This window comes from Acidobacteriota bacterium, from assembly GCA_018001935.1.
Taxonomy (GTDB): Bacteria; Acidobacteriota; JAAYUB01; order JAAYUB01; family JAAYUB01; genus JAGNHB01.
Window position 1 is genome coordinate 1 of record JAGNHB010000027.1, and the last position, 57,671, is coordinate 57,671.

Annotated in this window: 40 protein-coding genes, 2 tRNA genes and 1 riboswitch (1 of these 43 running past the window's edge); of the genes, 23 read left to right on the forward strand and 19 right to left on the reverse strand. The window is 67.1% G+C overall.

The window, feature by feature from the left end; genetic code table 11:
- Nucleotides 1-228: 228 nt before the first annotated feature.
- The 3 genes from KA419_11495 to KA419_11505 all read left to right on the forward strand — a co-directional run bounded on the left by KA419_11495 (nucleotide 229) and on the right by KA419_11505 (nucleotide 8,333).
- Entirely contained in the window at nucleotides 229-2,427 is a 2,199-nt protein-coding gene (locus KA419_11495) for a hypothetical protein (protein MBP7866565.1), read from the forward strand.
- Nucleotides 2,414-4,789, forward strand: coding sequence for a hypothetical protein (locus tag KA419_11500; protein ID MBP7866566.1), 2,376 nt, complete (start codon nucleotides 2,414-2,416; stop codon nucleotides 4,787-4,789). The genes KA419_11495 and KA419_11500 overlap by 14 nt, the downstream gene beginning before the upstream one ends.
- Before the next feature lie 313 nt (nucleotides 4,790-5,102).
- Nucleotides 5,103-8,333, forward strand: coding sequence for a hypothetical protein (locus KA419_11505; GenBank protein MBP7866567.1), 3,231 nt, complete (start codon nucleotides 5,103-5,105; stop codon nucleotides 8,331-8,333).
- 124 nt (nucleotides 8,334-8,457) lie between these two features.
- On the opposite strand, the gene KA419_11510 is transcribed toward KA419_11505, so the two are convergent.
- A tRNA-Lys gene (locus KA419_11510) sits at nucleotides 8,458-8,533 on the reverse strand.
- Nucleotides 8,534-8,750: 217 nt separating this feature from the next.
- Between KA419_11510 and KA419_11515 the strand changes: the two genes are divergently transcribed.
- From KA419_11515 to KA419_11530, 4 genes are all read left to right on the forward strand, one after another.
- Nucleotides 8,751-9,632, forward strand: a complete 882-nt coding sequence (locus KA419_11515) for a HEAT repeat domain-containing protein (GenBank protein MBP7866568.1) — start codon at nucleotides 8,751-8,753, stop codon at nucleotides 9,630-9,632.
- Between the two features lie 106 nt (nucleotides 9,633-9,738).
- Nucleotides 9,739-10,461: a hypothetical protein gene (locus tag KA419_11520; GenBank protein MBP7866569.1), complete on the forward strand. Its 723-nt coding sequence runs from the start codon at nucleotides 9,739-9,741 to the stop codon at nucleotides 10,459-10,461.
- Between the two features lie 19 nt (nucleotides 10,462-10,480).
- A complete protein-coding gene (locus KA419_11525; protein MBP7866570.1) occupies nucleotides 10,481-11,857 on the forward strand; it encodes a methyltransferase domain-containing protein in 1,377 nt (458 codons plus the stop codon).
- Nucleotides 11,858-11,862: 5 nt separating this feature from the next.
- Entirely contained in the window at nucleotides 11,863-13,011 is a 1,149-nt protein-coding gene (locus KA419_11530) for a saccharopine dehydrogenase NADP-binding domain-containing protein (protein MBP7866571.1), read from the forward strand.
- A 277-nt stretch (nucleotides 13,012-13,288) separates the two neighbouring features.
- Here the strand turns inward: KA419_11530 and KA419_11535 are convergent, their stop codons facing one another.
- The 4 genes from KA419_11535 to KA419_11550 all read right to left on the reverse strand — a co-directional run bounded on the left by KA419_11535 (nucleotide 13,289) and on the right by KA419_11550 (nucleotide 18,115).
- On the reverse strand, nucleotides 13,289-14,221 hold the full coding sequence (locus KA419_11535) for a diguanylate cyclase (protein ID MBP7866572.1): 933 nt from the start codon (nucleotides 14,219-14,221) through the stop codon (nucleotides 13,289-13,291).
- Between the two features lie 328 nt (nucleotides 14,222-14,549).
- Nucleotides 14,550-15,908, reverse strand: coding sequence for a permease (locus KA419_11540; protein MBP7866573.1), 1,359 nt, complete (start codon nucleotides 15,906-15,908; stop codon nucleotides 14,550-14,552).
- A gap of 273 nt (nucleotides 15,909-16,181) precedes the next feature.
- Complete coding sequence (locus KA419_11545) at nucleotides 16,182-16,988, reverse strand: cyanophycinase (protein MBP7866574.1); 807 nt, start codon at nucleotides 16,986-16,988, stop codon at nucleotides 16,182-16,184.
- Nucleotides 16,985-18,115, reverse strand: a complete 1,131-nt coding sequence (locus KA419_11550; protein ID MBP7866575.1) for an NDP-sugar synthase — start codon at nucleotides 18,113-18,115, stop codon at nucleotides 16,985-16,987. The genes KA419_11545 and KA419_11550 overlap by 4 nt, the downstream gene beginning before the upstream one ends.
- A gap of 364 nt (nucleotides 18,116-18,479) precedes the next feature.
- Between KA419_11550 and KA419_11555 the strand changes: the two genes are divergently transcribed.
- A tRNA-Met gene (locus KA419_11555) sits at nucleotides 18,480-18,556 on the forward strand.
- Nucleotides 18,557-18,663: 107 nt separating this feature from the next.
- Here the strand turns inward: KA419_11555 and KA419_11560 are convergent.
- The 9 genes from KA419_11560 to KA419_11600 form a co-directional block, all read right to left on the reverse strand.
- Nucleotides 18,664-18,933, reverse strand: a complete 270-nt coding sequence (locus tag KA419_11560) for a type II toxin-antitoxin system RelE/ParE family toxin (protein MBP7866576.1) — start codon at nucleotides 18,931-18,933, stop codon at nucleotides 18,664-18,666.
- On the reverse strand, nucleotides 18,933-19,175 hold the full coding sequence (locus KA419_11565; GenBank protein ID MBP7866577.1) for a type II toxin-antitoxin system Phd/YefM family antitoxin: 243 nt from the start codon (nucleotides 19,173-19,175) through the stop codon (nucleotides 18,933-18,935). Before KA419_11565 ends, KA419_11560 begins: the two co-directional genes overlap by 1 nt.
- Nucleotides 19,176-19,430: 255 nt before the next feature.
- Entirely contained in the window at nucleotides 19,431-20,054 is a 624-nt protein-coding gene (locus KA419_11570; GenBank protein ID MBP7866578.1) for a hypothetical protein, read from the reverse strand.
- A gap of 262 nt (nucleotides 20,055-20,316) precedes the next feature.
- Complete coding sequence (locus tag KA419_11575; GenBank protein MBP7866579.1) at nucleotides 20,317-20,937, reverse strand: hypothetical protein; 621 nt, start codon at nucleotides 20,935-20,937, stop codon at nucleotides 20,317-20,319.
- 154 nt (nucleotides 20,938-21,091) lie between these two features.
- Nucleotides 21,092-21,826, reverse strand: coding sequence for a hypothetical protein (locus tag KA419_11580; protein MBP7866580.1), 735 nt, complete (start codon nucleotides 21,824-21,826; stop codon nucleotides 21,092-21,094).
- A 37-nt stretch (nucleotides 21,827-21,863) separates the two neighbouring features.
- Nucleotides 21,864-23,609: an aldehyde dehydrogenase family protein gene (locus tag KA419_11585; GenBank protein ID MBP7866581.1), complete on the reverse strand. Its 1,746-nt coding sequence runs from the start codon at nucleotides 23,607-23,609 to the stop codon at nucleotides 21,864-21,866.
- Nucleotides 23,558-24,310, reverse strand: coding sequence for a haloacid dehalogenase-like hydrolase (locus tag KA419_11590; protein ID MBP7866582.1), 753 nt, complete (start codon nucleotides 24,308-24,310; stop codon nucleotides 23,558-23,560). The genes KA419_11585 and KA419_11590 overlap by 52 nt, the downstream gene beginning before the upstream one ends.
- 37 nt (nucleotides 24,311-24,347) lie before the next feature.
- Nucleotides 24,348-25,928 (reverse strand): protein kinase, encoded by a 1,581-nt coding sequence (locus KA419_11595; GenBank protein MBP7866583.1) that lies wholly within the window; start codon nucleotides 25,926-25,928, stop codon nucleotides 24,348-24,350.
- Nucleotides 25,925-26,770, reverse strand: coding sequence for a Stp1/IreP family PP2C-type Ser/Thr phosphatase (locus KA419_11600; protein ID MBP7866584.1), 846 nt, complete (start codon nucleotides 26,768-26,770; stop codon nucleotides 25,925-25,927). Before KA419_11600 ends, KA419_11595 begins: the two co-directional genes overlap by 4 nt.
- Nucleotides 26,771-26,890: 120 nt before the next feature.
- On the opposite strand from KA419_11600, the gene serS reads away from it, so the two are divergent.
- Genes serS through KA419_11615 form a run of 3 tightly spaced genes read left to right on the forward strand, consistent with a single transcriptional unit; the run spans nucleotide 26,891 to nucleotide 29,539 of the window.
- The gene (gene serS / locus KA419_11605) at nucleotides 26,891-28,162 is read left to right on the forward strand and encodes a serine--tRNA ligase (protein MBP7866585.1); all 1,272 of its coding nucleotides are present in this window, start codon (nucleotides 26,891-26,893) and stop codon (nucleotides 28,160-28,162) included.
- A gap of 24 nt (nucleotides 28,163-28,186) precedes the next feature.
- Nucleotides 28,187-28,744, forward strand: a complete 558-nt coding sequence (gene efp, locus KA419_11610; GenBank protein ID MBP7866586.1) for an elongation factor P — start codon at nucleotides 28,187-28,189, stop codon at nucleotides 28,742-28,744.
- Between the two features lie 33 nt (nucleotides 28,745-28,777).
- Complete coding sequence (locus tag KA419_11615; protein ID MBP7866587.1) at nucleotides 28,778-29,539, forward strand: glycosyltransferase; 762 nt, start codon at nucleotides 28,778-28,780, stop codon at nucleotides 29,537-29,539.
- An 87-nt stretch (nucleotides 29,540-29,626) separates the two neighbouring features.
- On the opposite strand, the gene KA419_11620 is transcribed toward KA419_11615, so the two are convergent.
- Nucleotides 29,627-30,340 carry a DUF2807 domain-containing protein gene (locus KA419_11620; protein ID MBP7866588.1) on the reverse strand — a complete coding sequence of 238 codons (714 nt, stop codon included), beginning with the start codon at nucleotides 30,338-30,340 and terminating at the stop codon, nucleotides 29,627-29,629.
- Nucleotides 30,341-30,469: 129 nt separating this feature from the next.
- On the opposite strand from KA419_11620, the gene KA419_11625 reads away from it, so the two are divergent.
- Entirely contained in the window at nucleotides 30,470-33,379 is a 2,910-nt protein-coding gene (locus KA419_11625) for a PAS domain S-box protein (GenBank protein ID MBP7866589.1), read from the forward strand.
- A 60-nt stretch (nucleotides 33,380-33,439) separates the two neighbouring features.
- Here the strand turns inward: KA419_11625 and nadA are convergent, their stop codons facing one another.
- The gene (gene nadA / locus KA419_11630; protein ID MBP7866590.1) at nucleotides 33,440-34,534 is read right to left on the reverse strand and encodes a quinolinate synthase NadA; all 1,095 of its coding nucleotides are present in this window, start codon (nucleotides 34,532-34,534) and stop codon (nucleotides 33,440-33,442) included.
- 490 nt (nucleotides 34,535-35,024) lie between these two features.
- Here nadA and KA419_11635 point away from each other — a divergent pair, with 490 nt between their 5' ends.
- From KA419_11635 to KA419_11660, 6 genes are all read left to right on the forward strand, one after another.
- Complete coding sequence (locus KA419_11635; GenBank protein MBP7866591.1) at nucleotides 35,025-37,922, forward strand: diguanylate cyclase; 2,898 nt, start codon at nucleotides 35,025-35,027, stop codon at nucleotides 37,920-37,922.
- A complete protein-coding gene (locus tag KA419_11640; protein MBP7866592.1) occupies nucleotides 37,923-38,075 on the forward strand; it encodes a hypothetical protein in 153 nt (50 codons plus the stop codon).
- 3 nt (nucleotides 38,076-38,078) lie between these two features.
- Entirely contained in the window at nucleotides 38,079-38,546 is a 468-nt protein-coding gene (locus tag KA419_11645; GenBank protein MBP7866593.1) for a hypothetical protein, read from the forward strand.
- A 54-nt stretch (nucleotides 38,547-38,600) separates the two neighbouring features.
- Complete coding sequence (gene hflX / locus KA419_11650) at nucleotides 38,601-40,226, forward strand: GTPase HflX (GenBank protein MBP7866594.1); 1,626 nt, start codon at nucleotides 38,601-38,603, stop codon at nucleotides 40,224-40,226.
- Nucleotides 40,223-41,341: an N-acetyltransferase gene (locus KA419_11655; protein MBP7866595.1), complete on the forward strand. Its 1,119-nt coding sequence runs from the start codon at nucleotides 40,223-40,225 to the stop codon at nucleotides 41,339-41,341. The genes hflX and KA419_11655 overlap by 4 nt, the downstream gene beginning before the upstream one ends.
- 170 nt (nucleotides 41,342-41,511) lie before the next feature.
- Nucleotides 41,512-41,634, forward strand: a riboswitch (molybdenum cofactor riboswitch).
- Nucleotides 41,625-43,673, forward strand: a complete 2,049-nt coding sequence (locus KA419_11660; GenBank protein ID MBP7866596.1) for a TonB-dependent receptor — start codon at nucleotides 41,625-41,627, stop codon at nucleotides 43,671-43,673. (Overlaps the previous riboswitch by 10 nt.)
- Before the next feature lie 509 nt (nucleotides 43,674-44,182).
- On the opposite strand, the gene KA419_11665 is transcribed toward KA419_11660, so the two are convergent.
- Nucleotides 44,183-45,550: a hypothetical protein gene (locus KA419_11665; GenBank protein ID MBP7866597.1), complete on the reverse strand. Its 1,368-nt coding sequence runs from the start codon at nucleotides 45,548-45,550 to the stop codon at nucleotides 44,183-44,185.
- Nucleotides 45,551-45,570: 20 nt separating this feature from the next.
- Complete coding sequence (locus tag KA419_11670) at nucleotides 45,571-47,754, reverse strand: hypothetical protein (GenBank protein ID MBP7866598.1); 2,184 nt, start codon at nucleotides 47,752-47,754, stop codon at nucleotides 45,571-45,573.
- A gap of 600 nt (nucleotides 47,755-48,354) precedes the next feature.
- On the opposite strand from KA419_11670, the gene KA419_11675 reads away from it, so the two are divergent.
- The 5 genes from KA419_11675 (at nucleotide 48,355) to KA419_11695 (ending at nucleotide 56,005) form a co-directional block, all read left to right on the forward strand.
- Nucleotides 48,355-50,946: a sodium-translocating pyrophosphatase gene (locus KA419_11675; protein MBP7866599.1), complete on the forward strand. Its 2,592-nt coding sequence runs from the start codon at nucleotides 48,355-48,357 to the stop codon at nucleotides 50,944-50,946.
- A 71-nt stretch (nucleotides 50,947-51,017) separates the two neighbouring features.
- Complete coding sequence (locus KA419_11680) at nucleotides 51,018-51,317, forward strand: hypothetical protein (GenBank protein ID MBP7866600.1); 300 nt, start codon at nucleotides 51,018-51,020, stop codon at nucleotides 51,315-51,317.
- A 138-nt stretch (nucleotides 51,318-51,455) separates the two neighbouring features.
- The gene (locus tag KA419_11685; GenBank protein MBP7866601.1) at nucleotides 51,456-52,358 is read left to right on the forward strand and encodes a phosphate butyryltransferase; all 903 of its coding nucleotides are present in this window, start codon (nucleotides 51,456-51,458) and stop codon (nucleotides 52,356-52,358) included.
- A gap of 231 nt (nucleotides 52,359-52,589) precedes the next feature.
- Nucleotides 52,590-54,305, forward strand: a complete 1,716-nt coding sequence (locus tag KA419_11690; GenBank protein ID MBP7866602.1) for a M2 family metallopeptidase — start codon at nucleotides 52,590-52,592, stop codon at nucleotides 54,303-54,305.
- A gap of 23 nt (nucleotides 54,306-54,328) precedes the next feature.
- A complete protein-coding gene (locus KA419_11695) occupies nucleotides 54,329-56,005 on the forward strand; it encodes a hypothetical protein (GenBank protein MBP7866603.1) in 1,677 nt (558 codons plus the stop codon).
- A 110-nt stretch (nucleotides 56,006-56,115) separates the two neighbouring features.
- On the opposite strand, the gene KA419_11700 is transcribed toward KA419_11695, so the two are convergent.
- On the reverse strand, nucleotides 56,116-57,671 hold the 3' portion of the coding sequence (locus tag KA419_11700; protein ID MBP7866604.1) for a GAF domain-containing protein. The gene runs 1,153 nt beyond the window's last position; only the last 1,556 of its 2,709 coding nucleotides appear in the window; its start codon lies off the right edge, out of view; its stop codon occupies nucleotides 56,116-56,118.

The window sequence follows — 57,671 nt, forward strand, 5'->3', positions numbered from 1 at the left end:
ACTTTACCGCCGCTTTTGCTCTATCACCCCCCTCGCACAAGAATGCCGGCTGTCTCTGAAACGCTTCAAAACCTCTCACCGCGCCCCTTTTGGCCCTGCTTGTCCTCATGATGCGAAACCGCTGCCCACCCGAATAACCGCTTGGATTCTTCCGACGAGCCGTTGTAAAATAGATGCAAGTCTGTCCATTATCCATCTGTCGGAAGACCGTCGAAGAGAGGTAAAAACATGAAACGGATTTGGTTTCTCTGCGTCGGGATCCTCCTCAGCACGGGCTGGATTGTTGCCGAAACGTCCAGGGCGGCTGTCGTGAAGTACAACCAGTGGGACTGTCATGGTCCCATGGGAACCGCCCAGAACGCCCAGGTCGTCTGCGTGCCCGCCGCAAGCGAAGGCGTCTGGGCCGGGACCCAGGGCGGCGGGATGTTCCTCCGCCTCCCCTACAGCAGCTGGGGCGTGCGCAACGCGGGCCTGGACACCACCTACGTCACCAGCGTCGGCGCCTTCCGGAACTGGAGCGCGGTCTGGGCCGGGACCATCGCGGGGCTGTTCAAGTCCATCGACTGGACCAACTGGAACCCCGTCACCGCCGTGGGAACGGACTGCATCACGGCCATCGGCACGCTGGAGACTGTCGGGACCTACCCCATCCGGATCGTGTGGGTCGGCAACACCCAGGGGAAGCTCTTCACCAGCAGCAACAGCGGCGGGACCTGGACCGACGTCACCGACACCCTTCCCGCCCACCCCATCACGGCCATCGCGGCCACAACGGCGGACCGGAACACCGTCTGGGTCGGCAACAGCTGGGGGATGGTCTACAAGTCAGTCCCCGCCGTGGGCTGGGTCAAGGTCATCGACGGCGACAACACGTCCCGGGTCAAATGCATCGTCCTCGACCCCACGAACGCCAATAAAGCCTACGTGGGCTTCGAACAGGGGGAAGCGGGGGGCGCCCGCGGGGTGCGCCGGACCACCGACGGCGGGACCCACTGGGAGTGGGTGGGCCTGACCTCCCGGGACGTGCTGAGCCTCTACGCCGACCCGCTGCACGCCAACACCGTCTACGCGGGGTGCGCGGCGGCGGACGGGCTGCCCGTGCTCTACCGGACCGCGGACGGCGGCGCCAACTGGTCGTCCCGGGACTCGGGCATCGGCCGGACGAGCGGCGTCTGCTCCCTCGCCATGTACACGGACCCCAGCGTGACGGACTGGCCTCAGGGGACCCTCTTCGCCGGGCTGACCAACGGTGCCACCTGCCAATCCACCAACGGGGGGGCGAGCTGGAAGTGGACGGTCGCCGGCATGGACACCCGCGCCATCCCCGGGCTGGGGACCCAGGTCCAGCTCCCGAACGCGGTCTACGCCGGCGACAATAAGGGAAACCTCTTCCGCAGCGCGGACCGGGCGTGGTCCTGGGCCGTCACCGGGGACGGCACACCCGTCATCCCCTACAACTACAACCAGGAGATCCGCGCCGTCGCCGTCACCCCGACCTCGGGCGGGGAAACCCCCTCGCTCTGGGTCGCGACCGGGAGCAACAACGGGGGGTTCGTCTTTCACTCGCCCGACGGCGGGGCGACGTGGGAATCGGAAGTGAACGAGATGACCTCCTTCCGTTGCCTGGCCTACGACCCGCTGGACAACTCGAAGATGTACGCCGGGGGGCGGGACGTGATGTCGACCGGGTACTCCCTCTTCCGAGGCACGGACGGCGGCCAGCACTGGTACGGTTCGGTCGGGCAGCACGAGGTCCGCGGCGTGGTCCCGTCCCCGTTCACGGCCGGCACGGTCTACATTGGGAAAAAGTACAATTATTCTTCCGGCCAGACCTTCTTCTGCTCCACGAACGCCGGCCTGGACTGGGCTGAACCCGGCGACGACCTGACAGGGAAGAGTGTCCTCTGCCTGGCCATTCACCCCACGCACGACAAGGTCCTGTTCGCCGGGATGGAACACGACGGGGTTTACTGGACCAAGGACGGGGGGGGCCACTGGGCGCCTCGAGGCACCGGGCTGGAGGGCCTGAGCGTCACCAGCATCGCCATAAACCCCCTGTACCCGCAGACCCTCTATGCGGGCACCGAGGCGAACGGGATTTACCGGTCCCTCAACGGGGGGTACACCTGGGCGTCGTCCAACGGCGGCCTCTGGGACTGGATCGTTTACACCCTCGCGCTGCACCCGGGGGCGCCCTCCCGGGTGTACGCCTCCACCAGCAGCGGGGTGTTCTTCCGAAGCTACATCAACGACCTGAACTTCGACGACCTCTTCGACACCCTCGACATCGATTTCGGTCACCTGGTGGCCTGCGAGGCGAACATACCCGTGCCGGTGGACCCCACGGCGGCCGACGTGAACAACGACGGGAGGATAAACGCCGTGGACATGGTCCTCATGCTGGTGAACCTGAATGCGGAGGAATGAGGCCGGGGGGGCGCCGCGGGAAGGGAAAACCGGCCGCGGGCCCGCCTGGCCTTTCATTCTGGGAGGGGGGTGGATCCTCGCGGTAGCGCTGATCTGGCTCCACCGTCACTGGGTCTGGACGGAGGGGGGGCGCGCGGTCCCCATCCAACTGGGGGCGCTGTGGCACCTTGACGCCTTCGGGCGCGCCCTGGCGCCGATCCTGGCGATTTTCCTCGCCGCGGGCACCTGGGCGGCCACCCGGCGATTCCTGCTGGGAAAACGGTGGGAAGAGCCCATTTGTCTTGGGATCCCCGCTTTCGTCGCCGTTTTTTTCCTGGCCGTGCTGGCGGTCCTCAACGTCACGGGCTTCCTCCGGGCGGACCCCGCCACCGGCCTGCCCCCGCTGGAGGCAGAGACCTGGCCCCTGGCCAACGCCTTCTTCGCGGTCCGACTGTCCCTGCTCGTGCTCACCGTGACCCTTTTCATCCTGGCCGCGCACGCCGCCGGGGCCATCGCCCTTCGATGGCTGAACCGCCTCCCGGACGACCCGCTCGACGCCTTCCTGTTCCGGGTTGCCGCCGGACTGGGGGCCCTTGCCCTCGCCCTCTTCGGGCTGGGGGCTGCCGGGGCCTACCGGTGGGAGGCGATCCTGGTGTTGCTGACCGTCGTGTTTGCCTCGGCGCTCCGGGAAACAACAGGCCTCCTGCGCCGGGCGGCGACGGCTCGCTGGACGTTCGTCCTCCGCGGCCGGGGCCTGCCCCTCGTGGTGTTTCTCTTCCTGCTGGCCATGGCGGCCCTCAACGCCGCCGACCTCCTCCGCCCCATCCCGGTGGGCTACGACGACCTCAACCGGTACCTGCTCCGCCCCCGCCTGATGGCCGAAAGCCATGCCCTGGTGGCCGGGGTCCTCCCCTTCCCCGTCGAACTCCTCACCGGGCTGGGCTTCCTCTTCTCCGGTTCGTCCGCACCGGCCATGGCGATCAGTTGGTCCGGCGGGGTGCTCACCGTCCTGGCCGTCCTCGGCTTCGCCCGGCGCTTCTGGACCCTTCGGGAAGGGGTCGTCGCCGCGGCCGTCTTTTACACGCTGCCGATGGTGGGGCAGCTCTCCGACTTCGACCTCAAGATCGACCTGATGTTCTGTTTCGTGGCGGTCATGGCCTGGCGGGCGCTGGCCGAGCGGGCCGAGGGCGCCGCCCCTCCCGCCTGGCTGGCCCTCGCGGCGGGGCTGGCCGGTACGGCTCTCGCCATGAAGCTCACCGCGGTCTTCCTGCTGGGCGCGCTGACCGCGGGGGCGGCGATACGCTGGCCCAGGGTCCGGCCCCCGCGGGGACGGGCACTCGCCGTCTGGTCCGCGGCGGCGGGGCTATTCCTTCTGTCCGTGGCCCCCTGGTTTCTCTACAACGTCTCCACCCGGGGCTGGCGGCGGCCGTCCTCCGCGGTGGAATGGATCACCAGCCGGGCCCCGGCTGAACTTCGGGACGCCGACTGGCGGGCCGCGGGGCTCTCCCCGGGGGGAGGCCCGGCCGCCACCGGCATCGGGGAGGAGATGGAGCGCTACGAGGCGCCGAACCGCGGCTGGCGGCGTTTCCTCCTGCCCTGGAACCTGAGCATGAACGTCGGGCTCAACGACCTCTTCGTGGGGATCGGGTACCTCTTCCTGGCCTTCCTCCCGGTTTCCCTGCTCCTTCATCGGTGGCGGGACTGGAGCCGGCACGCCCGGTGGCTGACGGTGACGGCCCTGGTCTACTGGGTCGCCTGGGCGGCCGGCGGGATGTGCATCCCCTGGTACGCACTTCCCGGCTTCGTCCCGCTCGCCCTGGGCGTCGCCCTCTTCCTGGGGGAAACCGGGAGGCCCCGATGGTTCGGCGCCCTGGCGGCGGCCGCCGCCGTGGTCTCCCTCGGAGCGCACGTGATGCTGCAGGCGGATAAGGCGTGCCCCCCGGTGGTGCTTCGCTATGCGGCAGGCGACCTCACGCCGGACGACTTCACCGACGAGGTGATCCCCGGGGCCCGGCAGGCCGCGGAGATCCTCGACGCCTCGCCCGCGCCCACCCGCGTCCTGCGGATCGGGACGCTGGTGCCCTACTTCGTCCGGGACGCCCACCGGCGGATGGTGGAGGACAGCTACCTGGACCTCTTCAATCGCCTGGACGCCGGCGCCTCGGACGCCGTCACCCTCCGGCGGCTCCGGGCGGTGGGGATCCGCCACGTTCTCTTCGACCTCCGCGTCAACTCCATCGAGGCCGACGTCGGCGGGACCCTCCACCGGAAGGCCAACCGTTTCGTGTCCTTCGCCAACCGGAACCTCCTCCTCCGATTCCAGGACCCCCGCTCGGGCATCGCGCTGCTGGAGGTCCCCCCCGCCCCCTTTCCCACCCCATAACCCCCATTATCGGAATCGGAATCGGAATCGGAATCGGAATCGGTATCGGTATCGCTATCGGTATCGCTATCGGTATCGCTATCGGTATCGGTACCATGCTCGATACCGTGATCGGTCTCGGCATCGCCGACGAAACGCGCGCAAAACCACCGGGAGATGTTGCATTTTTCCGCCAGGGGCTTCTGGTCCTTGCCTGGGGCTGTAACCTCTCAACGCAGGCGTTGAAATCGCCGTTGACTTTCTGTTCCGGACGGGTCTATTCTCGCCCCATGTTCACCGCTGCGCTCAACACCGATCGGTGCAGGACACTGCCATGAACGCCACCCGGTGGATCATCGGAGCCTGGGTGTGCGTGTTCTTCGGGACGTGGGCGCCGGCACTGGACCCCCAAAAACCCCTGTCCCAGTACATACTCCGCAACTGGGGCACCGAGGAGGGCCTGCCCTCCCCCCAGGTCCTGGACGTCCTCCAGGACCGCAACGGTTTTCTCTGGCTGGCCACCTACAACGGACTGGCCCGGTTCGACGGCGTTTCCTTCGAGCCCTTCAACGAGAAGACGCACCCCGGGATCCGCCACAGCAGCTTCTGCCGTTTGTGCGAGGACGCGGACGGCACCCTCTGGGCCGCCAACGACGGCGGCGGCCTCTACCGGCTCCGGCACGGCGTCTTCCGCATCTTCACCGACGCCGACGGGCTGGCCGACAACTCGGTCCGCACCGTTTTCCGGGGCCGGCGGGGGACCCTCTGGGTGGGCTGCTCGCGGGGGCTCTGCCGGAAGCTGCCGGCGGAGGACCGGTTCGAATGCCTGAGCGCGTTCCGGGGGCACGAGATCACCGAGATGTTCGAGGATGCCCGGGGTGACCTCTGGATCGGGACTTTCCGCGAGGGGATCCGGGTGCTGACCCTGGAGGGGCGCCTCGTCACCCCCCCCGCGGAAAAGGCCGGGGAGGCCCTTCAGGTGACCGCTTTCGCCCAGACGCCCGACGGGACGGTCTGGGTCGCGGGGGCCGACGGGGGGCTCTTCCACAACCGGGACGGGACCCTCCGCGCCTTCACGGGGTGGCCGGACGGACAGCCCCACGTGGTCCGCGCCCTGAGCATCGACTCCCGGGGCACGCTGTGGGTCGGCTGCGACGACGGCATCACCCGGCTCGGCAAGGGCGGCTTCGTCGAGTGGTCGAAGGACAGCCGCACCGCCCGGTTGCGGCACTTCTGCAACGACCGGGAAGGCAACCTCTGGCTCGCCACGTACTATGCGGGCCTCTCCTGCCTCAGCAACGGGAAGTTCCTCACCTGGACCACCGGGGAGGGCTTGTCCGAGGACCTGGTCCACGCCGTGGGCGAAACGGCGAACGGCGAGATCCTCGTCGGGACCGAGAGCGGGCTGGACCGGCTGACGGGGGGCGCCGCCGCCCCCTACCCGGCCAGGGTCGGCAAGGTCCGGGACATCCTGACGGACCGCAAGGGGCGGACCTGGGTGGCCACCCACCTGGGGCTGGTCCAGTTGTCGGACGGCGCACCCCGGACCCTCACCAAGAAGGAGGGCCTGTCCGACGACCTGGTGCGCGTCCTCCTGGAAGACCGTTCCGGCGCCGTCTGGGCCGGCACACGGTTCGGCCTGAGCCGCATCTCCGACCAGGGGATCGAGGTCATCGGCGCCCGGCAGGGGCTCACCAGCGAGTTCATCCTCTCCCTCCTGGAGGACCGGGACGGCGCTATCTGGATCGGAACCAGCGGGGGCGGGCTGTTCCGCTACGCCGCCGGGGGGATGCTCAACTTCACCACCCGCAACGGCCTGGCCAGCAACGTGGTGACGCGGATGCACCAGGACCCCGACGGCACGCTGTGGATCGGGACCAACAACGGGCTCACCCGGTACCGCGGCGGGGCCTTCCGCTCCGTTCGGGAGTCCGACGGCCTCCCGGGCAGCGTGATTTTCCAGGTCCTCGACGACGGGCTGGGCTTTTTCTGGATGACCAGCCCCACGGGCGTCTTCCGGGTGGAGAAGAAAAGCCTCGACGGCTACCTGGACGGCCGGGAGAAACGCATCGGCTGCATGGCCTTCGGGAAATCCGACGGGATGAAGGTCAACGAGTGCACGTCCCTGTCCCGGTCCCTCCGCAGCCGGGACGGCAGGCTCTGGTTCTGCACCCTCAAGGGCGTCGCCATGATCGACCCGGCGCACTTCGTCATCAACCGGGAAGCCCCCCCCATCCGGATCTCCCAGGTCACCGTCGACGACGCCGACCACCCCGCCCCCTTCAACGTGTTCGGGGCCGAGGGCTCCGCCGGGGCCCCTCAACCGGAGACGATCGTGGTGGGGCCGGGCCTGCGCCGCATCGAGTTCCGCTTCGCCGCCCTGAGTTTCGTCGCCCCGGAGCGGGTGCGTTTCCGGTACCTGCTGGAAGGCAACGACACGGCCTGGGTCGAGGCCGGGACGCGGCGGACGGCCAACTACACCAATCTGGGGCCGGGCCGCTACACCTTCCGCGTCATGGCGTGCAACAACGACGGGGTCTGGAGCCCGAGAGGGGAGGCCCTCCGGGTCGAGGTCCGGCCGTTCTTCCACCAGACCCTCTGGTTCTGGGCCCTCTGCCTCCTCGGCGCCGCCCTGGTCATCGGGCTGTCCATCGGGTGGCGGTTGCGGTCCCTCGTGACCCGGGAGAAGACCCTTCAGCAAAATGTGGAGCAGAAGACCCGGGAACTCCGGGAGGCCAACCTCTCGCTGGAAGAGCAGAACCGCGCCCTGGCGGAGAAGAACGCCCAGATCGACCGGGCCTACCGGGAAATCAAGGAGCTGGAGGAACTCAAGACCAGCTTCCTCGCCGCCATGGCCCACGAGGTGCGGACCCCCATCACCTCCGTCCTGGGCTTCGCCCACCTGATCGAGAAGGACGTCCACAAGGTCTGCGAACAGGTCGAACCCGGCGGCGACGAGGAGAAGAACCGCTGGCGGATCCGGCGCATCCACGAGAACCTCCGCATCGTCATCCAGGAGGGCGAGCGCCTCACCCGCCTGATCAGCGACGAACTGGAACTGGTGAAGATCGAGACCGGGAAGGTGGTGTGGCGGGACGAGGACCACCCGGTGTCGGAGATCCTGGCCAAGGCCGTCAAGCTGGCCCGGGGCTTCTTCCCCGCCACGGAGGGGATCGAGCTGCGCTACGAGTGCGGCGCCGACCTGGGGGTCGTCCGGGTGGACGAGGACCGCATCCTCCACGTCCTGTCGGCGCTCCTGGACAACAGCGCCCGCTACACCCAGGAGGGCCACGTCCGGCTCAGCGGGCGGCGGCGCGGGGACGGGGCGGTGGAGATCGCCCTGGAGGACACGGGGCCGGGGATCCCCGAGGAGCACCGCGACAAGCTCTTCGACAAGTTCAGCCAGCTGGGCGACACCCTGGAGAAGGTCCGCCGGGGCACCGGCCTGGGCCTGGCCGTCTGCCGGGAGATCGTCCGCCACTACGGCGGCGAGATCTGGGTGGAGGGCGACCCCGCCCAGGGCAACATCTTCAAGTTCACGTTGCCGGTGCGGGGGGTGGATTGAGCGCTTGAGCCGCTGCGTTCCGACCGGCAGCTTGCCGGTTCCGGCGGCCTGTCGCGGCCGCTTTCACCGGGCGAAGTTCCGGAAAAAGCACAGGGCTTGCAAGTGTTTGCAAGCCCTTGATTACTGGTGAGGCGTGAAGGATTCGAACCTTCGACCCACGGCTTAAAAGGCCGTTGCTCTGCCAACTGAGCTAACGCCCCGCGCGAAAGAGCGTATTGTATCCCCCGGCCCGGGGAAGTCAACAGGTTTTTCCCTGCTTGACCCTCGCCCGGTTTGCCTCTATGATGCGTGAATCGGTCCAGGGCGGGAACCGGGCCGGGCCCCCTGCCGTATCTGGATGCACGGGGGCCCCGCTGTCCGGGCACCCCGGACACCCGGCGCCCTGGCCGCTCACACCTGCCCCTAACGGAGGAACGTATGAAACCGCTCGAGATCCTGGACAACACCCCCCCGTGGGAGTGGCCCCCGGACGCCGCGAAAACCCTGAAAAACACCATGGAAAACCGCCGCGCCGACGAGGACGACCGGGTCCTCGCCACCGAACTGGCGGGGGACCTGTGCGTCATGGACGACGAGATCGGCAACCGGCTGCTGGCCATCCTGTGCGACCGGTCCGAACCGGAGGTCGTCCGGGCGGCGGCCGCCATCTCCATGGGCCCCGCCCTCCAGTCCATGGACGAGCTGGAGATCTGCGGCCGCACCGAGTACGACGAGCCGCCGGTCTCCGACGTCCTCTACCACAAGTTGAAGCAGGCCTTGCAGAAGACGTTCCGGGACCCCGCGGAGCCCGACCTCGTCCGGCGGCGCTGCCTGGAGGCCTCGGTGCGCGCCATCCAGGACTGGCACACCGACGCGGTCCGGGAGTGCTGGGGCAAAGACGACGAGGAGTGGAAGCTCACGGCGGTCTTCTGCATGGGCTACGTCCAGGGATTCGATACGCAGATCCTCGAGGCGCTCCACAGCGACAACCCCTGGATCCTCCATCACGCCGTCCGGGCCGCCGGCGAGCAGGCGGTGGAGGAGGCCTGGCCCCGCATCCGGGCGATCCTCGCCGACCCGAAGACCGACAAGATGCTGCTCCTGACCGCCCTGGAGGCCGTGTCCAACTTCGAACACCCCGAGTTCGCCATTGAATTGGACCCCTTTCTCGACTCCCCGGACGAGGATATCCGCGAGGCGGCCCTGGAGGCGGTGCAGACCCTGCAGTCCGATTGGGGTCTCGGCGAGGACGACGACGCCTTGGATGAAGACGACCTGGACGAGGACGAGGAGGAGCAGCCTCCCCGGCGCACGCACTGAGCCTCCGCCGGGCCGGGGCCCGGCACAGGGTCGTGCACGCTGCGGGGCGGTCGCGGAGGGCCCGGGAGGGCCTTCATGAACGCTTCAGAACCACAGGAGGATACCGATGAACTCAACCCACCGCCCGTCCCATCCCCTCCGCCTCCTCGCCGCCGGGGCGTTCCTCCTGGCCGCGGTGGCCGCCTGCCCGGCGATGGACCTCGCGCCGACCCTGGGCCCCGACGCCCTCAAGCAACTGGAGGGCTGGAAGGCGCGCCTGAACCTGAGCGAGGCCCAGCGCAAGAAGGTGGCCATCTTCGTGGACGACTTCGTCCTGAAAATCGAGCCCCTCGTCGAGAAGCTCCAGTCCGAGCAGATGGCCGACCGGCGCGTCGGCATCCGGGAGGGGATGACCGCGCTCACCGATTTCCAGACCGCTTTCGAGGGCGTGCTCACCCCGTCCCAGAAGATGGCGTGGGAGAAGTTCAAGACGGAAGGCAAGGGGCTGCTCAGGGACGTGCTCGGGGACCGCATGGCGGCCCGTCTCAAGAAGACGTACGCCTTGTCCGACGCCCAGGTGAAGGACTGCGTCCCCTTCCTGACCCGCGAAGTGGCGGCCATGATCACCCTGATGGATGCCTTCCGGGCGGCCAAGCAGCAGGGAAAGTCGAAGGAGGATCTGAAGGCCCAGGGTTCGCTGGACCTGGCCCGGGAGGCCCGCGCCGCCCATCTCGAATGCGAGGCCGCGTTCCAGAAGATCTTCACCCCCGAGCAGTGGAAGCGCTACCAGGCCGACAAGAACCAGCAGAAGCAGCAGATGCGGCAGAACGCCATCCGCAGCCGCGGCTGAGCGCCTCCCGGGACTCCCCGTGACGCCCTGGAACGCCGCGCCTTCCGCCCGCGAGACCGCCGCCGGCCTCCTGGAGCGGGCGCTGGAAGGGCAGGCGCCCTTCGGCTTCGAGGAGATGGACCTCCCCCTCGACGCCCTCGGCCCCGCCGACCGACGCCTGGCCCACGAGATCGTCCTGGGGACGCTCCGGCGGCTCCCGGCGCTGGACGCGGCCCTGGCCCCCTTCCTCCGCCAACCGCTGGACCGGATGGACCCGCCGCTGAGGGCCCTGCTGCGGACCGCCGCCTACCAGCTCCGGTTCCTGGACCGGGTCCCCGACTACGCCGTGGTCTCGGAGAGCGTGAAGATCGCCCGGCGACGCGTAGGCCCCCGGGCCGCCGGTTTCGTCAACGCGGTGCTCCGCAAGGTTGCGGCGGCCCCGCCCGCCCGGCCGGAAGGCCCCGCGGAGGCGCACTGCCACCCCGAGTGGCTGGTGGAACGGTGGCTCCGGCACTGGCCCGAGGCCGACCTGTCGCGGTGGATGGCGGAATCGAACCGGACGCCCCCCGTCCACGTCACGGTCTGGACCCCGCGGATCTCCCTCGCCGCGTTCCTCGACCGGGCGCGGGCGGAGGGCGGGGAGCCGTCTGAACTTTTCCCGGCCCCGGGGGGCGGCTCTCAACCGGGCGGCCGGCTGCCGGTGGTGGAGATCGCCGCCGGCCCGGACCGGGCGTCGGCCCGGGCCCCCCACGACGTCGCCCGGTCCCTGGCCGCGGAGGGACTCTGCTTCCTCCAGGACGCCGGGGCGGCCCTGGCGGCCCTGGCCGTCCCGGACCGGCCCTACCGCCGGGTCCTGGATCTCTGCGCCGCGCCGGGCGGGAAGGCCTTTGTCCTGGCGATGCGCTTCCCCGGGGCATGGGTCACGGCGGCCGACCGCTCGCCCGCCCGCCTTCGGGCCCTCGAGGCCCGTCGCGCGCAACTCGGGGCCGGCAACGTCCGCCCCGTGGCGGCGGACGCGGTCAAACCGCCCTTCCGCGAGGGGGCTTTCGACCTGGTCCTCGCGGACGTCCCCTGTTCCGGCACGGGGACCCTCCGCCGGAACCCCGACCTGCGGTGGAAGCTCACCCCGGAGCGGATCGTGCGCCTCCCCCGCCTACAGGCCGCCATCCTGGAGGCCGCGGCGTCCCTGACGGCGCCCGGCGGCGTCCTGGCCTACGTGACCTGCTCCGCCGAGCCGGAGGAGAACGAGGACGTGGTGGAACGCTTCCGGGGGTCCCGGGGCGACCGGTTCCGCCCGGTCCACCCCGGGGAGGGCTTCCGGGCGTGGACGACGCCGGCGGGGCACCTGCGGACCTTCCCCTCGGCCACGGCCGGGGAGGGTTTTTTTTGCGCCTTATTCGAACGCACAGGAGGATGAACACGATGAAGCTGACCGTTTTCGGCGCCGGCATGATGGGTCTGGGCGCCATTTACGACCTGCTCCGGCAGGACGACCTGGAAACCCTGTACGTGGTGGACGCGGGCAGGGAGCACCTGATGCGCGTCTCCGACCGCTTCGGCGACCCGCGGCTGCGTCCGCTGGCCGTGAACCTGGACGACCCCGGCGCCGAGGCCGCCCTCTCCCGCGCCCTGGCCGACTCCGACGGCCTTCTCAGCTGCGTGCCCTACCGCTACAACCTTGCCCTCACCCGCATGGCCATCGCCCACCACTGCCACTTCACCGACCTGGGCGGCAACAACGACGTGGTGGACAGCCAGTTTGCCCTCGACGCGGAGGCCCGGGCGGCCGGCGTGGCCGTGATCCCCGACTGCGGCCTGGCCCCGGGCACCGTCAGCATCCTGGCCGGGTACGGCATTTCGCTCATGGACAAGGCGATAAACGTCCACATGCGCGTGGGCGGGCTGCCCCGCGACCCCCGCCCTCCCCTGAACTACAAGCTGGTCTTCTCCGTCAACGGGCTCATCAACGAGTACATCGAGCCGGCCCGCGCCATCCGGGACGGCCGGATCACCGAAATCGAGTCCCTGGGCGAGCTGGAGACCCTCGCCTTCCCCCCGCCCTTCGAGTCGCTCGAAGCCTTCGTCACCTCGGGGGGAACGTCCACCCTCGTCAAGACCTTCGAGTTCCAGGTGAAGAACCTCGACTACAAGACCATCCGCTACCCGGGCCACTGCGAGGCCATCCGCGTGCTGAAGTTCCTGGGGTTGACCGAGAGCCGGCCCGTCTACATCGACGGCAACCCGGTGTCCCCCCGGGCGGTCCTGGAGCACTGCATGGCCGAAACCCTGGCCGAGGAGGGGCCGGACGTCATCCTGGCCCGGGTCTGGGTCGAGGGCGTCCGGGACGGGAAGCCCGCGACGGTGACCTTCGAACTGGTGGATCACCACGACGAGGCCACGGGGCTCTCCGCCATGGCCCGGACCACCGCCTTCGCCGAGACCGTGGTGATGCTGATGCTGGTGCGGGGGCAGATCCCCCAGCGGGGCACACTGTTCCAGGAACTCGTCGTCCCCGGTGACGCCTTCATCCGCGAGATGGCCGCCCGCGGGGTGAACTACCGGCAATCGTGAGGATTTCAACCACGAATCGTTCCAGAGTATCCCGCAGGGATACCGGAGATCAGACGGCGGGTGCTCCGCCGACAGGCGGTGCTCCCACCGGTAGGGCGCCCATGAATAAAACGCTCCGCGAGGTTCGTCTGAGAACGCCATGGGTTCGGGGCGCGTGGGGGCGGCCGGTTCTACACAAATTGAGCCCCTGACGGGGTTCGGGGGGGGCATTTCATGGGTGAGGTTCCGGTTCACGACGATCCGCGGGATCCGCGTTCGCGGCCGGTTCGGGGCCGGGTCAGCGTTCGTGACGGTTGGGGAGGTCTTTGTCGGGGAGGGCGGTCTCGATGCGGTTGCGGCCGTTCTGCTTGGCCTGGATCAGGAAGTACTCGGCCTGCTCCGCCAGTTCGGCCGGCTCCTGCTCGTAGGAGGGGATGGCGGAGGCGATGCCCATGCTCACGGTGACGTGGTCCGTGAGCTTCGAGGCCCCGTGGGGGATGCGCAGGGCGAAGAGGCGCTGCTCGATCCAGGAGGCCACCTGGAGGGCCCCCACCACGTCGGTCTCCGGAAGGATGCAGCCGAACTCCTCGCCGCCGTAGCGGGCGACCAGGTCCCCCGGCCGGTGAACCGTCCCCGTCAGCACCTGGGTGAACTGCCGCAGGCACTCGTCGCCCGCGAGCCGGCCGTGGAATTCGTTGTAGGCCCGGAAGAAATCCAGGTCGATGAGGATCAGGGACAGGGGTTTGCGGTTGCGGATGCCCCGCCGCCACTCGCCGTCCAGGTACTCGTCGAAGCGCCGGCGGTTGGCGAGGCCTGTCAGGGGGTCGGTGAGGGAGAGGTTGTCCACGTAGTCCCGGTAGTGCTTCAGTTCCAGGCAGTTCTGCACCCGCGCCTTGAGCAGCGGCGGGTTGAAGGGGCGCTCCACGATGTCGTGGGCCCCGACCTCCAGGCCGGGGGTCCAGTCCGTCCCGCCGGGAAGAATCACCAGGACGGGGACGGACTTGCCGCGGGGGTCGGCCTTGAGCTTCCGGCAGGCCTCGTAGCCCCCCATCCCGGGCACCTCCGGGTCCATCAGGAAGAGATCGACCCGTCCGGACCGGCAGTACTCCAGCAGTTCGCTGGTGCCGGACACCGCCAGGACGTCCCGCCCCGCGCCGACCCACTGCCGGATGAGGACCAGCTCCGTCGGGTCCGTTGTGGACACGAGGATGGCTTGCTTGACGTTCTCCATGGTTGCCCTCCTGCCGTCGTCTTGCGCGGGCGCCTGCCCCGGTGTCGGTGACGGCGCCTTCCCGCCGACCACGGCCGAACGGAAAGTCCGGCCGGCCGCGTCGGCGCCGGGGAAATCCTGGTTTGACGATCTCCCCAAAAGTCCGGGAACGGACGAAAACTGGTCTGTAACCCCTTGGCTCGCGCCATCGCCTGAAGGTCGATGGCACTTTTTACGAGACCATCCTGTAAAGCCAACCCGAGAATATCACAGCACGGCGGTGAAGAAAAGGGGGTTCCCGATTCAAGGGGCACGGCGGGTCTTCGGCCCGGTGACCGTGCGGTGGTCCTCAGGGGGAGGGCCCCCCGGGGTCGGGCCCCGTGCGCTCCGCCGGGAAACCGGCCTGGCGGAGGGCCTCCTCGAGGGCGACGGGGTCCAGGTCCCGGCCCGTTACCGACACCCTCCGCCCCGCCAGGTCCACGGCCACCGCCCTCACCCCCAGGCACGTCGAGAGCGCCGCTTTCACCCCCGCCGTGCAGTGGGCGCAGGTCATGCCGTGCACCCGCCAGTGCACGGTGGTCACCCCTTCCCCGAGGGCTTCGCCCGCCCCGACCCCGGGGGCCTCGTCCAAGGGCGCTCCGCCGGGCGGGGTCCGCCCCGGGCCCGCCTTCGCCGCCCGGCCCGGGCGCCCGGCCGGCCGCATCGCCAAGGCGAGGACCACGAGCAGACCCACGGCCCATGCGACGGACAGCCACTCCCCCCCGCTCTCCACGTGGCAGGCGGGGGATCGGTCCCGAACCTGGGCGGCGATCAGGCCCGCCGGGAAGAGGTGGTCGATCAGGACCCCCATGGCCAGGGCGCTGACGGCGATGGACGCGAGGTGGACCAGCCCCGCCCGCCGCCCCAGGAGCCTGAAGATCGCGGCGAAGGCCGCACCGTTGGTCACCGGCCCCGTGATGAGAAAGACCAGGGCGGCGCCGGGCGAGAGGCCCTTGGCGACCAGGGCCGCCGCGATGGGGATCGAGGCGGTGGCGCAAACGTACATGGGGATTCCCGCCAGCATCGTCAGCAGCATGGTCCCGATCCCGCCGCCGCCGCCGGGGAACCGTTCGAAGAAGTTCTCGGGGATGACGGCGCTGATGAACCCCGCCAGGATCAGCCCGACCAGAAGCGTTTTACCGACGTCCGCCGGGAGGGTCACGAAGCCGTGGCGAAGGGCCCGCGTCAGGACGTTCCCGTTCTCCCTCCCCGCCGGTTTCGTGAGGGGAGGGGCGGAGGCGGGGTCACGGTCGGCCAGGGTCACCGCCCACCCACCCGCGAGGCCGCTCAGGAAGGTGGCCACCGGGGTGAAAACCGCAAAGAGCGGCCCCAGGAGGCTGTAGGTGGCCAGGATGTTGTCGGCGCCGGTCTGGGGCGTCACCACGAGGAAGGCCGACGTGGCGCCCTTCCCCGCCCCCTGGCGTCGGAGCGAGGCGGCCACCGGGATGACGCCGCAGGAGCACAGGGGGAGGGGCAGGCTCAGGAGGGCCGCCTTCAGGGGCGGCAGGAAGCCCTTGCCCGCCAGGTGACGCTCCACCAGAGCGGTCGGGACGACAACGGACAGGAGGCCGGCCATGGCGAAGCCGAAGAGGAGGTAGGGCGCCATGAGGGCCAGGTTCTCCCAGAAGGCGGTCAGAAGGGTACGGAAGAGTTCGGTTGCGCTTGCCATGTCGTTGGCCCCCCCCGAAAGTTCGATGCGGGAAGAAGGTTTCGGGTGTCGGGTGTCAGTTATCGAATCTCTGATCTCGAATCTCAAATTCCAATTTCAGATTCCAGATGCCGGATGTCGGGCTTGGGGTTTCGGGTGACGGGGCACAACACAACGAAACGAAGATCCCGGAAATAGCGTTGATCGCGCCTTCGGGGTGAGCGGCTCTGATTCCAGCCGGTTCCCCTCCCCTTATCCCCTTCCGCCTCCCCTCGTCCCCCTCGCGCATCCGCCTCAGCCCTTCCGCGCCCACGCCACGGTGTCGAATTTCGCCCCGGGGGAGAGGAAGCCGATCTCGAGACCGGTGGCGGAGATGGGTTGACGGTCTTCGCGCTCGGCGTAGTCGGTCTCGAAGCGGGGGGACCTGGACAGGACGGTGACGGGCCCCTCCCCCAGGGCTTCCAGGACGCCGTCGGGGGTCAGGAGGACGCCCCCGTCCTCGGGAAGGCCGATGGCGCGGGCGGCGTGGCCGGCGCTGAGGAACTGCGTCAGGCGAAGAAGGCGGTACCGCTGGAGGAAGTGGGAATCGACGGCGATCCCCCGCACGAACCCGAACCCCGGCGCCGTGCCGATCACGCCTTTCGTCAGGCCGTCCCGGTCGCCGTCGAAGAGCATGGGGTCGGCGCAGGCCATGGCCCCAGCGCTGGTCCCCGCCACGGCCAGGCCCTCGCCGAAGCGCCGACGGACCTCCGCCATCAACCGGGTCCCCTCGAGAAGCCCGACCAGTTTCACCTGGTCCCCCCCGGTGAAGAACACCAACCCGGCGGCGCCCACCGCGTCGGCGGCCGCGGGGGACTCGGCGTCCTCCCGGCAAACGACGTGGAAGGAGCCCACGGCGCCCGCCCCCAGGCCGCCGAACGCGTCCTCGTACTCCCGGGCCGTCGTCTCGGGCCGGCTGCTGGCCGCGGGGACCACCAGGATCCCCCCGGGGCCGGCCTCCGCCACGACCCGCCGGAGGACCACCTTCTGGTAACGCCGGTCCTCCGCCCCCCCCACCAGGAGCAGGCGGCCCGCGGGACTCCCGCCGCCGGGGCCGATCACCGCCCCTCCCGTTCGGCGCCCTCGGGAAGCCCGGGCACGGGGGCGTCCAGGCGGAGCGGGGTCTTCACCAACCCCTCCCGTCCCCGCCCCGACCCCGTGGTCACCATCAGGTTCCGCCAGGTCTTCCCCGGGGGGACGTTCACCCACCGGCCCAGGATGCAGTTCTGCACCACGGCGTTCCGGTTGACCCGGTTCTCGCCGTGGAAGATGGACTCCGAGACGGCGGCTCCCTCCTCCAGTTCGGCGCCGGGGCCGAGGACGGACCGCTTCAGAAAGATGTTGCCGATACCGGGTTCCCGGCCCGCACAGCAGAAGCCCTGGGGCCAGCGCCAATTCCCGTTCGCGGAGCCGGGCATCCGCCCCCCCGTCCCCATGGCGACGGGGAAATCCAGGTGGGCGCCGTCCCCCGACACCATCCGCAGCAGGTCGATGGTGTTGCGCAGGTAGCGTTCCGGGGTGGAGAACTCCATCCACAGGCCGTCGCCGCAGAAAACGCCCACGGGAATCCCCTGGGCCCGCAGGGCGGGGTAAAGGTCCCGCACGGTGTCGGACGGGACCCCCGGGGCGACGTGGCGGAGGATTTCGGGCTCGATCAGGTGGATCCCGGTGAAAACCCGCGGTTCCAGGTTCTGGCCCACGGCGTCGGCCCAGTGCATCACGCCGTCGAACATCCCCCCGGGGGTGGACCGCACGTGGGAAAAGGGTTCGCCCGTGGTGTTGGGAACGGTGACCAGCGTGGCCAGGCAGCCGTTTTTCCGGTGGAACTGCAGGGCCGGCCCCAGGTCGAGGTCGGTGACGATCTTCCCGTTCACCAGGACGAAGGTGCCCTTCCCCTCGAAGTAGTTTCGGAGGGGCGCGAGGGCCCCGGCGGTCAGGAGGATCCGCGCCCGCTCGTCCGAGTACCGGAGCGTCCAGCCGGGCCGGTCGTACTGACGGGCCACCCGGCGGACCTCCTCCGGCAGGTGGTGAAGGTTGACGGCCGCCTCCCGGAGGCCGCAACGCCCCAGCCAGTCCAGCACGTGGTGCAGGAGGGGCCGGTTGAGGACCGGCAGCGCGGCCTTGGGGACCGTGTCGCTCAGGGGGGCCAGGCGGGTGGCCAGACCCGCCGCCAGGATCAGGGCGCGCATTCGGGGAACTCCTTCACGGGGCGGGATTTCGGTAGCCGTGGTCGGGAAGCCCCATCGTCCCGCCCCGGTGTCGGGGGAGATTCTTCACCACCGGGCACCCTTTGTCAACCGGTTCTTTTCGCGGGTTTTCGACAAGTGCGAAGACCCCGCGAAACGTCGTCTTCGCCCGCGAACCCCGCGAATGAACCCCAAAAAACAACGGGAATCGAACGGGAAAGTGTTTGCAGTGCATTTGTTTGAGCCATCGCCCGGAGGGCGATGGCACTTTTATGGGGATGTCGGACAAGAGGCTCTAAAAACTCGGGGGAGGGATGCAAAAAAGTCTTGACATCCCCCGCAGGCATGACTAATATGGTTCTCTTGTCGCGGGGTGGAGCAGTCCGGTAGCTCGACGGGCTCATAACCCGTAGGTCGCAGGTTCAAATCCTGCCCCCGCAACCAGAATTCAAGGCCTCCGAACTTTCGGAGGCCTTTTGACTTTTCGACGGGAAGCCGGGCCGGGCCCTTCACCGTGCGGAAACGCGGCCACCCGCGGCGGGGGCCGCGCGTCACCACTTGTCGTCGAGGTCGGGCCGGTCCTCCCCGTCGTCGCGTTTCCCGACGAAAACCACCTTGAGAACTTTCGCGTCGGCCCGGTAGACGACCCGCTGGTCCCCGCAGTCGAGCCGGCGGAAGGGCGACCCCTCGCGACAGTCGGCGTCCGCGGGCTCGGGGTCCTCGGCGAGCCCGCGCACCCGGTCCGAGAGGGCCTGGAACAAACCCGGGGGAAGCTGCCGCAGGGCGACGCCCGCCTGGCGGGAGAGGAAGATCTTTCGCATCAGGCTTCCCCGCGGAGGATCGCGGCCGATTCCTTCTCCCCCAGGTAGCCCTCCACGTCCGCCTCGGCGGCCCGCCGCGTCCACTCCGCGTCCTCGATGCGCCGGAGGCGCTCGTACTCCTGCAGGGCGATCACCACGACGACGGGACGACCCTTCCGCTCCACGATCAGGGCCTCGCGCCCAGCCAGGTCGAGGCACCGCCCCAGGTGCTTCCGCATTTCCGTCGCCTTGATCACCCGCATGTCGATGTCCTCCCCATCCCTGTCCTGATGAATCGACATTATAGCCAATTTTGGACGGTCTCGTCAATCCGAAGGCCTGCCGGTTTCCCTCTTTTCTTCCATCCCGGAGACCCCAAACCGGAAAAGGAACCCCGAAATACTCGGAAAACACGAGTCCTGGCGCCTTGACGAGATCACGATCCGGATCGACTCCCGCCAAGACGCCACGCCCGCAACGGAAGACCGCACCCGCCGCGGGGAATGAAGGAGTCGCCCTCAACGGCGGTCGGGCGCCCCGGCGGCGTTCACGGCCCGGACGAAGGCCGCCAGGGCCTCGAGCTGCGCCGTCAGGAGCGCGGGGTCGCTCACCATGGGGCGTTCCTGGATGGAGGCCCCCCGGGCGCGGACGATGCGTCGGGTCTTCCCTTCGCCGGCGAAGAACACGAGGAGGGCCTCGCGGACGGCCGGGTTCGCCAGCAGCCAGGGGACGGCCCGGGGGTCCGGCGCCCTGAAAACCATGTGTTTCTCGACCTCGGGGTCCCCCGTCCGGGGTGCGTGGTAGGCATACGGCCACCCGCACCGGCGGGAGTGAACCTCGAGCCCCTCGGGCCAGAAAACCGACAGGGGGGCCTCGAAGACCGGGTCGGAGGCCAACCCCCGGGTCCCCGTCCGGACCAGGCGAATCGTCACGGGCACGCCCTCGAAGGTGCCGGCCAGGGTCATGACGTCCAGCGGTTTCTCCCGGGTGAAGGAGAACCCCCGGCGAAGGGCGAAGGCCTGCCAGGACGCCGCGAGGCGGTTCCGGCCTTTCCGCCGGAAGAGGAACAACACGACCACGATTCCGAACACGAGGACGAATTCCCCGAGATAAAAGAGAATCCTGGCCGTATCCCTGTCCAACGAGTCCTCCGGGGCAAAATGTTCAGACCAGACGGATCTCCAGACCAGACAGCCGGAAGTGAACCTCGAACCGTGCCAAAAGCCTCCCCACTCTCAAATCGGAGCCGCGACCGTCAGGGAGCGGTAAGAACTGGAACTTCTCACCGCAGGTTTACGCGCGCGGCTCCGGCTCGCTTCCGGCCGGAGGACGGCGGCCCCGCCGCCCCGCTGAACAACGGCCGTACCATCCGGCCTCAAATGACAACGATTTGCGTCGGAACGTCTATCCTCCTCGCGCCCCGGCGGCGTTCACGGCCCGGACGAAGGCCGCCAGGGCCTCGAGCTGCGCCGTCAGCCTCGCGGGGTCCCGGACCTCGGGGATGTCCTGGATGCGGGCCCCGCCGGAGCTGACCTTGCGCTGCGTTTTCCCCTCTCCGGCGAAGAAAGCGACGAGGGCCTGCCGCACCCCGGCGTTCGCCACGAGCCAGGGAACGACCCGGGGATCCGGGGCCTTGAAGACCATCAACTCGTCCACCGCGGGGTCCCCCGCCCTGGGGGCCTGGTAGGCGTATTGCCAGCCTTTCTTCCGGGAGTGGACCTCGACCCCTTCCGGCCAGAACACGGAAAAAGGGGCCTCGTAAACGGGTTGGAGCACCTCGTGCCGGATCCCGATCCGCTCGAGCTTCACCGTGACGGGCACGCCCTCGAAGCAACCGGCCAGGGTCATCCCGTACGGCCGCTCCGACCGGGCGAAGGACAACCCCCGTCGCAGGGCGAAGCCCCGCCAGGAGGCCTCGAGAAGGCGCCGGCTCCGCCGCCGGAAGTACAGCAGAACGCAGATCAGGCCAAGCGCGAAGAGGAGTTCCCCGAGGTAGAAGAGAATTTTCAACGTCTCCCGGTCCAACGAACCCTCCTCACCGCGTGCTGTTCCCCCATGAAATCCTGACGCCCCCGCAAAAAGTCTTTTTTGCCCGCGAATCACGCGAATGAACGCGAATCAGAAATCAAAACCTGAAGATGCCGGCCGGAGCCGTATCGTCAATCGATCCCTTTCGAACTCAATAGGCGAAAGGATAGACAACCAGTATCTTATAGGCATTTCCCTCTTTGACCAGATGGTATGAGAAAAACGGGGTGTTGATCTCCTTAAAGATCGTCCCAGATGGGAAGCCCAGGTACTCTGTTTCATAGGTCCTCTCTGAAGGGCTGTAAACTCTTTTTTCATAGGGAGCATCAATCATCCTTGCTAGTTCGTCCATCCGGGGACAGACACGCAACGGCTCAAGCGTTCTTCTGATTTTTCTTGAAGCGCGCTTGAGTATCCTCGTGTTCTCTGATAACTCCTTCATTGTATATAATGTTGAATCATCCGGCAATACTCCTGCAGGCAGTTTTCCAATCTCGATTGCCAACGCCTCTAATAGCTTTTTGACCTTCTCAGATATAACGCGATCGGATTCGCTGCTGTTCAAGAGTATTCCCAGCTTCAGGGCCAGATAATGATAATTCAGGAACGCTAAATAGTAGTTCAGAGCCAGCTTGGCCTTTTTATCTGTCATCGCCTGGGAAGCGGTGAAGCATTGATAAGGCGAAGTGCGGGGGTTCCGCCGATACCTCTGGCGGAAATCCTTTACAAAGAAATCCCCGATCAAGTTCTCGATCTTGTTCGAAGCGTCCAGACTCTTCTCCAACCCGACGATGAACTGCACGAGAGCAGGTTCGTCGATCGTCCAGCTGTTTCCGAATATCCAGCAGGGAATTACAAACAACAGGGTCAGGACGAATCGCTTCATGGCTGCTCGCCGGTTCGGTTGCCGGTCCCTCCCGGGCTCAGTACAGCGAGGCCCTGGGGTCGTCCTTCGCCGCGGTGGAATCCTTTGCCGGGGCGTTCCCCTGCTGATCCTGGATCAGGCCGCGGAGGGCGGACTCCACCAGGTCCCGCACCACCTGCCGGTCCACGGGGCCCGCGAGTTCGGGAGAGGCCGGGGAAACCGCGGCGGGCGAACCGGAAGCTGCGGGGGTGGCCGGGGCGGGCGCCGGGTTGACCGATGGGGTGGAGGAAACCGGCGAGGAGGAGGCCGGTGGTGGCAAGACGACGGACGACACCTGGGGGCCCACTGCGGGGATGTAGACGGAGACGGGTTCCCTCGGCAGCACGGGAGCCGGGGATGGAGCACCGGTCGGACGCTCCGCCCCCCCGCCGGCCTGCAGGCCTCTTGGGAATTCCACCGGCCGGATCCCGTAGGCCAGCCGCTTGATGTGGACCAGGTGAAGCGCCGTGACGTTGTCGGAGGTGATGTTCCCGCCCCAGGCGCCGCAGCCCAGGGTCAGCGACGGGGCGAGCCCCGTGGAGTAGCCGATGGCGCCGTGGGTGGAGGGCGTGTTGGCCAGGATCCGGGACGCCGGCTTCTCCACGGCGAACATCCGAATGATCTCCTCGTCCCGGGAGTGGATGGACATGGAGTGCCCCAGGCCGCCGTAGTTGAGGAGCTTGATGCAGAGTTCGCACCCCTCGCGCCAGCCGTCGGCCGTGTAGAGCCCCAGGACGGGCGACAGCTTCTCGATGCAGAGGGGCTCTTCCGGACCCACGGCGGTCAGTTCCGCCACCAGGGCCGTCGTGGCCTCGGGGACCTTGAAACCCGCCATGCCGGCGATGACGTGAGGGGGGCGCCCCACTACCGCGGGGTTGAGCCCGCCGCGGACCACCATGGCTTTCTCGAGGAGCTTCTTCTCCTCGGGGGTGCACAGGTGCGCCCCGAAACGGGCCATCTGCCGCCGGACCTCCGCGGCGACGGGTGCATCCGCCACGAGGGACTGCTCGGACGCGCAGATGGTGCCGTTGTCGAAGCACTTCCCGGCCAGGACCATCTCGACGGCCTTCGGAACGTCCGCCGTCCGCTCGATGAAGGCGGGGACGTTGCCGGGCCCCACGCCGTAGGCGGGCTTGCCGGAACTGTACGCGGCCTTGACCAGGGCGTGCCCGCCCGTGGCCAGGATCACCGCCGTCAGCGGGTGGCGCATCAGCTCCGTGGTGGCCTCCATGGTGGGGTTGGCCAGGCAGCCGACGATCCCCGGGGGGGCGCCGGCCCGGATGGCGGCGTCGTGCAGGATGTCGGCCGCCTTGCCGATGCAGCGCTTCGCCGAGGGGTGGGGCGAGAACACGATGGCGTTGCGCCCCTTGACCGAGATCAGGGCCTTGAAGATGGTGGTGCTGGTCGGGTTCGTGGTGGGGATGATGCCGGCCACGATGCCCATGGGGACGGCGATCTCCACGGTCCCCAGGGCCTTGTCCTCCCGGATCGCCCCGACGGTCCGGACGGACCGGATGCTCTCCCAGACGTTGCGGGCGGCGAAGGTGTTCTTGATCACCTTGTCCTCCACGCGCCCGAAGCCCGTCTCCTTCACCGCGTCCTCGGCCAGTTCCCGGGCGGCGGCGAAGGCGGCGTCCGACATGGACGCCACCACCCGGTCCACGTCCGCCTGGTCGAAGGCGCCAAACCGCTTCCGGGCCTCGTCGGCCGACCTCAGAAGACTTCGCACTTCCTGAATCGATCGAAGATCGGGGTCCAGTTCCATTCTGTCGCTCCTGTGTCTTGGAATAGCCGGTCGCAGACTCGCCCGGTGTCCGCCAGGGAGTCGAAGAGGAGGTGGGGCGTCCAGCCGGCCAGCGCCTGCCGGCTGTAATCCCCCGAGGCCACGGCCACGGCGATGCAGCCGGAAGCCTGGGCGCACTCGATGTCGCGGGGCGTGTCCCCGATCACGAAAAAGCGGGTCAGCTTGTCCGAGATCCCGCCCGGGGCGACGGCCCGGGCCCGGGCCTTCGCCACCGCCGGGAGGCGCGGGCGCTCGTCCGCGTCGTCCCCGAAAGCGCCGAAGGCGAAGAACCGCCAGATGCCGTAATGTTCCAGCTTCAGGCGCGCCCCTTCCCGCCAGTTGCCGGTCAGGAGCCCGACCAGCGTGTCGTGACGGTCCGCGAGCCGCTCCAGGAGGGGGACGACCCCGGGCAGCAGCTTCCCGCGGGACGGGCGTTCGCCCAGCCCCTCGCACAGGAAGTTGAAGTAAGCCTCACGATAGGCGTGCAGGCGGTCCGGCTCGTGTTTCCTCGCGACGATCTCCGCGTAGATCTGCCCGTCGATCCGGCCGCCCAGGTTGAAATTCCGCAGGGCGCCCCGGAGGCCGTGCACCTTCTCGAAGGCCCGCTCCATGGCCCGACGCCCGGCGCCGCCCGTGGAGATCAGGGTCCCGTCGATGTCGAAGAGGATGACGTGGCGGATCATGGCGTGGCGGGTCCAGGCCGGGCGAGCCCGACGCGGATCACTCCTTGCGGAAGGTGAAGATCAGGCGGCCGATCTTGAGGGAGTCCCCGTTGTTCAGCTTGTGCGTAACCCCCGCCTGGATGATGTACTTGCCGTTGATGACCACCTTGTTCTTGCTCTTGAGGTCCTCCACGTAATACTCGTTGTTGAGCTTGAGGATCCGCGCGTGGAGGCGCGACACGTGCTTCCCCTGGTCGTAGCTGGAGAGGTCCACCTCGGGGAAGCACTTCTTCTCCGGGTCCTTCCGGCCGATCAGGGTGATGTCCTTGACGATGTTGTAGATCTGGTGCTCCGAATCCAGGCGGAGGGTGGCCTTGGAGACCTTGATGAAAGGCGAGTGGGGCTGCTCCGTCCCGCAGTTGGGGCAGATCAGGTCGTTCTCGGACAGCGGGGAGTAGCACGCCACGCAGTAGATGTCGAAGTTGGAGCGGGAAGCACTGCGGATGACGTCGTCGGTGATGGGGAGGAAGTCCTTGAACTCCTCCTCGAACTCGCGCTTGAGGATCTCGAACTCGCTGGCGGGCTCGGCCTTGCCGGTCCCGTCCACCTTCTTGGTCTCCTCCTTGATGGTGACGATCTTCGTCTTCGCCTCGTTCTTCTGCTTCTTGTCGTTGAGGAGGGTCAGGAGGTCGCGGTCGTCCTTCTCGTCGGCGAAGTGCTTCTGGTAGAGGGCTTCCAGGTCTTTCTTGAGCGCGTAGGAGGAGGGGTAGCGGTTCCGGGCGTTGTAGGAGACGCAACGGCAGATGATGTCGTTGACCTCGGGCGTGATCTCGGGGTTGTACTCCCGGGGCGTGGGGTTCTTGGTGAAGTCGAAGATCAGGATGGGCTTGGTCTGGGGCGAGACGTTGGTGAGGAAGTAGAACAGGGTCGCCCCGAGGGAGTAGATGTCCGACGCCGGCTCGATCTTCTCCTCGTAGACTTCCGGCGGCACGTACCCCATGGTGCCGATGGTGGTGATGTCGGTGAGGTTGGCCGTCAGGAACCGGGCGATGCCGAAATCGATCAGGACCGCGTGGTCGTTCTTGGTGAGCATCACGTTGCTCGGCTTCAGGTCGCGGTAGATGATGGGCGGCTTGTGGGTGTGCAGGTAGTGCAGGACGTCGCAGATCTGGATGGCGATCTTGAGGGCCTTGTACTCGGGGAGTTTCTCCCCGTAGGACTTGGCGAGCTTGTTCATGTCCATCCCGTCGATGAACTCCATCGCCAGGTAGAACTTGTCGTTATCCTTGAAGTAGTCGTAGACGGAGGGGATGGAGGCATGGTTGAGCGCCGCCAGCAGCGACGCCTCCCGTTCGAACTCCTTGAGGGTGCGCTCGTGCTCCTCCGGCTCCGAGTAGAGGTCGATCATCTCCTTGATGGCGCAGTAGCGGTTCGACAGGCGGATGTCCTTCGCCTGGTACACGTTCCCCATCCCCCCGCCGCCGATCCGCTTGATGATCTCGTAGCGGTTGAAGAACACGTGGCCTGGCTGGAGGAGGTTCTTTCGCTGCCGGGCGCCCCGGAGCCGGCGGGGGACCGGGCGACCCGCGGGGTCCTGCGGCCAGAGCGGGAAGGAGAGGTGGGAACGCTGGGTAATCATGTCACTTGTACCACGATGACGGAGATGTTGTCCTTGCCGCCCGCCTGGTTCGCCAGGCGGATCAGGGTGTCCACGGCCTTGTGCGGGTCCTTGTTCTTCTGGACGGTCTCCAGGATCCCCTCGTTGCTCACCATGTTGCTCAGGCCGTCGGAGCAGAGCACCACGGTGGAGGGGGCTTCCAGCTCGCGCTCCACGAGGTCGGGCTCCACGCGCTCCTCGGAGCCGAGGCTCTTGTAGAGGAAGTTCTTCGCGGGGTGAATGTCCGCCTCCTCGGGGGTGATCTTCCCGAGGTGGAGCAACTGGCTGACGATGGTGTGGTCGTGGGTCAGCTGGGAGATGGACCCCTTGCTCGCCAGGTAGCAGCGGCTGTCGCCCACGTTGGCCACCACCAGCGACCGCCCCGTGATGACGGCCGCCGTGATGGTGGCGCCCATGCCGAAGAAGGCCGGGTTCTTGCGGGAGAGGTCGATGATGTCGCCGTTGGCCCGGCGGACGGCCCGGCGCAGCACCGTCGGCGCCTTGGGCATCCGGCGGATGTTGACCTCCCGGCGGAAGTGGTAGTTGTAGACGTGGTTCGGGAGCCGGAAGAAGTCGACGTCCGAGAGCTTCTGGAAGAACTCCCGGTTGATGGTGTTCATGACGCTCTTGACGGCGGTCATGGAGGCGATCTCGCCGGCGTTGTGGCCCCCCATGCCGTCGGACACGACGAAGAACCCGCAGGACACGGAGCGGGAGTCAGTGGTCGAGGCAAAACTCAGGGCAAGGATCCCGTCCTCGTTCCCCGTCCGCTCCCGACCGACGTCGGTTTTCGCCGCGTATTTCAATCTGATCGATCTGTCCATACCCGGAACCCGTTTGTCGTTTCAAAGCAGATTATAGCGAAATTCCAACCAACAACATATTGTTTTTTCCGAAATTTTTTCTTAGAATGCATCTCCCCTCGGGGATGGAGAAAAGCGAATATGCTGGATATCAGGCTATTACGTGAAGACGCGGAACAGGTCCGCCGGAAAATGGCGCTGCGGGGCATCGAGATCGACCTCGCCCGGTTTGCCGAGCTCGACGAACGGCGGCGGAAGGCCGTCGCGGAGAGCGAGGAACTGCGGGCGCTGCGCAACCGGGTGTCCCAGGAGATCCCGAAACTCAAAAAGGAAGGGAAGGACGCCACGGCGGAGATCGCCCGGATGAAGCAGGTCGGCGACCGGATCACCGCCCTGGAGAAAGAACTCCCCGAGGTCGAAGCGGCCCTGGCCGACTTCCAGCTCCGAATCCCCAACCTCCCCGACGACACGGTCCCGGCCGGCACGTCCGCCGAGGACAACGCCGAGGTCCGCCGGCACGGGGAACCGCGGCGCTTCGACTTCCCCGTCCGCGACCACGTGGACCTCGGGAAGAACCTGGGCATCCTGGACATGGACCGGGCGGCCAAGATCACCGGCGCGCGCTTCGCCGTCTACCGCGGCTCAGGGGCCGCCCTGGAGCGGGCGCTCATCAGCTTCATGCTGGACGTCCACACCCGGGAGCACGGCTACACCGAGATCCTGCCGCCCTTCATGGTCAACGCGGCCTCGCTGACAGGCACGGGGAACCTCCCCAAGTTCGCCGAGGACCTCTTCCACCTCGAGAACTGGCCGTTTTACCTGATCCCCACGGCCGAGGTCCCCGTCACCAACCTCTACCGGGACGAGATCCTCGACGACGCCCTGCTGCCCATCCTCCACGTGGCGTTCACCCCCTGCTTCCGAAGCGAGGCGGGGTCCTACGGCAAGGACACCCGCGGCCTGATCCGGCAGCACCAGTTCAACAAGGTGGAACTGGTCAAGTTCACCCGCCCGGAGGAGTCCATGGAGCACCTGGAGTCCCTCACGGCGAACGCGGAGCGGATCCTCCAGCTTTTGGGTCTTCCCTACCGCGTGGTGACCCTGTGCACCGGGGACATGGGGTTCTCCTCGGCCAAGACCTACGACCTCGAGGTCTGGCTCCCCAGCCAGAACCGGTACGTGGAGATCTCCTCCTGCAGCAATTTCAAGGATTTCCAGGCCCGCCGGGCCAACATCCGCTACCGCCCGGGCAAGGACGCCAAGCCCCGCCTGGTGCACACCCTCAACGGCTCGGGCCTGGCCATCGGCCGAACCTGGACCGCCATCCTGGAGAACTTCCAGAACGCCGACGGCTCCGTGGAGGTCCCGCCGGCCCTCCGCCCGTACCTCCACGGGCTGGACACGATCCGATAACCCTCAAAGAGGTTCAACACGCCCATGATCAACGCAACCGAAATCCGCAAAGGCAACATCATCAAGATGGACGGCGAACTCTACCAGGTGGCCTCCTACCAGCACGTCACGCCGGGGAACCTCCGGGGCTTCGTCCAGACGAAGCTGCGGCACCTGGCCTCGGGCAACCTCAAGGACCACCGTTTCCGGTCCAGCGACCGCGTGGAGAAGGCCTTCCTGGACACCCAGGAGATGGCGTACCTCTACTCCGACGGCGAGGGCCACCACTTCATGAACAACGAGACCTACGAACAGATCTGTTTTTCCAGCGAGGTCCTGGGGGACAGCATCGAGTACATCAAGCCGGAGACCATCATCACCGTGGACTTCCACGACGGGAAGCCCGTGGGCATCGAGCTTCCCGCCACCGTGGAACTCAAGGTGGCGGAGACCACCCCGGGGATGAAGCACGCCACCGTCTCCAACGTCACCAAGCCGGCCACCCTGGAGACCGGTCTCATCGTGCAGGTGCCGCCCTTCATCGACGAGGGCGAGGTCATCCGGGTCAACACCGAGACGGGCGAATACCTGGGGAGGGTCTGAGCATCCCGGGCCCGGACGGACGGGGCGCAGCCCATGAAACCCAGCGTCGTCATCTCGATCCCCTGCTACAACGAAGAGCACGTCCTCGCGTCCAGCCTCGGCCGCGTCCACGCCCACTGCACGGACCGGCTCGGCGACTACGCGTGGACGCTGGTGATCGCCGACAACGCCTCCACCGACCGGACCCCCGAAATCGGCCGGCGGCTCGCCGGGGAACTTCCGGGGGTGGAGTACTTCCGCTCCGACCGCAAAGGCCGGGGGCAGGCGCTCCGGGCGTGCTGGACGTCGATTCCCGCCGACGTCCACGCCTACATGGACTCCGACCTGGCCACGGAACTCACGTTTTTAGGGCCCCTCCTGGACGCCGTCCGGGACGGGGCGGACGCCGCCATCGGGTGCCGGCTGACCGCCGGGGCCCGCGTCATCGGCCGCAGCCTCAGCCGGGAGATCTCCTCCCGCGGCTACAACCGGGTCCTGAAACTGTTCTTCCGCGTCCGGTTCCGCGACGCCCAGTGCGGGTTCAAGGCCGTGGGGCGGCGCGTCCTCGAGCGGGTGGTCCCCCGGACGCGGGACGATCACTGGTTCTTCGACTCGGAAATGCTGATCCTCTCGGAACGGATGGGGTTTATCATCCGGGAGGTCCCCGTGACGTGGGAGGAGCACATGCAGCGCGACACCCGGGTCAAGCTCTTCCGGGACATCTCCTTCTTCATCCGGCAGGTCCTGAAGCTGCGGCGCCGGCTGTGGTTCGACCCCGAAACCCGCTCGGCCGTCCGGTGCGCCCGCGAAGGCTGACATCCCCGGAACAAGCCCGGACCCCTCAAACCCCAAAGAACGCAAAGATGCGCAAAGACACGGAAAGAAAATCCGAACTCGTGGATTTCACCTGCGGTTGATGGAGGACGCCCCCGAGGTGTCGGACCGCTCGATGGAGGGGTCGCCGGTGTAGTCGAAACTGCTCGCCCCGCTGGCCTCGGCGTCGAGGCTCTTCACCACCTGCATCTCCCCGTGGCTGGCCCCGCTCAGTTCAACCCTCAGGCGGTCCACGGTGAAACCCCGCATGTCCAGGCGCGACGCCCCGCTCGCTTCCGCAACCAGGCTGCGGGCACTCCCGTTCAGCGCGACGGAGCTGGCGCCGCTCACCTCGATCTTGCCGTCCTCGGCCGCGACGGTCCCCTTCAGGGAGCTGGCCCCCGAGAGGGAGACCTGGATGTCCGGGACCTGCCACTCCCCTTCGAGCACCCCCTCGCAGGCGCCACTGAGGGTGAAGCTGCGAAGCTCGGGCATGACCACCAGGACCTCGGCGCCCAGGTTGGAATAGTTGTGCCCCGACTGCATGCCCACGTGCAGGACGTCGCCCCGTTTGTCCACTTCGAGGTAGGGGAGAAGGTTCTGCCGGATCCGCACCGTCACCTGGAAACGCTCGCCCTTCTTCACGACGACTTTCATGGCGTTCGAAACGTCGACCCCGGAGAACCCGGCGAGGGGGTACTCCTTGGCGACCACCGGCCCCTTGCCCTGGATCGCCACGAGTTCGCACCCGCTCAGCAACACCATGGCGAACAATACGATCCCGAGCAGCATCCCTTTCTTCATGTGACACCCCTGAACCAGAGTGGCGGGCTAAGCACGCCCGGTGATCAATAAAACGAACCCGACGGTAATTTTGTTCGCCCGCCTTGCACTTTTTTTCGAATCCCGCTATCATCCCCGGCCATGGACCGGATGCACCTCCTCACCGCCGACCTTTTCTCCCGCCACCTCGAGACGATCCGCGCCAACCCCGCCGTCCAGGCGTTCCTGGCGGGCCTGCTGCTCCTCCTGGCCGCCGCCGTCGCCCTGGCCGCCATCCGCACCCTCCGGCGCCGCCGGGAGACCCGGTCCCTGCGCGAGAGCGAGCACAGTTTCCGCGAGGCCTGGGACAAGGCGGTGGTCGGCATGTTCCGGTCCACCCCGGAGGGGCATTACCTGCGCATCAACGCCGCCCTGGCCCGGATCTGCGGTTACGAGACCGTCGAGGCCTTCCTGGAGGACCACGGGGAAGTCGGGCGGAAGCTCTACGTCGACTCGGGGCGCCCCGGGGAGTTCCGGCGGATCCTGGAGACGGAGGACGCCGTCATCCTTTTCGAATCCGAGATCCGGCGCCGGGACGGGAGCATCGCCTGGATTTCCGAGAATGCCCGCCCCGTCCGGGACGACAAGGGGAAGGTCCGCTTCTACGAGGGGACCGTGGTCGACATCACGGAGCGCAAGCAGGCCGAGCAGCGGCTCCGGAAGTCCCTCGAGGAGCTGAAGGCGACCCAGGACGAGTTCAAGCAGTCCCGGTCGCTCCACCGCGTCACCCTCGACGCCATGGAGGAGTGGATCCACCGCGTGGACACGAGCCTGACGATCCTGACGGCCAACGCCCCGCTCCGGAAGGTCGCCGGGGACCTCGGCCTCAACCCCGACCTCGTGGGCCTCAAGGTCATGGAAGCGTTCCCCTTCCTCGACCGAAAAGTCCGGGAGGAATACCGCTCGGTCATCGAGACGGGCCAGCCCGTGATGGACATGGACGAACTCGTCGTGAAGGGGAGGCGCTTCGTCATCGAGACCAAGAAAATCCCCGTTTTCGACCCCGACGGGACGATCTCCGGCGTCGTGACGGTGATGATGGACCTCACGCACAAGCGGGAAGCCGAGGAGGAACTCCGGGTCAGCCGCGACCTCCTGCACCTGGCCCTGGAAGCCTCGAAGGACGGCATCTGGGACTACGACGCCCTGACGGGGAAAGTCTACCTGAGCCCCCGCTGCTTCCGGATGCTCGGCTACGACCCCGACGCCCCCGAGCACACCGCGGACTTCTGGATCGGCCTGATCCACCCGGACGATTTCGATCTCCACGTCCGGAGCAAGCTCGGCCCCACCCCGTCCCACATCGAGGACTTCGAGGTGGAGATCCGCGTCATGGCGGCCACCGGGAGCTGGAAGTGGCTGCTCAACCGGGGCATGACCGTGGCCCGGGACGAGCGGGGGAACTCCATCCGCCTCGTGGGGACCCTGACGGACATCACCGACCGCAAGCTCCTGGAGCGGGCCCTGCGCATCACCCAGGTCTCGGTGGACATGGCGGCCGAGCTCATCCTCTGGATGGACCCCGGCGGCAGCCTGACCTACGTGAACGACACGGCCTGCGAGACCCTGGGCCTGATGCGAGAGGAACTCATGGCCCGGTCCCTCTTCGACATCGACCTGGAACTGACCCCCGGCCAGTGGCCCGGCCTCCGCGACCGGGTCGGGGAGAGCGGGGTCGTCGTCCGGGAGACCACCTTCCTGAAGCGGGGGAGCGAACCGCTCCCCGTGGAGGTCAACCTGACGCTGCTCCGGTACGAAACCAAGGAGCTCTACTGCGTCTTCGCCCGCGACACGTCGGAGCGGAAGAAGGCGGAGGACGAACAGCGCAAGCTGGAGGATCAGGTCCGCCACGCCCAGAAGATGGAGAGCCTCGGCGTCCTGGCCGGCGGTATCGCCCACGACTTCAACAACCTCCTGACGGGCATCCTGGGCAACGCCGAACTCGCCCTGCTCGAACTGGGCGGGGAAGAGCCCGCCCGGGATTACCTCGTCCAGATCGAGAAGATCACCCGGCACGCCTCGGAACTGACCCGCCAGATGCTGGCCTACTCGGGGAAAGGCCACTTCGTCGTCCACTCCCTGAACCTCACGACGCTGGTCCAGGACATGGCCAACCTCCTCGCCGTCTCCATCCCCAAGAAGTGCAACCTGCACTACGGCTTCGCCGGGGACATCCCGCCCATCGAAGCCGATGCCGCGCAACTCCGGCAGGTCGTCATGAACCTGATCCTCAACGCCGCCGACGCCATCGGGGACCAGGTGGGCGTCATCGTCGTCTCCACCGGGCGGATGTTCTGTGACCGGTCGTGGCTCGAGGCCTGCCAGTTTTATGCCGCCGCCGAACCGGGGGAGTACGCTTTCCTCGAGGTTTCGGACACGGGGTGCGGGATGGACGAGGAAACGCTCCAGCGGATCTTCGACCCCTTCTTCACCACCAAGTTCACCGGCCGGGGGCTGGGGCTGGCCGCCGTTCTGGGGATCATGCGCGGGCACAAGGGGGCGATCCGCATCCGGACGGTCCACGGCGAGGGGACGCGGTTCACGGTGCTGTTCCCTGCGGGCCGCCCCGCCCGGCCGGAGGGTGCGGCCGAGGCGGAACCGGCCGCCCTGAGGGCCCCCCGGTCGGGTCGGGTCCTCCTGGTGGACGACGAGGACTCCATCCGGGAATTCGCAGCCCGGATGCTGGCCGCCCAGGGTTTCGAGGTCGTCTGTGCCTCGAACGGCCTCGAGGCCCTGAAGACGTTCCGCGAGGGCCCGGACCGGTTCTCCCTCGTGCTCCTGGACCTCACCATGCCGCTGATGGGCGGCGAGGAGACGCTGCGGGAGATCCGCCAGACACGCACCGACGTCCCCGTGATCCTCTTCAGCGGCTACAGTGTCCAGGAAGCCTCCGAGCGGCTCTCGCAGCTCGGGGCGGACGGCTTCCTCCAGAAGCCCTTCATCCTCCGGGAACTGCTCGCCGCCATCGACCACGCCACCGGGCGCCTGTCCTCCGGCCCGGGGGAGTCGACGGCACACTGAAAGAGAGGCGTTCGTCCGTCACGTCCCGGCGCACCCCGAACCGGCGCCGATCCGGGTGCCCTAGGCTTCCGATTCGAAGGCCTGGATCTCCATCATCCGGATGACGGCGTTCATCGCCCCCGACAGGACGTCGGGGTGCAGGGTGACCCGGTTCACCTCGCGGCCCGCGACGAGGTTGTCGAGCACCCAGAGCAGGCGGGCGGCCTCGTTCCGGATCATCACGCTGCACAGGCACCCCTGGTTGACGAGGGGAAGGACCTGGCGGTCCTTGAACCGCGCCGCGAGGCGGTTGACCAGGTTGCGGTGGGCGCCGACGCCCCACCGACTGCCGGGAGCGGCGTTCTCCACGGTCCGGGTGATGTGCGCCGAGGCGCCCACCTCGTCGGCGAGGGCGACGACCTCCGGCGGGGACGACGGATGCACCAGAATCCGGATCCCGGGGTCCCTCTGCCGGAGTTTCCTCACGTGCTCCGGTTTGAACTGGCTGTGGGCCGCGCAGGTCTGACCCCAGAGAATCACCCGGGCCTTTCGCAGAAGGGCCGGGGCGTTGCCGCCGAGGGGCTGCCCCGGCTTCCAGTCGACGATCTCGTCCGCCAGGACGTCGGAGCGCCGGGCGGCGTTGTAACCGAGGTTGCGGTCCGGGGTGAAGAGCACCCGCCCTCTGCCCAGGGCCCAGCGGAGGACGGCCCCCGCGTTGCCGGGCGTGCAGAGCGCCCCGCCGGCCTCTCCCGCCCGGGCCGTGACCCCGATGGCGGCGTGATCGGTCACCACCGGGACGACGGGGGAAGTGCCGGCCCGCTTCAGTTCACCGACGATGCCGTCGTAATCCTTCGGGACCTGGGAAGCCACCATGGAACAGACCCCGCCTTCGTCCACCAGGAGCAGCTTCTGGCGGCTGTCCCGGAGGATGTCCATCATCTCGGCGAGGGGGCGGTTTCCGCAGAGCACCAGGTAATCGGCCTCCCGGAGGGACGCGACCCGGGCCAGCAGTTCGGTGGAACTGCCGAGGAAGTCCGCCTGGCGGGCGACGTCGTCCCGCTGGAAATGGTGGACCAGGACGACCGCCCGGGGCCCCAGCTTCAACCGGGCCTCCCGGATCCGGGAACTCACGTCGTCGGTCGAGAGCTGGAGATAGGAGGAGGGGATTTTTTCCATGCGTCACCTCTTTCGCCTGCGAGGGTGAGGCTCTGGCCTGAAGCCCCGCGATCATGAGTCGTTGCCCGTCAATCCGTGCCGTTCAACCACCCGGGGCCCCATGCAAAACCGCCGGGGCCATTGTACCACCCTTGACGTTGCCGCAAAAAGTCGATTCAGCCACAAAGAACGTAGAGAACGCAAAGAAAGAAATCTGCAATACATTGAAACAAAGAATTCTTATGATTCTTCTCCGTGCCTCTGTGAGATTAAAATCCGGACTTTTTTCGAGATCATCATGGTTTAAGAGGTCCGAACTTGTTGCGGGGACGTCACCCTGGACGGCCTCGGAAAAACCGAAATTCGACGGGGCCGAGGGATTCGCACCGTTCGCAGAAAACAGGGGGTTCCCGTGTCTTTGCGATACCGTCGGGCTTGCAATGCCTTGATTTGCGGGTATAATGCCGTCGAACGCGGCGCGCGCCGGGAACACCCCCGCCAGGACGGCACGATGAGACGGACCGGTCTTCAACTACTTTTTCTTCTCCTTTTCGCGGGGGCGACCTGCGCCCAGATCCTCCCCTTTCGCCGTTTCACGCCCGAGAACGGGCTGGCGTCCTCCCGCGTCTGGAGCCTGTACCAGGATCGTTCGGGCTACCTGTGGGCCGGTTGCTCCGGCGGGCTCTCCCGGTTCAACGGGACCCTGTTCCGCAACTTCGACCGTGAGCGCGGTGTCGTGCAGAACACGGCCTTCGCCCTTGGCGAGGATGGCTCCGGCCAACTCTGGGCCGGGACGTACCGGGGCCCCTGCGTGTACCGCCCCGAGGACGGCCGGTTCGCCTCCACCATCGACACGGCCAGCCCCGTCATCGGTTTCACCGGGATGGGGAACGACTTCTTCTGCCTGACCGCCGACGGGAGGCTGGGCAGGCTGACGTCGAAACGGTCCTGGACACTCACGCCGCTGCCCCCGTCCGACGCGGGTTTCTCGGCGCTGGCGTCGGACGGCCGCTCTCTGTACGTCGGGGCGGGCGGCAACCTTCTGAAGGTCTCCCCCGCACCCGGCAGTGAACCGGTCCAGTCCGTGCCCGCCGGGGCCGTCATCAACGCGGTCCTCCCCTCGCCGGGGGAGCGGTGCTGCTGGGTGGCCACGGACAATGGCCTCTACCGGTTGGCCGAGGGTTCTACGGTTTTCGAGGGCCCCTACCCCGGCACCGGAAACGAGCGCCTGCTGTGCCTCTGCGCCGGCCTCGACGGCGCGCTCTGGGTCGGCGGGCCCCGTGGCGTAGGGTACGCTTCCGGGGGGACGGTCGGGTGGTACGGCACCCGGTCGGGCCTGGGCGGCACCCCGGTGACGAAGGTCCTCGTGGACCGGGAAGGGCTCCTCTGGATCGGCACCATGAACGGGATCAGCCGCCTCGAGAACCGCCTGATCGAGACCTTCGACGAAAACTCGGGCCTCCCGGGAACCAGCACGGCCGCCGTGGTCTGGGACCCCCGGTCCGGCCGCACCTGGATCAGCACCAACGCCGGCCTCTTCGTTCGGAACGGCGACCGCTTCGAGGCCGTCACCGCCGCCGGCGCCTTTTTCAGCCGGTTCCTCGCCTGGACGGTGCTCCCCCGCCCGGACGGCTCGGTGTGGGTGGGAACGGACGGGGGAGGCATCGCCATCCTCCAGGGGGGAAAGGCCACCTACCTGACCCGGGCGAACGGCCTCCCGGGAGACGGCGTGTCCGACCTCTGCGAGGACGGTTCCGGTGTGGTCTGGGCCGCGTGCCGGCAAGGCCTGGCACGCATCGAGGGCGGCCGGGTCACGGCCTTCAACCGGGCCGGGGGATTGCCGGCCGATCACGTGCGGTGCATCCTGCCGTTGCCGGACGGACGCGGAGTGCTCCTGGGGACCGTCGGCGGCGGCCTGGTCCGCTTCGACGGGACCACCTTCCAGCGAATCGTTCTCCCCTGGAAAACGGACATCCTGGGCATCTACGACCTCCTCCGCGCGGACGGGCGGCTCTGGATCGCCGCTGACGAAGGCCTCTTCGCCCTCGACGACGCCGGCCGGCTCTCCCACTGGGACACCGGCGACGGCCTGCCCGACAGCAGTTGCGTCGTCCTGCTGGAATCCGGCCCCGGGCTCCTCTGGGTCGGGACGGACGGGGGGGCCGCCCTCTTCGACACGTCCCTGGGCCGCGTCGTCAGGACCCTGACGGCCGGCGACGGGCTCCCGGGCAGCGAGTTCACCACCCACAACTGCGGTTGCCGGACCGACGACGGGAGCTTCTGGTTCGGCCTTGTCGGGGGGGTGTGCCGGATCGACCCTTCGGTCGCCACGGCCGCCGTCCCGACCACCGCGCCGCCCCTGGCCTGCCTGGACAGCCTCTTCCTGACCCTGAGGGGGGGAGCGGTTCAACGGGTGGGGCTGGCGCCCGGCGCCGTCCTCCCGGACGACACCCGGACGATCCGCTTCGAGTTCGACGTCCTGAAGTTCCTGAGCCCGGAAAGTGTCACCGCCTTCGTGAAGCTCGAGGGGTACGACGAGGAGTTCGTTCCGCTGGGGCAAAGCCGGGTGAAGGAGTACACCAACCTGCCGTCCGGCAACTACGCTTTCGTCATCCGCCTCGCCGAGCGCGGCCGGCCTCCCGTCGACAAAAAGCTGGCCACCTTCCGCGTGGCGCCCGCGATCTGGCAAAATCCCCTGTTCTACTGCCTGGCGGCGGTGGTCCTGGCCCTCGTTGTCCACTTCGGTTTCCGTTTGCGTTACCGGGCCATCGAGCGGGAGAAGGAGAAGCTGGAGCAGACGGTCAACCAGGCCACCCGGGAACTGGAGAAGAAGAACACGCTGCTGAAGCACCTGGCCGTCACCGACGAACTGACCGGCCTCTACAACCGCCGGTTCTTCCTGAAAGCCCTCCAGCAGGAAGTCCGGCGCCAGGCCCGCGCGATGCCGGGGACCGAGATGTCCGTGCTGATGGTGGACGTGGACCATTTCAAGCGGATCAACGACAATTTCGGCCACGAGGTCGGGGACTGGGTCCTCCAGCACGTGGCCCGGTGCCTCCGGTCATCGGTCCGCGTCACCGACATTCCCGCCCGCTTCGGCGGGGAGGAGTTCATCATCCTCCTGCCCCAGACCGGCAAGGAGGGCGCCCGCCGCGTCGGGGAGAAGATCCGCCTCCTCCTCCTGGCGTACCCGGCGGAACGGAACAACATCCGCATCCCCTGCTCCGTCAGCATCGGGGTCGCCGCGCTCGGCAGCCCCCTCGATTACACCGACGGGCTCGTCCCCGAGATCATCCGCCGGGCCGACGCCATGCTCTACCGGGCCAAGGCCGAGGGCCGGAACCGCGTGGTGGTTGAAGGCACCCGGTCCCCCCTGCAGACCCTGGAAATCAAGAAGGAAATTCTCTGAATGCCCGTCGATCTGGTGCCCTTCCGTCAGCCCGCCGTCCCCGACGGCCCGGGCGCCGGGGTGGGCCGCCTCCGGCCGTTGTTCCGGCTCTCCCCGGCCCCCGTGGCGGTTGAATTCCTCCCGGACCGGGGCTATAATCCGCCCTCGAGGTGAAAAGTGGACTGCAGGATTTGCAAGCACTGGTACGACGGCAACCTCCTGTCACAGACGAAGGAAAACGTGTCTTACGGCTGCCGGGTCTTCGGGGAAGGCGTCCTTCGGGAAGACGCGGAATCGTGCGACCGGTATGCCGCCTGCGAGGAGCCCTTCCTCCCCTGCCGCACCTGCGGGACGCCCGTCCCGCGGGTGTGCATGCTCTTCGGGGAGTGCGTCAACTGCACCGACTCCGACTGGAAGTGCCTCGAAGCGTGCGGCGGCGGCAGGTGGCAGTCCTTCTGCACCCACTGGAACCGTCTGAAGCTGGAGGGCAAGGCCGTCGCCGTGGATGGCAAGGCCTACGAGGTGTTCGCGGGCCGGGAGGATCAGCCCCCCCCTCCCCGGCCTGAAACCGGCATCAAGTCCCTCTACGAGGCCCATCTCCGCCGCCGGCGCGAGGCGTCGCGCAAGCGGCCCGGCCGGAGGTGAGCCATTTCGCGCCTCCACGGCCGCACCGACGGCTTGAAGCCCCACCAGACCCGGATGCTGGAGAAGCTCCACCAGCGGCGGGTCCCCCCCCACGCCCTCCTCACGCCCGAACTGGCCGCCCGGCTGGTCGAGGTGTCCGCGGAGATGAACCGCCAGGTCGGCCTCCTGCTGAACCGGGCGGGGAGCGTTGAGTACGTGGTGGTGGGGGATGCCCACCGCATCGAACTCCCCGACTTCAAGCGCTTCCGCACGGGCTTCCGGCGGTTCCGCGGCCTCCGGTGCGTCCACACCCACCTGGACGGCACGGGGCTCTCCCAGGAGGACCTCACCGACCTCGCCCTCCTGCGCCTCGACACCATGAGCGTCCTGGAGATCGACGAGGGCGGAACGCCCGGCCTGCTCCACACGGCCCACGTCAAGCCCGCCGCCGGTCCCGGGGGCGAACAGCGGCCCGGCGACTTCTGGGCCCAGCTGCCGTCGGTCCCGGTGTACCGCCTCGACCTGGACTTCCCGGCCTTTATCCGGGACCTCGAGGCGGAGTTCACCCGCTCCGCCCCCGGGGGCCGGGAAGGCGCCGCGACCGAACGGGCCATCCTCGTCGGCGTCACCACCGGGGGCCTGGAGGCGGAGCGGTCCCGGCTCGACGAACTCCGGGAGCTGGCCCGCACCGCCGACGCCGAGGTCCTGGACGTGCTCGTCCAGCGTCGCCCGAGGCTGGACCCGCGGCACGTCATGGGCGAGGGCAAGTTGCGGGAGATCATCATCCGCGGCATGCAGCTCGGCGCCGGCATGCTCATCTTCAACCGGAACCTCTCCCCCACCCAGGCCCGCGCCATCTGCCGCGAGACGGACATGAAGGTCATCGACCGGACCCAGCTCATCCTCGACATCTTCGCCCGCCGCGCCCGGTCCCAGGAGGGGAAGATCCAGGTGGAGCTGGCCCAGTTCAAGTACCTCTTCCCCCGCCTCGCGGAGGCCGACGACTCGCTGTCGCGCCTCACCGGCGGGATCGGGGGCCGCGGTCCCGGCGAGACGGTCCTCGAGGTGGGCAAGCGCCGCATCCGGGACCGGATCGCCTTCCTGGAGGAGAAGATGGAGGGGATCCGCAAGGCCCGTGCCCAGCGCCGCCGCCGCCGGAGCCGTCGGGCCGTCCCCGTGGTCTCCATCGTGGGGTACACGAACGCGGGCAAATCGACCCTCTTCAACCGGCTGGCCCGGGCCGACGCCCTGGCCGAGGACAAGCTCTTTGCCACCCTGGACCCCCTCACCCGCCAACTCCGCTTCCCGGGCGGAGCGGAGGCGATCCTGGCCGACACCGTGGGCTTCATCCGCGACCTCCCCCGGGAGCTGTTGGAGGCGTTCAAGGCCACCCTCGAGGAGATCGAGGAGGCAGACCTCATCGTCCACCTGGCCGACGCCGCGGCGCCCGACCGCGACATCCAGGTGCGCGCCGTGGAGGACCTGCTGCGGCAGCTGGACCTCGACGAGATCCCCCGCCTGTCGGTCTGGAACAAGGCCGACCTTCTCCCGGCACCCGAGCGGGATTTCCTGGCGCGCCGGGGCATCGTCCTCTCCGCCCTCACGGGGGAAGGGGTGGACAACCTTCTCCTTCGGTTGCGGGAAGCCCTGTTCACCGTACCCGGGTCCGCCCTGCCGAACCCGCTGGAGGTCTACTCATGAGCCGTGTCGCTGTCCGCCCCGTCCGCTCCCGGAAGGACCTGGCGGAATTCGTCCGCTTCCCCTACCGGAAGTACCACGGCCACCCGTTCTGGGTCCCCCCGCCCCTCATGGACCGCAAGGCGCTCCTGAACCGCGACCGTCACCCCTTCTACCTCAAGGCCGAGGCGGAGTTCTTCCTCGCGGAGGGACCGGGGGGGACGCGGGGGTGCGTCGCCGCGATCCACAACCACGCCCACGAGGAGTACCACGGCGACAAGAGCGGTTTCTTCGGCTTCTTCGAAACGGACGACCACCCGGACACGGCCGCCGCCCTCCTCGACGCCGCCGCGAACTGGTGCGCCGCCCGCGGGCTCGTCCGCATCCAGGGGCCCATGAACCCTTCCACGAACTACGAGTGCGCCCTCCTCGTGGACGGTTTCGACCGACCGCCCGTCCTCATGATGCCCTACAACCCGCCCTGCTACGCCGACCACGTGGAGGCCGCCGGTTTCGACAAGGCCCGCGACCTGCTGGCCTACAACCTGGAGGCGAAGGACATGCCGATGGAACGAATCCGGCACCTCGCCGACCGGGTGGAGAGCAAGGAGAACGTCCGCAACCGGCCCATCCGCATGAACAAGCTGGACGAGGAACTGGAGCGGGTCTTCGCCGTTTACAACGACGCCTGGAGCCGGAACTGGGGTTTCGTCCCCATGTCCCGCGAGGAGCTTTCCGCCATGGCGGAGAGCCTGAAGTGGGTCTGCGATCCCCGGATCATCTTCATCACGGAGCGGGAAGGCGAGGCCGTGGGTTTCATCTTCGCCATGCCCGACCTGAACCGGATCTTCAAGGACCTGGGCGGACGCTTGCTCCCCTTCGGCTGGGTCCGCCTCCTGGCCGGGCGCCGCCGGGTGGGTTTCATGCGCGTGCTGGCCATGGGCCTGCGCAAGGACTACCAGAACCTCGGCTACACGGCCCTCCTCTACCGTGACATCGTCCGGTACGGGGGGGAAGCCGGCTACCCCCACGGCGAGATCGGCTGGGTGCTGGAGGACAACGTGATGATGAACCGCGCCGCCGTCATGCTGGGCGCCCGGGTTTCCAAGCGCTACCGGATCTACGCGAGGAACCTGTGAGACGGTGAGGCGGCGAGGCGCAGACCGCCGCTTTTCCGGGCAAGGACGAAAGGACCAAAGGGACCAAAGGGACTGAAAGGACAGCCGCCCCCTCAGGCTTCCGTCGAAGGGGATGCCGACGTTCGCTTCCCCTTGAAAAAAAGATTGCATTGAAGTTGCGTGAAATGCTATCGTTCGCGTTTCTCCGAGCCTTCGCGTGCTACAGCGCCCCGCGCCACGCCGGAAGGCCGACAGGGCACGGCGGGAAACGGCCGTACCTTCCACCTTCGAAAAGGAGAACGTCATGGTTCACTCTGTCTTCGCTTCACCCCTCGCCAGCCTCCCCCCCCGTTCCGGGGCCCTTTCCCTCCGACCGCCGGGCGCGGTCCGCCGGTGCCGCGGCACCCGGGCACGGGCCGTCCTGACGCTGCTCCTGGGGGCCCTTTTCCTGGCCGTTGCCCTGGCACAGGGCGAACAGGAAAAAAAGAAGGGCGACGGCAGGGACACGGAAAAGAAAGCCCCGGCGGAGATTACCGAGGCCATCACGGTCTCCTCGGAGACCCCGAAGGAGATGCCGGTGGCCACCGTGTCCGTGCTCCTCCCGGACAAGATCGAGGCCGCCGACGCCCGCGACCTGGCGGAGGTCCTCAGCTACACGTCCGGGACCTACGTGTCCGTGGGCAGCAAGGACGAGTGGCGCATCAAGATCCGCGGGCTGGACACCGGCCGCACCACCCTGCTCTACGACGGGATCCCCGTTTACGAGCCCTACTTCAACTCCTACGACCTGAAGACCTTCATGGCGTCCGACATCGAACGGATCCAGGTGATCAAGGGCGCGTCCTCGGTCCTGTACGGCCCCAACACCCTGGGCGGCATCATCGAACTGATCACCCGCCGCCCCGACCGCCCCTCCTTCTCCGCCGAGCTGACCCGCGGCGAGAACGAGACCGCCCGCATCAACGCCTACGGCAACATCAACCTCGGGAAGTTCATCTTCCTTCTCGGCGGGGACGTGGAGAAATCCGACGGCTTCTGCTACCGGGCCGGCGACCGCACCACCCTCCGGGCCAACAGCGATTACGAGCGGAACAACATCCTCGGGAAGGTCTACTACTACCCCCGCCCCGACATCGAACTGCTGGGGGAGTTCAGCTGGTTCAACACCAACTACGGCATCCCGTGGGCGCTGGAGGTCCAGAAGGCCAACTACTGGCGTTTCGCCGACTGGGACCGCTGCACCGTCAGCTTCGGCGGCACCACGCCCAGCTTCAACGACGGGTTCCTCAAGTTCCGGGCCTTCTACGTGAGTTACTACAATGTCCTGGACGCCTACAAGAACGCCTCCCTCACCACCCGCCAGTGGCGGTCCACCTACGACAACTATTCCTGGGGCTTCTTCGTCCTGAACACCACGCCCTTCGGGAGCAGGCACGAACTCCGCACCAGCGTCAACTTCCACACCGACAAGGTCCGGCAGCAGTCCGACCTGGGGAAACCGTGGGAGGTCTTCACCCAGGACGTCCTCTCCGTGGGCGCGGAGGACTACATCCGCCTGAACTCCCGGTGGGGGCTCCAGGTGGGCGCCAGCGTCGACTACCTGATGAAGGAGGAGGGCGAGGGCAACAACAAGGCCCGGATCAACCCCCTGGTGGCCCTCAAGTACAACCCCACCGAGGACATCGACCTCCGCCTGACCCTGTCCCGGAAGTCCCGCTTCCCCAGCATGAAAAACCTGTACGGCTCCACCGGCGGCAACCCCGACCTCCGGGACGAGACCGGCGCCAACGTCGAGTTCGGCGCCGCCTGGCGGGGCCCCGTGCGACTCGCGGGAGCCGTCTTCTACAACCGGCTGAAGGACCTCATCGAGCGCAAGAACCTCTCCGACGGGACCTACATCAACATCAACATCAGCCAGGCCTCCATCGCCGGTTTCGAGGCCGAGGCCTCCCGGTCCTGGGAGTGGGTCGACCTGAGCGCGAACTACACCTTCCTGCAGGCGGAGAACCTGAGCGCCGGCGTCCCGCTGGACCTGACCCCCAAAAACCAGTTCAACGCCTTCCTGACCCTGCACCCGAAAGACTGGTTCCGTTTCAGTTTCTGGGGGATCGCCGCCTCCTCCGCCCGCTACACCGCCTCCAACGGGTCCGTCGTCCGGGTCCCCGGGTACGCGGTCTTCAACGCCTCGCTGGAGCGGAAGCTGGGGCTGGGACTGGGGCTCATCTGCAAGCTCGAGAACGTGTTCAACAAGGCCTACGTCACGGAACCGGGCTTCCCCATGCGGGCCCGCACCTTCACCGCCGGCATCCGGTTCAACTGGGACGCCGCGCCCCCGACCGCGCCGGGGGAGTAGGCGCTTTAGCGGCTGCGTTCTTACCAACATGTTATCGATACCGGTTGCCTTCCGAGGCCACTGTTGCCGGGCGAAGTCCCGGGAAGAGCGCAGTGCCTTCCAGATGCGGTCTTTGTCAAAATGAGCATGCAAGTTGTCAAATCTGATGCGTTCGCAAAAAGTCCTTTTCTCTCAAAGAGGCACGGAGGCACAGAGAAATACAAATCGTATTTAATAGAATCAACAGTCCTTACGATTCTTCTCCGTGCCTCTGTGCCTCTGTGAGATCACAACCAGGACTTTTTGCGAACCCGTCAAATCTCGCAAGTTCATTGGGATCGATCTTTCGAAACGTCGGCCGAGAGTGGAAGTTGCGGCCGACAGGGTCTTTCTTTGCGGTCTTGGCGCCTTGGCGAGAATCGATCCGGATCCGGATCTCGCCAAGGCGCCAAGCTCGCGAAGAAAAACGGTCGTTTTGGCCCTTTCGTCCTTCCGGGCCTACCCTTTCCCGCGAGCGAGCGTCCCGCCCCTCACCGGGCGTCGATCACGAAGGTGGGCACGATGCTGCCCCCCTGGGAGACATTGGTGATCTCGGCCGAACTGATCCGGCTCAGGACGGCGGAGTACCCGCCCGGGAAGTGGAAGGGGTCGGTGTCCTCATAGAACTCCACGAGCGGGAACCCTTTTTCCAGAAGGGGGTAACACTCCCGGGTGATCCCGACTCTCTGCTGGACCACGTACTCGCCCGCCAAGGCCTCCCGCAAGGCCTTTTCCCAGGCGGAGCCGTCGAGGTTCCATCCCAGGAACACCCCGCTCCCGCCCGCCGCGTGGGCCGGCTTGAGGACCAGGTCGTCCTTGTTCGCCTGCACGTACTCCAGCAGGTCGACGGTTTTGCCGTCCGGGCCCGAGGAGCGCCCGTCCCGCAGGATCCGGCCCCAGGGGATGTGTTCGCGGATGGCCGAGACCTCTTCCCGCGTGAAACCGAAGTCGTGGCGGTCGTCCGTCAGGAGGGCGAAGAGGTACTTGTGACTCAGGAGTTCGCTCCGGAACGGGTTCACGAGGCAGATCGCCCGCTGCCTGACCGCCTGGAGGAGGGGGGCGATTTCCTCGGCGCGCTCCAGGCAGTCGTCGGTATGCATCAACCGGTAGACGAGGTCAATGGCCCTTCCCTTCACCCGGAGTTTCCCCCGTGAAAAGTCCAGGTCCCCGGGGTGGGCCAGCACGGCCTCGAACCCCATTTTCTTCAGGTAGCGGGCGTTGAGGTGGGCGAAGCGGTCCTGGACCCCTCCCGCGAAACTCAGCATGCACATCCGGGGAGTCCCGGCGCCTCCCCAGGCCTGCCAGGCGTGGACGAAGGTCTGGACCATCCCGACCTGGATCAGGTTCGGCCACACCTCGTATCGCGTCTCGAAGGCCTTGTAGAAATCGAGACGCTGGAACAGCGGGACCAGTCCGTCGTTGCCGACGCTTCCCATGGGGATGTCGCCGTTCAGTTCCACGAACCGGATCCCCTCGCCGGTGGTGAAGGAGTCGAAGCGAAGGATCGACCGGATTTCGGGGGTCTTCGGCTCCAGCGCGAGGATGGTCCCGATCCACTCGTTGAAACCCCCGAGGTAGTCCGCGTGGAGCTTCTGGTCCGCCAGAACGGCATCGCGCACTTTCCGGACCGCCCGCGAAAGCACGGAGACGGCCTGGTGCTCCCGCCGCATCTCCCCGACGGTGACGAAACGAGGCCTGCCGACCATGCAGAAGGGCCGCACCCCGATGGTAAGCCCCCGGTGCTTCTGCTTCCGGAGGAGGTGGTCGATGACGGCATCCGCCCCAGGAGAAGCGGACAACAGGTCGTTCCAGCAACGGACGGCCTCCTCTCGCAATACCGGCTTTCGGGTTTCTTTCATGTTTTGTCTCCTTCACGGTGCTACTGCGTCAGGTCCATCGGGGTGACGCACATCAGGACCAGGTCCACGGCGTTCTCGACGCCGTCGCCGTTCAGGTCCGCGGCACCGAAACCGCCGGGAACCGTGTGACGGCGTTCCGCCAGGAGGTCCCCGAAATCCACCAGATCGATCACGTCGAAGAGGTCATCCAGGTTCAGGTCCAGGACGATCTTCCGGAAGAAGACCCCCCCGCCGTCCGTCGACGCGAAAGCCCAGGCCGGGCTGGCAGGGTGATAGAGGACCTCGAGGATGTCCTTGTCCCAGATCCCCGTGCTGGACAGGAACCAGGTCCCGCCGCCGTCGGTGCTCCGATAAACCCCCTCCCCCGGCACCCCGGCCAGCATCTGGTTCGTCCAGAAGGGGTGAACGGCGATGCCGGCCACCGTTTTCCCGTTGAAACCCCAGGAAGACCAGGATGCCCCTCCATCCGTCGTACGGAAAAGCCCATGCCCGTCGGTCCCCGCGTAAACCACCTGGCCGCCGCCGGGCTTGACGGCCACCGCCAGGACATCGATGCCCTGGAGGCCCCGGAGGTTGGTTGGCCAGCTCGCCCCCCGGTCCTGAGACCCGTAGACGCCATAGCTCGGGTAGGAGGCGGAGGACCCCACGAAGACGTTCCCCGGATGGACGGGGCTGACGGCCAGGTCGTTGCCCCAGCAGTTGAGGGATCGCTGGGCCCAGGTCTGCCCCTTGTCCTCGCTCGTGAAGAAACTGGGGCCGTTGAAGATCTGGCCGCCCGCGGCATAGACCATGTCCGGGTCACCGGGAGCGAAGGCCACCGTCCACACGTTGACGCTCTGGTCGGGCAACGGGGCCGGTTCCCAGGAGATGCCGCCGTTCGGGCTCCTGACGAGTTGGAGGTTTCTCGCCGCCGCGTAGAGGACGGGTGAGGCGCTGCCGGGCTCGACGGCGAGGTCGTAAATCTTGTTCCCGAGCAACAGGTCGTTCGCGCCGAAATTCATCAGGCCCCAGGTCCACCCCAGGCTCAGGCTCCCGAAACACTCCCCGTAATCGGTACCGGCGTACAAGCGCTTGAGGCCCGCGTCCGACGCCGCCAGGCCCCGGACGGACCGGTTGCTCAACCCCCGGGGCTCCCATTTCCAGTGGAGCCCGCCATCGGTGGAGCGGAGGATCGACCCGTCGTAAGTCCCTGCGTAGACCCCCGGAAGAGGGTGGGTGGAGGGAACGACGACCAGGGAGGAGACCCCCACGTCCTCCCCAAAATCCTTGCCGCAGGGGGTCCAGGTGTTCCCGCGGTCGGTGCTCTTGTAGACCGCGCTGGCCCCGTCGTGCGCCCGGGTCCCCGCGTACACCACGTTCCCGTCCTCGGGATCCTTCGCGAGGCATTCCACGCTGGCGAGGGAAAAGACCTTGTTCCAATGGTCTCCACCGTCCACGGTCTTGTAGATCGCCATGCCCGGCCCCGGGTTGGTCCCCGTGGTGGTCTCCGCGTAAGCCGCCAGGACGTGGTACTGTTCGGCCTGCGGGAGGGGATCCAGGATCGCGAGCGCGGAAACCCTTCCGTCCCCCGCCCCGTCGCGGACCTTCGTCCAGGTCCCGCCGCTGTTGTAGGTGACATGGATGCTCCCCTGGTAGTGCCCGACGAAGAGAGACGTCGGGAACTGGGAACTGACCTCCAGGCTGTGGATTGGATTTCCCGGAAGCGTGCCGGTGCAGTCAGTCCACGTCGCGCCGCCGTCGGATGTTTTCCAGACTTTCCCGGCCGTCGTGCAGGCATAGAGGATCGAATCGGGGGCACCGACCGCGATGGCCGACTCCACGCGCATGAAATAGGCCAGTTCCGGGGTCTGGGAGGACCAGGTCTGCCCGCGGTCGAGGCTCCGGAAGAGGTAGGACGTGGTTGCCGCCCACAAGATCTGCTGCCCGTCGCCCACTGCCGCCGCGACATCGATGACGTTCGGGTTGGACAGGCTGTCCCGCCACGTCTGCCACACGATGTTTCCGGAGCCGTCCTTGGTGGCGGACAGGCACCCCCCATCCTGGTACTGTCCGGCGAAAAGCCCATCGTAGCCGTTGGGCGCCACGGCCAGCCGGGTGGTGGTCCCCGGGTTCGGTCCGTGGTTTTGCCAGACCCCGACCTGGGCAAGTGCAAATGTCCCGCAAAACGACAGGAGAAGAAGGGCCGGACGGAATTTCCTAACCATGAGTGTCACCTCTTTGGACAGCATTGGAGAACCTCCCCGCGCGGTCGTGAGCGATCGGGAGACCGCCGGGCCCGGGCCGGCGAGGCCGCGAAGGGAAAGCGAGAAGAGAGATCAAGGTAGCGATCACAGGGCATGAAGGTAATGTACGCGGAAATCCGCTCATGTCAAGCTCTTTCCAGATCCTGCACGAAAGCGGGGCCTCCCGGGGCACTCGCGAAACCGACGCTGCGTTCGATCCACCCCTTCCCGGTTTCCCGTGCCGTCCCTGGCCTGTCTGCATCCTCCATCTGTTTTCGGTTTCCTTTGTCCTTTGAGCCCCTGAAAAAGAGGTTGCGATCCGATGGCCTTTTTAATAGAATAGGGCGTCTTCGTGAAGCCTTGTCGGGAGTCCCGCACCCCAGAAAGTCCCTCGGCGGGAACGCAGAGATCTACAAAATCCACATAGGAGACGTCATGAAGAAACAGTTCTTCCGCCTCATGAGAAACCGCAGGAACCGGCAGTGGTACCTGGGCGCCCTTCTGTGCTTTTTCGTCGCCATGTACTGTTTCCACCCCGGTTTCTCGCAAACCACGCCCCCCACGTCGACGCCCGCGGAGACCGTGACGGCCGCTCCCGAACCGGCAACCGGGACCGCCGTCCCCGCGGCCGAGACCGGGACCGCCCCCTGTTGCCAGGGAGGGGCGACCCCGCCCGCCACCACCGCCACGTCCGCGGGAACACCGCACGAAGCCGAGCCTTTCAAGCCGTTCCGGCTCTTCACGGACCCCAAGTACTCTTCACTGGAGCGGATCTGCCTGCTGTCGGTCCTGGCGATCGCGATCCTGGGCCTGCTCTACGCCCTGATGCTCGTCGGCCAGGTCTACCGTGCCGACACGGGGACCAAGAAGATGCAGGACATCGCCGCGGCCGTCCGGGAAGGCGCCAACGCCTACCTGTACGCCCAGTTCAAGAAGATCGGCCCCCTGATCATCGTGATCACCCTGCTTTTGTTCTTCACCTTCACGGGCCATGAGCAGGCTTTCCGCTGGGGCCGCGCCGTCGCCTTCCTCATGGGCGCCCTCTTCAGCTGGTGCGTGGGCTTCGTCGGGATGCGCCTGGCGACCCAGGGGAACCTGCGCGTGGCGGCTGCCGCCCGGCACTCCTACGGCGAGGCGCTGCAACTCGGTTACCGCACCGGCACCATCACCGGCATGCTGACGGACGGGCTCGGCCTGCTCGGCGGCACCCTGATCTTCCTGGTGTTCGGCGCCCAGGCCTACGAGGCCCTGCTGGGCTTCGGCTTCGGCGGCACGCTGCTGGCGCTGTTCATGCGCGTGGGCGGCGGCATCTACACCAAGGCCGCCGACGTCGGCGCCGACCTGGTGGGCAAGATCGAGAAGGACATCCCCGAGGACGACCCGCGCAACGCCGCCACCATCGCCGACAACGTGGGCGACAACGTGGGCGATTGCGCCGGGATGGCCGCGGACATCTTCGAGAGCTACGAGGTCACCATCGTGGCCGCCATGATCCTCGGCATGGCCTCCTTCGGCCACAAGGGGGTCATCTTCCCGCTGCTGGTGCGCGGCATCGGCGTGCTGGGGTCCATCATCAGCACCTACACCGTCAAGGCCGGTGCCAAGGACACCTCGGACACGGCCCTCAAGAGCGTTCACCGCGGCTTCTGGATCGGGTCCGCCATCAGCGTCCTGGGCTTCGTCGTTCTCGGCTGGAAATACCTGGTCTTCGACGCCGCCTACGTCAAGGAGAACGCCATGTCCGCCGCCGGGTTCCCCGGCTGGGTGGTCGGTGGCGTCCCGATCTCCGACCATCTGAGCGGCGTCTGGTACAACCTCGGCGTCCCCGGCGTGGACTGGCGCCCCGCCATCACCTGCTTCATCGGCGTCATCCTGGCCATCGCGCTCAACAAGGTCACCAGCTACTACACCCACACCAGCCACCCCCCCGTCAAGAGCCTGGCCAAGTCCTGCCGCACGGGGCACGCCACCAACATCATCCAGGGCTTCGCCGTGGGTTACGAGAGCACCGTGGTGGCCATCGCCGTCATCGCCGTGGCCGTGTTCCTGTCCGTCCTCTGCTACGCCGGCACGGGCCCCATCTTCGTGGCCTACGGCGTGGCCATGACCGGCATCGGCATGCTGACGCTCACCGGCAACACCATCTCCATGGACGTCTTCGGCCCGGTGGCCGACAACGCCAACGGCATCGGCGAGATGGGCTACGACAAGGCGGAAATGGACGCCAAGGAGCCCGGGTCCTACAAGCGGGCGAGGCAGGTCCTGGCCGATCTCGACGCCGTGGGGAACACCACGAAGGCGGAGACCAAGGGCATCGCCATCGGCTCCGCCGTCATCGCCGCCGTCTCCCTTTTCTCCAGCTTCATCGCGGTCATCGCGGTCGGCAGCGAGGAGAAGATCACGGAGATGACCATGTCCCAGTACAACAACGTGGCGGGCCTCCTCTCCGTCGCTTCGCCCAAGATCTTCATCGGCCTCCTCATCGGCGGGGCCGTTCCCTTCCTCTTCTCCAGCATGCTCATCCGCGCCGTGGGGCGCGCGGCTTACTACATCGTCCAGGAGTGCCGCGTCCAGTTCCGCGACCCCGAGATCTGGCAGGGCAGCAAGAAACCCGACTACGGGAAGGTGGTGAACATCTGCACCCTGACCGCCCAGAAGGAACTGGTGGGCCCCGGCCTCCTGGCCATCGTGGTCCCGCTCCTGGTCGGCTTCCTCCTCGGCCCCTTCGCCCTCGGCGGCTTCCTGGCGGGCATGATCCTGTCGGGCCAGCTCCTGGCGGTCTTCATGGCCAACGCGGGCGGCGCGTGGGACAACGCCAAGAAGATGATCGAGGACGGCATCTACGGCGGCAAGGGCTCCGAGGCCCACAAGGCGGCCGTCACCGGCGACACCGTGGGCGACCCGCTCAAGGACACCGCCGGCCCGGCCATCAACCCCCTCATCAAGGTCATGAACATGGTCAGCCTCCTGACCCTCGGCCTGGTGCTCCAGTTCAACATCTCCGGCGACAACGACATCCTCTCCCAGCTGATCCCCGGCTTCAAGGCCGGCGCCCCCATCGTGGGCATCATGGTGGCCGCCATCGGCATCGTCCTGGTGGCGTGGGCCGTCTACCAGAGCAAGCGCGAGAGCGGGGAGTTCGAGGAATCCGAGCCGGAAGCGCCCCAGAAGTGACCAATTCCGGGGGGCGGCGTTTGCCGCCCCCCGGGTTTAATCCTCTGAGATCTTGCAGGTAGCCGTCTCCCATGAAACAGACGCTGAAAGTACTCAACCAGATGGTCCAGGACGGCATCGTTGAAGCGTATGCCGTCGGCGGGGCCATGGCGGCGCTGTTTCACGTGGAGACGATTCTGACTTACGATCTGGACGTTTTTACCTTGCTTCCCTCTTCCGGCCTGACCGTCACTTTGACACCTCTCTATGATTACCTGCGGGAAAAAGGTTACCAGGAAGAGGGCGAGTGCGTTTCCATCGAGGGTATCCCGGTTCTATTCCTCCCGGCCCCCGACGCCTTGTTGAAATGCAGCGCTTTACGGCTTCACTGACCCATGGCCGCGACCCCCGGGCCCGGATATGGTCCCTGCCTCCCGAGGAAAACGTTCCACGTCAAGGCCTCGAAGACCTGCCTGCACAACTGAGAGTAAACAAATAGTTTTATATCACTCATCAAAGGAGATTCATCCATGCCCATCACCAAACTCGACCAGATCCTGGAGGCGGTCAAGTCCAAGCCGAAAAAGCGCCTGGTGGCCGCCTTCGCCAACGACGTCCACACCGTGGAGGCCGTCCACGAAGCCATCAAGCTGGGAATCGTGGACGCCACCCTCGTCGGCGACGAGGCCACCATCCTCAAGAACTGCGCCGCCCACGGCATCGACCCCGGCCAGTTCAAGATCGTCCAGGAAGCCGACGAGATGAAGGCCGCCAACCTGGCGGTCAGCCTCATCAACCAGGGCGAGGGGAACCTCCTGATGAAGGGGCTCGTCAGTTCCGACAAGTACATGAAGGCCATCCTGAACAAGGAAGGGGGCCTGATGGACAAGGATGCCGTCCTGACCCACGTGACGGTGATCGAACTGCCCACCTACCCCAAGCTCCTCACCGTCGGGGACGTGGCCATCCTGCCGGCGCCGGACCTCAAGCAGAAGACCGTCATCCTCAACTGCCTCATCAAGACGGCCCAGAAGCTGGACATCCCCTGCCCGAAGGTGGCCGTCATCGCCGCCACCGAGCAAATGTCCGCCGGGATGCAGGCCTGCGTGGACGCCGCCATCCTGTCCAAAATGGCCGAGCGCGGCCAGATCAAGGGCGCCCTGGTGGACGGCCCCCTGGCCCTCGACCCCGCCATCGACAAGGAGAGCGCCGAGACCAAGGGCTGCAAGAGCCCCGTGGCCGGCGATGCCGACTGCCTGCTCTTCCCCAACATCGAGTCGGGGAACGTCTTCTACAAGTTCGCCACCAAGCTCGCCCACGGCGAACTGGGGGCCTTCGTGGCCGGCGCCCGGGTGCCCGCGGTCCTCTCGTCCCGCGGCGACAGCGCCAGGACCAAGCTCTACTCCATTGCCCTGGCCGCCCTGACCGCCTGACCCGGGTCTTGAACGACGTTGATCGCGGGGCGGCCCCCCAGCCGCCCCGCGTCTTTTTTCTGCGCCGGCCCCCCCGGCCATCGGCCCTGTCGCTTGCGTATTTCGGGCGCTTTCGGCGTGACATTACCCCTGCCAAGCCATTTTCCCGTTAACATTCGCGTCGCTTCCGCGTAGAATGAGGTTTTGATTTCAGGGACGCACGCTTCAGATCAACACCCAAGGAGATTCAGAATGAAAAGGTTCGTCATCACCTCGTCGCTGGTGCTCGGCGTCACCCTCGCGGGGGTGTCCGGTCTGTTCGCCGGCGAGGCATCCTCCGGAAAGAAGGTGACCATGGAACAGGAATTCCGTCAATTCGTCAAGGACTTCGAGGCTCGCGTGGCCCCGCTTGAGAAGGCGTCCAACCTTGCCAACTTCGACGCGTCCATCTCCGGGAAGAAGGAAGACTACGACAAGGCCGCGGACCTCGAGATCAAGACGAGCGCGGTCTACGCCGACAAGGAGACCTTCCGGAAGCTCGAGGCCTGGAAGAAGTCGAACGCCGTCAAGGACCCCCTCCTCAAACGCCAGCTGGACGTCCTCTTCCTGGCGTTTAAAGCCCGCCAGCTGGACCTGGCCGACATCGAGGCCCTGATCCGCCAGCAGAAGGTCATCGAGGAGAAGTTCAACACCTTCCGGGTCGAGGTGGGCGGCCGGACGATGACGGACAACGCGGTGGAGTCCACCCTCGTCGACTCCACGGACCTGCCGGAACTGCGCGCCGTCTGGGAGGGTTCCAAGAAGATCGGCGCCCTGGTGGCGGCGGACGTGGTGAAACTGGCCAAGCTCCGCAACGAGACGGCCCGCAAGCTGGGCTTCGGCAATTTCCACGAGATGCAGCTCATCCTCGGCGAGCAGGACCCCAGGGAGATCGCCGCCCTCTTCGACGAACTGGACGCCCTGACCCGCGACACCTTCACCGCCGTCAAGAAGGATCTGGACGCCAGGCTGGCCGTCCGTCTCGGCATCGATACCGCCGAACTGATGCCCTGGCACTACCAGAACCGGTTCTTCCAGGAGGCGCCCAAGGTCTACGCGGTGGACCTGGACCAGTACTACAAGGGCAAGGACGTCGTCGACCTGAACCGGCGGTACTTCGCCGGGATCGGCCTGCCCCTGGACGACATCCTCTCGCGAAGCGACCTCTACGAGAAGGACGGGAAATACCAGCACGCCTACTGCACCGACATCGACCGGAGCGGCGACGTGCGGATCGTGTGCAACGTGAAGGACAATTTCAGCTGGATGGGGACGATGCTCCACGAGTCCGGTCACGCCGTCTACGACAAGTTCATCGACCCGGGTCTTCCCTGGGTGTTGCGGACGCCCGCCCACACCTTCACCACCGAGGCCGTGGCCATGTTCTTCGGGCGCCTGGCCGCCAACCCGGCCTGGCTGCAGACCATGGCGGGGATTTCCCCCGACGAGCGCGAGCGGATCGTCGGAGACTGCTTCAAGTCCCTGCGCCTCCAGCAACTGGTGTTCAGCCGGTGGGCCCAGGTCATGTACCGTTTCGAAAAAGCCCTTTACGAGAACCCGGACCAGGACCTGGACGCCCTCTGGTGGGCCCTGGTGGAAAAATACCAGATGATCCGCAAGCCCGCGGGGCGCAAAGCGCCCGACTGGGCGTCCAAGATCCACATCGCCACGGTGCCGGCCTACTACCACAACTACCAACTGGGAGAGCTGCTCGCCTCGCAGTTCCTCAACCACGCCGCCCGGAAGATCAGCAAATCGAATGACCTGAATTCGCAGGCCTTCGTCGGGGACAAGGCCCTGGGCCGGTTTTTCATGGACAGCGTCTTCAAGCCGGGGGCCCGGTACGAGTGGAACGAGATGATCCGTCGCGCCACCGGGGAAAAACTCAGCGCCAGGTACTTCGCCCGGCAATTCGTCGACGCGAAGTGACAGGCGTCGAGCAGGAGGGTCCCATGACGCGCATCATCCGGGCCGGCCTCACCGTCTACGCCGTTTGGGTGTCCCTCGCATCTTCCGGGGCGGTCCGGGCATCCGGGGATCCCCCTCTGCCGAAGACCCGGGCTGAGCTCACCGACTACGGCGAAACCAGCTCCTTCCAGGACGTCGTGGATTTCATCCGGACCCTCCAGCAGGCCAGCCCCCACCTCCGGGTCGAGACACTCCTCCGCACCCTGGAGGGCCGGGAGGTTCCCCTGGTGGTGGCGGGAGACCCCCTGCCCTCCTCCCCCGTGGAAGCCCTCCGGGACGGTCGCCCCGTCCTCTACCTCCAGGCCAACATCCACGCCGGCGAAGTGGAAGGCAAGGAAGCCCTGCAGGTCTTCCTGCGGGAACTCGTGGCGGGCAGGCACCGGGACTGGCTCCGAAGGGGCATCTTCCTGGTCGTGCCCATTTTCAACGCCGACGGGAACGAGCCGGTCTCACCCGCCAACCGGAACTACATGCCCAACCCGGCCAAGGGGGTCGGGCAACGGGCCACCATCGCCAACCTCGACATCAACCGCGATTACGTCAAGACCGAGACCCGGGAGGTCCGGGCCGTGCTGGAGAAGGTCCTCCTGCGGTGGGACCCCCTCGTCTACCTGGACATCCACACCACCGACGGGTCCTACCACCGGGAAACGGTGACCTACACCTCCCCCATGGGCCCCAACTGGGACCCCGCCCTGAGCCGCTTCCTCTGGGACAGGCTCTACCCGGCCGTGGACCGGGCCCTCCGCGCCCAGGGGATCGCCTCCCTTCCCTATGGCGATTTCAAGGACGACCTCAAGCCCGAGTCGGGGTGGGTCAGCTTCCCGTCCTCCCCGCGGGTGGGCGTGGACTACGTGGCTCTCCGGAACCGGTTTGCCAGCCTCCTCGAAATGTACGCCTACATCCCCTTCTCCACCCGGGTCACCCACTGCACGGCCTTTGTCGATACCTGGATCGGGTTCGTCCTGGACCATGCCCCCGAGATGTCCGTGATCGCCCGGGACGCCGACCAGCGGGCCGCCGCCGTGGCGTCCCTCCCCGCGGCCGAGCGCCCGAAGCTGTCTTTGAAAGTGGACACTCAATCGCTCGACAAGCCGCTGACCGTTGAAACCTATGAAGTTGAGCCCTTCACAAGCCCCTTGGGCTACCCCCGGTTCAAACCGGTCCTGGACAAGCCGAAAACAGTGAGTGTCCCTCATTTTCGCCGCTTCGTATCCCTGCACGACACCACCCTGCCGGCTGCCTACGCCCTCGCCCCCGGGTGCGTCCCCGCCGTCCGCCAACTTCTGCGCCACGGGATCGCCGTGAGCCGAGTGGTCCGGAAAAGCCGGGTTGAGGCGGAGCATTTCGAGCCGTCGTCGATCGCCCTCGACACGTGGCTTTCCGAGGGGCACGTCCGGGTGAGCCTGTCCGGGCTTTGGACACCCGCGGCCGTGGACCTTGAACCCGGCTGGTTCGTGGTCCGAACCGCCCAGCCCCTTTCCATGCTGGCAACGCTTCTGCTGGAGCCCGAACACCCTGACAGCCTGGTGTCCTGGAACTTTTTCGACAGCCATCTGACCCAGCAGTGGACCCGGAAGCTCCGGCCGCTACCCTATGTCCGGATCAATGAGCTCGGCCCCCTCGTCACACAGACGATCACCTCCGCGGACCTCGACTGAGGCCGATCCCTTCGTCTCCTCGCCCTCCGCCCCGGTACCCGTTGTCTCGGGTCGGCCGGGGTGAACCCGCAACATTCGGGGACTCCTTTCCGTCTCCCGCGGACAGACGTCTATTTCGGGGGCGCGGTGACCTTGTCGGGCGGTTTCTTCGCCCTTTCGCCGGAGAGAAGGCGGTCGAGAGTCGCCTTGAGGCTGCGGATCTGGTAAGGTTTCTTCACGAACCCGAGGTGGGCCTGCCCCCCGAAACCCTGGACGGTGTCTTTCTCCTCCCCGTCACTGGACAGGATGATCCGCACGTCCGGCTGATGTTCACGCATCCGGGCAACGACCAGGAGGCTGCTGGCCCGGGGCGTCGTGAAATCGAGGATCACGGCGTCGATCCCGGAACGGCGGCTTTTGAAGATCTCGATCGCCTCCTGGGGTGAGGACGCGATGATGACGGCGTAGCCGAGGTACTCGAGGATCCGTTTGCAGACCTCACGGACCATCTTCTCGCTCTCCACCACCAGGATGGTCCCCTGTGCCGTACCCTCGCGTGCGGTGGCCTCCTGACCGGTCCCGTCAACCGGGGCGGTATCGTGAACCGCCGCCTGGACCGGGGGGAACAGGACCGTCACGGTCGTCCCCCGGCCGGGTTCGCTGTCCACCATGATGGCGCCCATGTGGCTGCGAACGATCCCCATCACCGCGGGAAGTCCCAGCCCCCGGCCCATGAGCCGGGTGGAAAAGAAGGGCTCGAAGAGGTGTTGCCGGGTCTCCGCGTTCATCCCGCACCCCGTGTCGGAGACCTCGAGGACGACGTAGACGCCTGCGGGGGGCTTCTCCTCCAGACGGCTCCATTTCAGGTAGGTGTCGTCGCACTCCCGCAGTCCCGTCTTCAGCGTGATCTCCCCGTCGTCCTCGCCGATGGCCTCGGCGGCGTTGGTGAGGAGGTTGATCACGACCTGTTCCATCTGGAGAGGGTCCGCCTCGATGGGGGGGACCCGGCTGTCCAGCAGCAGGGAGAGTCGTACGTGGCGATCGACGGATGCCCGGAGCAGGTCTGACTTTTCCTTGAACAATTCACCCAGGTTGACCGGTTGGAGGACAAATCGCCCCCTGCCGGCGTAGGCGAGCATCTGCCGGGTGAGAGAAGCCGCCCGTTGGGTTGCGTCCAGGGCCTGCCGGATGTTGTTGAACGCCCGGGAATCCCTGCCGAGGTCCAGCATGGCCAGTTCGAGGTTGCCGGTCACGGCCATCATGAGGTTGTTGAAGTCGTGGGCCACGCCTCCCGCGAGGATGCCGAGGCTCTCCATCTTCTGGGCCAGGAGGAATTTCCTCTCCAGTTCGAGGCGTTTGTGCTCGGCCACACGCCGTTCGGTGATGTCCTGGAAGAGGGTGACGAACCGCCCCTGGCGGGGGGAGAAGACCGCCACGGCGAAATGACGGTCCAGCGGGGGGAAATAGGCCTCGAAGTGCGCCGGCTCACCGTTTTCGGCGACCTGGGCATAGATGTCCAGGTAGGGCGGGTTGGTCGTTCGATAGAACTCGGAGGCAAGCCGGCCGACCGCTTCCGGGGCGGTCACCCCGAGGATCGTCTCGAAAGCGGGGTTCACCTCGAGGAACCGGTAGTCGACCGGGGCCCCGGAGCTGTCGCGAACGATCTCGTACTGGCACATCCCCTCAC

Coding starts and splice junctions, on each gene's coding strand:
- hflX (MBP7866594.1), top strand. CDS start 38,601: ATGCTGGAGAAGCTCCACCAGCGGCGGGTCCCCCCCCACGCCCTCCTC.
- KA419_11695 (MBP7866603.1), top strand. CDS start 54,329: ATGACGCGCATCATCCGGGCCGGCCTCACCGTCTACGCCGTTTGGGTG.
- KA419_11640 (MBP7866592.1), top strand. CDS start 37,923: ATGCCCGTCGATCTGGTGCCCTTCCGTCAGCCCGCCGTCCCCGACGGC.
- KA419_11500 (MBP7866566.1), top strand. CDS start 2,414: ATGCGGAGGAATGAGGCCGGGGGGGCGCCGCGGGAAGGGAAAACCGGC.
- KA419_11520 (MBP7866569.1), top strand. CDS start 9,739: ATGAACTCAACCCACCGCCCGTCCCATCCCCTCCGCCTCCTCGCCGCC.
- KA419_11585 (MBP7866581.1), bottom strand. CDS start 23,609: ATGGAACTGGACCCCGATCTTCGATCGATTCAGGAAGTGCGAAGTCTT.
- KA419_11495 (MBP7866565.1), top strand. CDS start 229: ATGAAACGGATTTGGTTTCTCTGCGTCGGGATCCTCCTCAGCACGGGC.
- KA419_11530 (MBP7866571.1), top strand. CDS start 11,863: ATGAAGCTGACCGTTTTCGGCGCCGGCATGATGGGTCTGGGCGCCATT.
- KA419_11540 (MBP7866573.1), bottom strand. CDS start 15,908: ATGGCAAGCGCAACCGAACTCTTCCGTACCCTTCTGACCGCCTTCTGG.
- KA419_11665 (MBP7866597.1), bottom strand. CDS start 45,550: ATGAAAGAAACCCGAAAGCCGGTATTGCGAGAGGAGGCCGTCCGTTGC.
- KA419_11615 (MBP7866587.1), top strand. CDS start 28,778: ATGAAACCCAGCGTCGTCATCTCGATCCCCTGCTACAACGAAGAGCAC.
- KA419_11590 (MBP7866582.1), bottom strand. CDS start 24,310: ATGATCCGCCACGTCATCCTCTTCGACATCGACGGGACCCTGATCTCC.
- KA419_11535 (MBP7866572.1), bottom strand. CDS start 14,221: ATGGAGAACGTCAAGCAAGCCATCCTCGTGTCCACAACGGACCCGACG.
- KA419_11660 (MBP7866596.1), top strand. CDS start 41,625: ATGGTTCACTCTGTCTTCGCTTCACCCCTCGCCAGCCTCCCCCCCCGT.
- KA419_11565 (MBP7866577.1), bottom strand. CDS start 19,175: ATGCGGGTGATCAAGGCGACGGAAATGCGGAAGCACCTGGGGCGGTGC.
- KA419_11600 (MBP7866584.1), bottom strand. CDS start 26,770: ATGGACAGATCGATCAGATTGAAATACGCGGCGAAAACCGACGTCGGT.
- KA419_11690 (MBP7866602.1), top strand. CDS start 52,590: ATGAAAAGGTTCGTCATCACCTCGTCGCTGGTGCTCGGCGTCACCCTC.
- KA419_11560 (MBP7866576.1), bottom strand. CDS start 18,933: ATGCGAAAGATCTTCCTCTCCCGCCAGGCGGGCGTCGCCCTGCGGCAG.
- KA419_11550 (MBP7866575.1), bottom strand. CDS start 18,115: ATGCGCGCCCTGATCCTGGCGGCGGGTCTGGCCACCCGCCTGGCCCCC.
- KA419_11655 (MBP7866595.1), top strand. CDS start 40,223: ATGAGCCGTGTCGCTGTCCGCCCCGTCCGCTCCCGGAAGGACCTGGCG.
- KA419_11625 (MBP7866589.1), top strand. CDS start 30,470: ATGCACCTCCTCACCGCCGACCTTTTCTCCCGCCACCTCGAGACGATC.
- KA419_11515 (MBP7866568.1), top strand. CDS start 8,751: ATGAAACCGCTCGAGATCCTGGACAACACCCCCCCGTGGGAGTGGCCC.
- KA419_11620 (MBP7866588.1), bottom strand. CDS start 30,340: ATGAAGAAAGGGATGCTGCTCGGGATCGTATTGTTCGCCATGGTGTTG.
- KA419_11670 (MBP7866598.1), bottom strand. CDS start 47,754: ATGGTTAGGAAATTCCGTCCGGCCCTTCTTCTCCTGTCGTTTTGCGGG.
- nadA (MBP7866590.1), bottom strand. CDS start 34,534: ATGGAAAAAATCCCCTCCTCCTATCTCCAGCTCTCGACCGACGACGTG.
- efp (MBP7866586.1), top strand. CDS start 28,187: ATGATCAACGCAACCGAAATCCGCAAAGGCAACATCATCAAGATGGAC.
- KA419_11580 (MBP7866580.1), bottom strand. CDS start 21,826: ATGAAGCGATTCGTCCTGACCCTGTTGTTTGTAATTCCCTGCTGGATA.
- KA419_11505 (MBP7866567.1), top strand. CDS start 5,103: ATGAACGCCACCCGGTGGATCATCGGAGCCTGGGTGTGCGTGTTCTTC.
- KA419_11595 (MBP7866583.1), bottom strand. CDS start 25,928: ATGATTACCCAGCGTTCCCACCTCTCCTTCCCGCTCTGGCCGCAGGAC.
- KA419_11680 (MBP7866600.1), top strand. CDS start 51,018: ATGAAACAGACGCTGAAAGTACTCAACCAGATGGTCCAGGACGGCATC.
- KA419_11635 (MBP7866591.1), top strand. CDS start 35,025: ATGAGACGGACCGGTCTTCAACTACTTTTTCTTCTCCTTTTCGCGGGG.
- KA419_11685 (MBP7866601.1), top strand. CDS start 51,456: ATGCCCATCACCAAACTCGACCAGATCCTGGAGGCGGTCAAGTCCAAG.
- serS (MBP7866585.1), top strand. CDS start 26,891: ATGCTGGATATCAGGCTATTACGTGAAGACGCGGAACAGGTCCGCCGG.